Here is a 57671-nt window from a genome sequence, read left to right as displayed (position 1 = left end):
TAAGCTTGTCCACATAACCATAGTTGGTGAAGCCAATGCTGCCATATACATTTACGATGGAGAAAGCCAGAATCTCATCCACTCCGTATAATCCCTCATCATTTTCGATCATATCCTGAAGCGGCGGAAACAACTTCCCCTCCTCCGCGAGCATGTCCAATTGAATGCCCGTAAGTACCGCATTTTGCACTTCTCGTTTGCTGAGTACCATCTCAACGTTATGGACACATTCTTCCATCGTTAAGTTTGGATAATATTTTTTTTGCAGAAACATTACGAGCTCTGCGATTTCCTGCAGGTTTACTCCACGCTTATTCAACCACATTTTGGTCGCATCTGCGACTGCCTTGCTGTTCAGACTGTAAGGTATTTTTGCGATTGGTTCATCAGCCATGATTAGTCACCTCGTAAGTTAAGTCTTTGCATTACAACGTTCGTTAGCATGATGTTAAGCGCTGGTGTTATCTCAGATTGTACGTTTAGAAAAAGTATTTGTCCAGAAAACGGAGTCTATATGAATTAAAATCTAGATCCAACCTAACCTGAAAATAAAGCGCACAGGCTTTTCCAACAATTTAGGATAAGCAGTTGTTATTTTTTGGACAAAGGTCTCGTATACATAGCAGTACAAATGCTATCTAACCTTGAAAGGGGTAATAAATGATGAAAACAATGCAACAAATCCGCGGGATTTCCGCAGTCTGCCTACTCGCAGTTCCACTGGCACTGTCCGGTTGCGGCTTGTTCGGTTCGGAATCAGCATCGATTGATGCTCCGCCACCTGAGGTTGAAGCGCAGATGTTACAGACAGAGGGAAATAATACTTTGGATTCAGGTGTATTTGGTCCAGTGGCTCAGGATGATGCACAAGCAGTTGTGAAGGACAGCACCAAAACCGCTAAAGCAACGGATAAAGCAACGGCTTCCGGTGACCGGACGACCGTATATTTGGAAGATGGAAATGGCTTACTCGCTCCAGTGTCGCTAAATCTGCCAAAAAGCAAAGATTCCAGCACGCTCAAGAACTCTTTAATGGCATTAGTGAATAAGGGAGAATATGCGTCCTCATTGCCAGAAGGCTTCCAAGGTATTCTACCAGCTGGAACTGAGGTGCAAAGCATTACGGTAGACAAGTCGAATTTGGCAGTTGTTGAGTTCAATTCGGAATTTAACAACTACGATGCTGCGGATGAACGCAAAATCCTTGAAGCGATCACTTGGACGCTGACCGGTCAAGATGACATTAAAGGTGTACAGTTCTGGGTAGATGGTAAAAAGCTTATGGAAATGCCGCTTCAAGGTACTCCGCTGGATCGCCCGCTGTCCCGTACAATGGGCATTAACCTGCCTAAACAAGGTCCATCTTTGATGAACTCTAGTGCGGTTACTGTTTATTTTTCCACAACATCTCCTGACGGTATCCAATATTATGTTCCGGTTACGCGCTTTGTACCCGCAGGGCAAGAGCAGCTGACTGCTGCTATCAATGAACTGATTGCGGGACCTGAATCCGGAGACGGTCTGGAAATGGTTATGACACAGGGCACATCACTTGATTCGGTTGAAGCCGGACAAAACGGTGTTGTTACTGTATCCTTGACTGACGATATGTTCGCAGATGGGAAGGAAGTTCCTGCCGAATTACTGGAATCGGTTGTTCTGACTGTTGCGCAAAATACGGAAGATGCTCTGGTTCAAATTCGTTTGAACGGCAAACAATCGATTACTGACACTGACAATGTGGACTATAGCAAACCTGTTTCTGCACCTGAATTTTTGAACGAGCTCCCGTTATAGAATGACCTTCTAAGGTTTAAAAGATGCTTTTGTGCCTCCTCTTTGGTAGAATAAAAGTTGCTCAAAAAGACGTAACGTCCCGAACGGTGAACTGCTGCAATGAACAACAGGGAAACGGGACTCACACTAAACTATTAGCTATACGATGTAGGAGGCAGAAAAGATGAGATCAAACGGGCGAACTGACGACCAATTACGGCCGCTGACAATAACGACCCAAACGAATAAATATGCTGAGGGCTCCGTGATCATTGAGATGGGAGACACCAAAGTTATTTGTACGGCTACTGTAGAGGAAAAAGTGCCTCCGTTTCTTAAAGGACAAGGAAAAGGCTGGGTAACTGCCGAATATTCGATGCTTCCTCGGGCCACCCAGTCCCGTAATCAACGTGAAGCTGCACGCGGTAAACTTACCGGACGTACAATGGAAATCCAGCGGCTGATCGGCCGTGCGCTTCGCTCCGTGGTGAATTTACAAGCGTTAGGTGAACGCAGTATTACGCTGGATTGTGATGTGATTCAGGCGGATGGGGGAACTCGGACGGCTTCGATAACAGGCGCTTTTGTTGCCATGGCATTTGCTATTAATAAAATTGCACTACAGCACAAGCTGGCTGTTTTTCCTATAACAGACTTTTTGGGAGCAATTAGTGTAGGTGTTGTAGGGGATAAAACATTGCTCGATCTGAATTATGAAGAGGATTCCAAAGCCAAAGTGGATATGAATGTAGTCATGACCGGCGGCGGTGCTTTTGTTGAGGTACAAGGGACTGGCGAAGAAAGACCATTCTCGCGTCAAGAGCTGGACCTATTATTAGGTCTAGGTGAGAAGGGAATTTATGAACTGATTGCGGCGCAAAAAGAAGCGCTCGGAGCGATTGCTCTGAAAATCCCTTCCGGCCAACCGGGCCAAGAGGTGTAACATGAATTCCACGGGCAATATTCTCATTGTCGCAACGAAGAATAAGGGGAAGGTGCGCGAGTTCGAGCACGCTTTTGCCCCGCTGGGCCTGACAGTTAAGAGTATGTATGACTATCCGCATCTGCCCGATGTGGTGGAAGACGGGGCTACTTTTGCAGAGAATGCGTTTAAAAAATCCAAAGCCGTAGGTGATGCACTTGGAATTCCGGTACTCGCTGATGATTCGGGTCTTTGTGTAGATGCTTTGGATGGCAGACCGGGTGTGTACTCTGCACGTTTTGCCGGTGAAGACGCTACGGATGGGGAAAATAACCTGAAGCTGCTTAGCGAGCTAGAGAGATTGAAACAGGGGGAAGACACAGATCAGCCTTTGCTGAGCACAGCTAGGTTCGTCTGTACTTTATCGCTGTACGATCCAGTTTCCAAGCAGGAGCTAACCGCAGAAGGTGCGGTCGAAGGTTGGATTACTTCAGAACCATCAGGTGCTGGCGGTTTCGGTTACGACCCGCTATTTTATCTGTCGGAACATGAAAAAACTATGGCCGAGCTTACGCTGGAAGAGAAGCAGCAGATTAGCCATCGAGGAACTGCACTGCGACTGCTGACGGCGAAGCTGGAGAAAAAACTGGCAGCCGAAGGCGGCCTATCGCAGGAATAGATTTTTATATAAAAGTGGGGGTGTCCAAAAGCCGCGAAATGGCTGCTGGGCACCCCCGTTTTTTATTCCTTCCCCTTAAACAAAGCATCAAACTTCGTTCGATTCTAGCACATTCACCCGTATGAAGCGGCTACCCGGACACAGCTGACCTTAAACGCAGCTATATCCGATAATTGAGATTCTACTGGACCCCAAAGTCGCTATGGGCACGAAAAACACCCCAATAGAAGCATTTCATAAGGAATAGCAGCACTGGAGTCCGAAACACAGCTCCAAAGGCTTGAAATTTGTAAATAACGTCAACTGGGTCCTTAACGTAAGCCCCAGAGAATGAGTATGACTCTGCACTAATAATGGGATGTTCTCCTTGTTGGAATCAAGGAGAGCACCGGATTATATCAGCTTCCAAAGAGCAGGTGTGGAAGCTGGCTCCCACCCCTGAAGTGAAGTGTGAGGCTGCAAGCAGGTATACGTTTTTCCACTGTAGGCAACAACATCACCTACTTTATAAGCAACTCCTGTTACCCAGCTAGACCCTCCCGAAGTAGGTGTAGCAGTCGGTAATGGAGTTTGCGTGGGTGTTACGGTTGCGGTGGGCGTTGGTGCCACCGTAGGCGCTGGAGTAACGGTTGCAGTAGGCGTCGGTGCCACCGTAGGTGTCAAAGTCGGTGTTACTGTTGGAGCTACAGTTGCCGTTGGTGTAGAAGTTGCTGTTCCACACACGCTGATGTATTTCCAGACACCGTCCGGTCCGCTAAGATCGGGACGATCGCCTTGTGTCCACCACTTGGCTTCATAGAGTGAGCCGTTGTAGGAAACGCGTTGTCCGCCAGTATATGCGGTTGCCGCATTCCAGGTCGCTGCCGAACATTGTCCCGGCGTAGGAGTAGGTGTTGGCGCTACAGTTGGCGTTGGCGTCACGGTTGCCGTCGGAGTCGGTGTTGTTGTAGGTGTTGGTGTTGGTGTAGTCGTCGGAGTCGGTGTCGGTGTCGGTGATGCAGACGGTGTTGGCGTAGGTGTAATGCCTCCGTACAGTTTATCGTATTCCTGTTGGGACGAGTTTCCGTTCAGGGTGATTCGCTGTGGACCGCCTGAAAAGTTCAGCTTCATCATACCCGGAATTTCAAGTGAAGCTCCATTCGCAATAGTTTGAGTAGCTGTACCTGTAATACGGTAGCGGTTGAAATCCCAGGCCGTGGAGATTTGCTCAACGCTACCGGCTCCCCATGCCGAGGTTAGGGTTGTAGTTGTTGGCAGGTCGAACTCCAGCTTCCAGCCACCGGAAATATCTGTGCCGGTATTGTTCGTTATTTTTAATGAATAGGTATAGTTCGGATGATCATAGGCGCCGCTGAAGCTGAGGTTGAAGTTTTTAGGTTCAGGCAACTGCGGCTTAGGAGCTCCGCCCGGCGGCGAGGCTGTCTTCAGCTGATCATAGGCAAAATCGGTCAGAGAATTGCCATACGTATAAGTGCCATCGCTCTGCTCAGAGTAATCGCCCGTTAGTTCCCAGAACATCATACCTCCCAAGCCTTTTTGCTTGATGTAATCCAGCTTGTAGCCAAGAGATTCCTTATCTTCATACGTAAGAAAAATCTTCTTGTCTGCATTGAATAAGTACGGTGTTTTGGTAACAGGATCGAAGTAACGCTTATTCGCTGGATCTTTGAGCAGATTTAGCACATGCCAGATCGGATTTGCACCAGCAGGCTGCTCTGGTGCGGGATCATTCCAGATCCCGTATTGGCCATCTGCTCCCCCACCGGTTGTCGGAGCTGTGCCGTAAAGGCCGGTATTGTTGATGCCTCCATTCACATTTTTCCAGCCTCGTGAATAATAAGGAACTCCGATCACGATTTTTTCCGGAGGAAGCGTTCCAAGATAGTATCGGACCGCCCAGTCGGTATTCAGAACCGGAGTGCCCAGCGCAGCAGTTTCAGTATCGCGGGAATCCGGGTACAATGCAGAATGCGGCCCTACATATCCATTCCAAGCCCCATGGAAATCATAGGTCATAAGGTTCGCCCAGTCTAAATACTGATTGGCTTCCCCAAGCTTCATGCCCCCAAGAATCCAGGAAGAGGCGGTGGCCGCAATGGTCAGGTCATATTTCTGATTGTCTTGAGCACCTGCCAGATCGAGCTTTTCGCGGAGTTTTTTCATAAGAAGAACGTAGTTGTTGTAATTAACTGTACGCAGCGGTTCTGCCACGGCAAAATCGTTAGGATTACCGGACTGCCCAGTGCCAGAAGGGTACTCCCAATCGATGTCTACTCCGTTGAACTGATAGGTACGCAGAAAATCCACAACACTATTGGCAAAAGCTTCTCGCCCGGCTTCTGAATTCGCCATGTTGAAGAACCCTCCGGAACCCGACCAGCCGCCAACAGAAATCAGGGTGCGGACATCAGGATAGAGCTGTTTGTACTTAACCAGTTGGTTAAAATGCCCCTTAAAAGGCAGGGTGGTCAGCTGACCGGGATAGTCTTTTTCGATTGCAGCTGTACGGTCCATGAGATCAATCTTGTTCGTTTGAGGATTTACCTTGGCGAAGGCGTAGTTAATATGGGTAATTTTATCCCACGGAATCTTGTCTACGGTGTAAAATCCTTTGTTCTCCTGATCGCCCCACTCTGGGAAGTAAGCAACGATTTTACGAGGGTGATCAGCTGCTGGAGCGGGAGCGGAAGGTGTTGTTTCCGCGGCATGGGCCACTGGTAAGGATGCACCTGTCCCGGTGTAAAGTGGAACCAGAACGATTAGGCTCATTAGCGCAGCAAGGTAACTTATGGATATTTTGCGCTTAGCACGTGCTTTTGCAATCATATTTAATATACCTCCAAAGGGGGATAATGTTATTTCAGGAACGATACTTCCAGCAAGTCTTTAATTGAGCTTCCATAGCGCAGGTGTGGTGGCTGGCTCCCAGCCCTGAAGTGAAGTGTGGGGCTGCAAGCAGGTATATGTTTTTCCGTTATAAGCGACGACATCATCTGTTTTGTACGCAACGCCTGTTCCCCAGCTAGACCCTTCCGAAGTAGGCGTAGCGGTAGGTAAAGGAGTTTGTGTAGGTGCAACGGTTGCAGTTGGCGTTGGCGCTAAAGTAGGCGTAGGTGCAACGGTTGCGGTAGGCGTTGGTGCTACCGTAGGTGTTAAAGTTGGGGCCACAGTTGCAGTTGGTGTCGCTGTTCCGCATACGCTGATGAATTTCCAGACCCCATCAGTTCCGCTAAGATCAGGACGATCCCCTTGCGTCCACCATTTGGCTTCATAGACTGAGCCATTGTAGGAGACACGCTGTCCGCCAGTGTATACGGTTGTTGCACCCCAGGTCGCTGCAGAACATTGTCCCGGTGTAGGCGTTGGGGTTGGCGTCACGGTTGCAGTTGGCGTTGGTGTTGCAGTTGGAGTTGCAGTAGGTGTAGCGGTTGCAGTTGGTGTTGGTGATGTGGATGGTGTCGGTGTCGGCTGCACCACTCCGCCACCAAGATCGGCGTTTAGTTTATTGGTTAGTGTTTTGTTCCGGTCACCACTTGTTTCCCAGAACATAGCACCTGCAAGACCCTTGGACTTCAGGTAGCTGATCTTGTGGCCAAAGGATTCTACGTCGTCATAGCTGATAAAGGTTTGATTTGTTGGATTATAGAGATAAGGCACTTTGGATGTATCATTCCAATAGCGGATATAACCGTTTTTGTTGATATAATTGGCTTCGAGATCATAGAAATCATAGCTGCCTTTTTCCCATGTACCCGTTGGTGAGATGCCAGCGGACACCTGATATTGGCCGTTTCCTGAAGCAGGAGCTCCGCCCCAACCACGACCGTAAAAAGCCATGCCAAGTACAAGCTTGTTCGCAGGTACACCATTCGCAAGATAGGAGGTTACCGCTTTATCGATGTTAAAATTTTGCGGTTCGGTTAAGCCCGAAGCGGAAGCTGCGGGATCATAGTACAACGGAGCATTGTGTCCGGTGGTGGTGTTCCAGCTCCCATTAAAGTCATAGGTCATAATATTGATCCAGTCGACAACGGAAGCAATGCCGGCCAGATTATTATTGTTGATATACGTTGGGCCTGCCCCGGAAGCAATGGTCAGCAGATAGGTTTTTCCATCCGCCGCGCCGGCTGTATTCAGCTTTTCGCGAACTTTTTGCAGCAGCAGTACATAGTTTTCTTTATCTTCAGAACGGTAGCTATTGCCTGCGAGTCCACCACTTACTGGATATTCCCAGTCGAGATCCACGCCGTCCATCTTGTATTTTCGAATAAAATCAACCGCGGAATTGGCAAAAACCTCACGGGTCGCAGCTGTCGCAGCTACATCCGAGAAACGGTTCGACCAGGTCCAGCCCCCAACGGAGATTAGGGTCTTCAGGTTAGGGTTCTTTTCCTTCAGCTTCCATAGCTGCTTCAGGTTACCTTTGATGGGATCATCCCATTTGTCATCCCCGAAGCTTTTTCCAGTGTCAATCCACGGGTCACCAAGAACAATCGTACCGTTCGGAACGCTGATGGCTTGGCCTTGCTCATTCTGGCAAGACCAGGTCACCGGATTAGGTCCGGTGGGGTCGGGATTGCCATGGATGCCATTCCAACAAATATCCGCAAAAGCGTAGTTAATGACATTCATTTTGGTAGGATCGATATCAGTTACATTGTAAGCACGCCCGTAAGCGGCCCATGAAGCGTAATAACCAACCAGTTTGTAATCCTGTGCGGCGTTGGCTGTTTTGGGACTGCCGCCCAGGGTGGAAAAGAGTGTCAGAACAAGCGCGGCGATCATCGCAATTGCAAAGGTTTTGCGTGAAGCTTTTTTCGTGAAGATCATTGAATTTCTACCTCCTAGATTCAAAGTGTAGTTCGAAATTCTTTTCGGCAAGATGTCCTGACCTTCACCTCCCGTCGGTTGTAGTGCACCATCACCCTTGGCGTTTCTATCATTCTATTGAAGATCAATTCGTAGATTCAGCAGCAAAAAAGCAGCGGTCCAAATCAAGCCTTACCCAATCAGTAAGCGCTTTCTTTTATGCTTTTTGTGTGCTGCTGTTTCATGGATTTTTAAAGATGTAACATGCTGTGTATGGTTTGAATGAATAGAGGAGGATGTTTGGAAGTTGGATAATTAGGATGAATTAGATATAAATGGGTGATGGTAACTCTTATTCTCAAGCATAGCTTGCAATTGCGCTAGGGATAAAATCAGGTGATATAGGGGGACAATTTTCTAATTTATAGTGACTCTTCAAAAAGTGAACCCTTTTGGATTTGTATACTCGCCTTTTATCAAGAAACTCATGAAGAAACACATAACCACCGATGTAATGAATATAAATCATATACATGCCTGAAATATTTTTTTATGGAACTATGCAACGCATCGTTGTTTCTTTTCGTTATAGTAGTATCATACGGAAGGTGGTGGGCTCACCGATGGTTGTGTGGGTGTTTTGGCTGATCGCAGCCGGTGTCCTGTTTGTTGTTGAGATGATGACGCTTACTTTTTATTTATTGTGGCTTAGTATTGGTGCTTTGGCCGCAGGTTTGGTGTCGCTGATTGTTCCCGAAGCCATTTTGTTTCAGGTGGTCCTTGGATCACTGGTCGCACTTGGTCTGACTATATTCTCGAAACCACTGGTTTCTAGATTTCGCCATTCACGTGGGTTCAAGGATACAGGTACAGAAATCATCGGTAGGCAAGGAGTAGTTGTTGAGCCGATAGAGCAGGGACGTTACGGGCAAGTGAAGGTAGGCGGAGATACGTGGAGCGCGAGCTCTGATCAGAATCTGGGCAAGGATGAGGTTGTAAGAGTAGTGAAAAGAGGCACGACGATTATCGAAGTAGAACGATGGGGGGAAATGAACTAATGCAATGGGCAATTATCGCAATTATTATTGTAGTGGTCGTAGTTTTTGTGGCATTAACAGTCAAAATCGTACCACAGCAACGGGTAGGCGTAGTGGAAAGGCTCGGTAAATTTAATCGTCTGCTGACACCGGGGTTGAACATTCTGATTCCTGTAATTGATCAGGTGCGCACGTACCATGATTTACGGATTCAACAAGCGAATGTACCTCCGCAAACGGTAATTACAAAGGATAACGTGCAGGTGCAGATTGATACGATTATTTTCTACCAGGTGGTTGGACCAGAGGAAGCTACTTATGGTATTTCTGATTATGTGTATGGGGTAAGAAACATTTCGACGGCAACAATGCGGCAAATCATCGGTAAGCTGGAATTGGATGAGACCTTGTCTGGACGGGAAAAGATTTCGACGGATATCCGTCTTGCTCTCGATGAAGCTACTGAGAAGTGGGGCGTACGGATCGAGCGTGTGGAAGTTATCGATATCAAACCGCCGTTGGATATTCAGGAAGCGATGGATAAGCAGATGAAAGCAGAGCGGAGCAAACGTGCCATTGTTTTGGAGGCGGAAGCTGCCAAGCAGGATATGATCCTACGCGCTGAAGGGGATAAACAGAGCAAGATTCTAAAAGCAGAAGGCGATAAAGAAGCGCGTATCCGTCAAGCAGAGGGTTCACGCCAGGCGCAGGAGCTGGAAGCACACGGTGAGGCTAAAGCGATTCAAGCCGTGGCAGAAGCAGAAAAATCACGCATTGAGCTGATTCGTTCGGCAGGTCTGGATGAGCACGTTCTGGCTTATCGTTCCTTCGAGGCTCTGGCTGAGATTGCCAAAGGTCCTGCTAATAAAGTGTTCTTGCCAACTAGCGCTGTTGAAACACTGGGAAGTCTTGGAGCGATTGCGGAAGTCTTCAAAGCGAGCAAGGACAGTAAATAGATTTTACAATTCGAGCTTATTCCGTTAAAGTAAAAAGCAAAAACAACCTTATGCATATGAAGCTATTGTTGTTCATGCTAACTTTGAAGGAGAGAAGCTACTGTGACGCAAAAAGAAATTTCACCGCTAGTTGAACTGCTTGGATTACAGCCTCACGTTGAGGGTGGTTGGTACAAAAGACTTTGGAATTCGGAATTTGAAATTTCGCAGGAAGTGTTAGGCGATAGCTATTCTGGATCACGTCATTCGGCATCTTCAATTTATTTTTTACTTCACGAAGGCGAACAATCTGATTGGCATACTGTATTGTCCGATGAAGTTTGGTTGTGGCATTCCGGTAGTCCAATCGTGCTAAGTCTCGGAGGTAATGGAGATAAGCCTGAGGATGTGCAGGAAGTTATTCTGGGTCTCGATATTGCTGCAGGCCAGCAGCCACAAGTGGTTGTTCCAGCGGGAGTATGGCAGGCCGCGCGCTCGTTAGGCAAAGAACCGACGCTGGTATCCTGTATTGTTTCTCCTGAATTCCATTTTGATGATTTCAAACTAATTGAGAAATAAAGAAGAGCGGGGGCGCTTACGCCTCCGTTTTTTTATAAGGATTTGGGGAATGATGAAGCCATCTGCTATACTTTTTATGGTAGCGTTTGCTTCTTAAGTGGATAAATAGGTTAAGTATGTTTAACGAAATAACAATAAGCTTGGAGGGTTAAGCGATGAGTGAATTGAATGCACCGTTCTCGGGTGGTCCTACTTTAAATGACGGGGTGACCATGCCGTGGCTGGGTCTTGGCGTGTATAAGACTAAAGATGGCGAAGAGGTTATTCATGCGGTCAAAACCGCAGTGGAATTAGGATATCGCAGTATTGATACGGCAGCCGGATACAATAACGAAGAAGGCGTAGGACAAGCTATTCGTGATTGTGGAGTGGCCCGGGATGAGTTGTTTATTACAACTAAAGTACGGAATCCTGATCAAGGTTATGAATCTACGCTAAAAGCGTTCGAGGATAGCCGGCGCAAGCTGGGTCTGGACTATCTAGATCTGTATCTCATACACTGGCCGGTGGCAGGGAAATATCGTGAGACATGGAAGGCCTTAATTCATCTGCAAAAAGAAGGCCTCATCAAATCTATCGGCGTGAGCAATTTTCAGGTTCATCATCTGAAAGATATCATCGAGGATACCGGAGTGGTGCCTGTGGTGAATCAGGTGGAATTCCATCCGCTCTTGACTCAGCGCGAGCTGCTGAAATATGCCAATGAACAGGGCATTCAGCTTGAAGCATGGAGTCCATTAATGCAGGGGAATCTTGATCTACCGCTCTTAAACGAGTTGGCTGAGAAGTATGGCAAGACCCCTGCTCAAATTGTACTTCGCTGGGATTTGCAGCAAGGTGTCATTACGATACCTAAATCCGTACATGCGGATCGAATCAAGGAGAATGCGGGATTCTTTGACTTTACGCTTAGTGACGAGGATGTCAAAGCTATCGAGGGCTTGAACAAAGACCATCGATTTGGCCCGGACCCGGACAACTTTAACTTTTAAAGATCGCTCAGATAAGATCGTAGAGTAATCCTTGCAAATACAAGCCAAACAGCAAGCCACCGGATACGGGGACTTGCTGTTTGGCTTGTCGATTACCTCAGTTATCTACGTGTTTATTGGATGGAGACGTTATATTTACGCAGCCAGAGATCCACTTGGGCGAGGTAAGCAAACAGCTGAGGACCGGACATGAGCTGGCCGAACCAAGGCAGATTGGTTGAGGATTCCGGGGAAGCGGCGATCTCACGGATTTTGGCAGCATCAATTAGCGGAAGTAGGGGGGAAGTGGAGTCATCCAGAATGTTTAATACCTGAGTTCGTACCGCATTTAAATAGGCAGGATTATGAGTTTTGGGGTAAGGGCTTTTTTTGCGGTAGAGCACATCGTCTGGAAGAATGCCTTCAAGAGATTTACGTAAAATCCCTTTTTCACGGCCCCCCAGATTCTTGATTTCCCACGGAATATTAAATACATATTGAACGAGTCGGTGATCACAATATGGAACACGTACCTCTAGCCCTGCGCCCATGCTCATTCGGTCTTTACGGTCTAGCAGAGTAGGCATGAAGCGGGTGATATTCAGATAGGACATCACGCGCATTTGTGCTTGTTTTCCTGTTTCTCCATCCAACTTTGGAACTTCAGCCACCGCATCGCTATATCTGTCACCCAAATATTCCAGTGGACGAATCCACTCGTTAATTTCTGGGGAAAGTAGACTTGCACGCATTTTCGGCGCAACTGACCAAGGAAAAGTGCCTGAGGAGAGCATTTCCTCACGGTGGAACCAAGGGTATCCGCCAAAAATCTCATCCGCCGCTTCACCGGAAATAGCTACTGTCGCGTTCTTTTTAATCTCCCGGCAAAATAAGTACAACGAAGAGTCCACATCGGTCATCCCTGGTAAATCCCTAGTGTACAAAGCATTATCCAGCGCTTCTACAAGCTCCGGAGTATCGAACGAGATGTAGTGGTGATTTGTATTCAATTCATCGACCATTCGTTTAATCCAGGGCCCATCTGCTCCCGGCTGGAAAGTATGACTTTTGAAATGTTTGTCGTTATCTACATAGTCTACGGAATAAGTATCCACTTGTCCCTGACCATTCCGGTTGTAGTAATCCACTGCAAGTGCCGTCAGCGCACTGGAATCCAGCCCTCCCGACAAAAGAGAGCAAACAGGGACGTCTGAGACCAGTTGGCGTTCGAGTGTATCTTGGAGCAGTTCACGCACCTTAGCGGCTGTCTCTGCTTCATTGTCAGTATGCTTTGCGCTCTCCAGCTTCCAATAGGCATAACTGCGCAGACCTTCACGGCTATAGATCATAGCATGACCTGGACGAAGCTCTTGCATATCCTTATAAACACCATGACCCGGTGTACGCGCTGGACCGATGATGAAGATTTCTGCGAGACCTTCAGGACCCACGATTGGTTGTACCTTGGGATGCTGCAGCAACGCCTTAGGCTCTGAGCCAAAAACTAGGACGTCATCAACCTTGCTATAGAACAGGGGTTTCACACCTAAACGGTCACGTGCAAAAAAGACTTGATCCCGCAGACCGTCCCATACTGCAAAAGCAAAGATTCCATTGAGCTTCTCTGCGCAATCCGGCCCCCATTCGATATAGGAATGCAGCAGCACTTCTGTATCGCACTGGGTGCGGAATTGATGCCCTCGCTGCTTAAGTTCCTGTTTGAGTTCGAGGGCGTTATATAATTCGCCGTTGTAAACAATCGCGTATACCTGTTCCTCATGGCGGGTGATCATGGGCTGGGCACCGTTCTCCGGATCGATAACGCTAAGTCTGCGGTGACCGAAAGCACAGGGGCCTGAGATCCAGGTTCCGGCTGCATCGGGGCCGCGGTTTGCTAAAGTTTCAGTCATTTTGACCAGCAGCTGCGAGTGCTGAGTGAGATCTCCGCGCCACTGGATAAATCCGGTTATTCCGCACATGATGGTTCATCCTCTCTTTTGTGCGATTGTTGTCCTTACTTTTTTGCCAAGTAATACAGATATATGCCGAAGGAAGGCATAAAATGTATGTCCTTATCCGAACACTAGGGGAGAGGGGAATTTGCCAGGAGGGAAGGATGACAGGTGTATTATATTAAAGACGCCAAAATTCGCAGAATGATGGAGTACGATGGTGCGCCTTGTGCAGAAGTGGGTGTTTTGCCGGGTGCTGTTAGTGATCCTGCGCTTTTGGTGTATATCGTTGAGGATCGGCGTGAAGAAGGATATGAGATTGTCCGTATTCTGACTAATGATGCTGATACCTCCACCGATTGGTTTGATAACAATATGCATGACGCTTTTCAAGATGTGACCTCGAGTGCATTTACAGGCAGTAACTTCATGTCGCCAGAAGATGAGCATTCCAAGTTTCAACGAGAATTACTCACTTTTGGGGATTTAAAAAAGCAGCTGGAGAAGCGTTTTCGAAAGCTGGAGTAAATATCGAAGGTTTGTAAAACGCACACTGGAATGGCTGAAAAGGGCGGCAGAAATGCCGTTTTTTTCATTTCCTGTGGTTACGCTGATGTGTGAAAAAGCTGCACCGGAAACACTTTTATTATTTTTCTAAGTTGTTTTGACTTGAAAAATCCGCTGAATAAGGTATAATAAATATCGTTGCGTCAATACATAGTATTTATTTCTTATATGTCCCGGTAGCTCAGCTGGATAGAGCATGCGCCTTCTAAGCGCACGGTCAGGGGTTCGAATCCCTTCCGGGACGTCAATTAACAGCCTTCCTTCGGGAAGGCTGTTTTTGCGTGCGCGAGTTTTAGTTCGAGGTCACACACGGGGTGCTTTGTCTTCCTTCTTGATCTAAACGTCGAAATTCGATTCACCGTTGAACATCAAACTTCGAGCCTCTAGACCACATTTACACCTACGCAGCAGCTATCGGACCCAGAGGACCTTAAATGCTGAAAAGTGCGGGATTTGCGATGTTATCGGACTCCATCGTCGCTATTGGTGCCAAACGTGCCCCAAATGAGCCACTTTCTCAGGAATAGCTGCGCTGGAGTCCAAAACGTTGCTCAAAAGGCGATAAAAGAGTAAATAACGTCATCTGAGTCCGCAAGCCTCCTCAGTCTAAGTATTGCTGGTTACTTGGTGGGTTGAGCTATTTGTAGGCGGTGGGGACTTACGGTTTGAGCATTTATTGGTGTAAACGCTTGGGCGTGTTTAGTTACTTATCATCGTTGAACATCAAACTTCCATCATCTAGCCCACATTTGCACATACGCAGCAGCTATCGGACCCAGAGGACCTTAAATGCTGAAAAGTGCGGGATTTGCGATGTTATCGGACTCCATCGTCGCTATTGGTGCCAAACGTGCCCCAAATGAGCCACTTTCTCAGGAATAGCTGCGCTGGAGTCCAAAACGTTGCTCAAAAGGCGATAAAAGAGTAAATAACGTCATCTGAGTCCGCAAGCCTCCTCAGTCTAAGTATTGCTGGTTACTTGGTGGGTTGAGCTATTTGTAGGCGGTGGGGACTTACGGTTTGAGCATTTATTGGTGTGAACGCTTGGGCGTGTTTAGTTACTTATCATCGTTGAACATCAAACTTCCATCATCTAGCCCACATTTGCACATACGCAGCAGCTATCGGACCCAGATGACCTTAAATGCTGAAAAGCGCCACATTTGCGATGTCATCGGACTCCATCGGCACTATTGATGCCAAACGTACCTCAAATGAGCTACTTTTTCAGCAATAGCTGCACTGGAGTCCGAAACGTTGCTCAAAAGGTGATAAATGAGTAAATAACGTCACCTGAGTCCGCGTGCCTCCTCAGTCTCAGAAAGTGCTGGTTACTTGGTGTGATGAGTTACTTATTTTGTACATACGCAGCAGCTATCGGACCCAGAGGACCTTAAATGCTGAAAAGTGCGGGATTTGCGATGTCATCGGACTCCATCGTCGCTATTGGTGCCAAACGTGCCCCAAATGAGCCACTTTCTCAGGAATAGCTGCGCTGGAGTCCGAAACGTTTCTCAAAAGGAGATAAATGAGTAAATAACGTCATCTGAGTCCGTGAGCTTCCTCAGTCTAAGTAATGCTGGTTACTTGGTGTTGTGCATCTATTGGTGTTGACTGCATGGCGTGTTTGGCGTTGGGGACTTACGGTTTGAGCATTTATTGGTGTGAACGCTTGGGCGTGTTTAGTTACTTATCATCTGTTGAGTTACTTATATTGTACATACGCAGCAGCTATCGGACCCAGAGGACCTTAAATGCTGAAAAGTGCGGGATTTGCGATGTCATCGGACTCCATCGTCGCTATTGGTGCCAAACGTGCCCCAAATGAGCTACTTTCTCAGGAATAGCTGCGCTGGAGTCCGAAACGTTGCTCAAAAGGCGATAAAAGAGTAAATAACGTCATCTGAGTCCGCAAGCCTCCTCAGCCTCAAACAGCGCTGGTTACTTGGCGGTGTTAAGTACTAATCGCCGAAGAATGTAAATTACCCATTATGCGCACGCTAACCTCAAGCCATAAAAAAAGACCGCTCCTAAAGAAGCGGCCAGATTTCCTCCCAGACGGTATCCAGGATTCCCTGCATGCTATCTTCCATGCTGTTAATTGCAATGACTGCTTGAGCGTCCGGCACCACAAGACAGAATTGTCCATGAGCGCCATCGGCACGGTAAGCGTCGTGGGAGCAGCGCCAGAATTGACAGCCGTATCCTTCTCCCCAGTCGTCGTTTCCATCATTGTCGATCTGTTTTTGTGTAACAAAATCGATCCATGCTGCGGGGATCAGTTGCTGGCCCTGCCACTTTCCTTGCTGTAAAAGCAGCTGTCCAAACCGGCTTAACTCTTCCGTGTTAATCTGAAGTCCGGCACAGCCAAGGGTTACCCCTTGAGGTGTTGTTTCCCAATCGACATTGTTTATGCCCAGAGGTGCAAACAAATGAGGTACCAGATAATCCTTTACGGTTTGCCCGACGCGGGCTTGCACCATTGCAGAGATCATAATGGTATCTCCGCTGCTGTATGTAAATTTCTCTCCGGGAGCTCTGTCTAAAGACAGAGACAAATAATGCTGCACCCAATTTTTATCCTTCAAGGCTAATCTCTCTTCAGCCCAAAATGGAGGGGAGTCGTGCCCTGTACTCATTCGCAGCAAATCGAACAAAGTTATATCTCCGGGCTGCATGGAAGGAGGTGTTTGTTTAAGAGGAGAGGCATACTCCGGAAAAACATCTCTAAGCGTTGTTTCCAGTGTCAGCTTCCCTTCATCAATGGCAAAACCTACTGCCATACAAGTAAAAGACTTGCTGACGGAATGCTGCAAGCGCCGAATATCCTCCGTGAGATCCAGTTTTCCCACAAGGTTTCCGTTTTGAAGCACACGAACATTGAAAATATTCAGGTTTCGTTCACGAGCCTTAGCTGCGAATGGAGCCATGTTCAACATAAAAAGAGTCCTTCTTTCTCTTGATATTCCTAGCTAGGATAGCGAAGTGACAAAAAGAAAAACTAGAAAAAAGAGTGGAAACGTTTTCTGTTATTGCGATAAAAATCGCTAAATTGATGGTATTCCATTCTTATTTTAAAGTCAATAAAGCAAGTGGAACTATTATTTGATATATAAATTACAACTATTTCTAATTTATTGATTTAGTAACTATATACTTATTGTAATTTTAACCAAATAAAAAGTGATGAATCACAATTTTTTTTGTGTTTTTAGTTGACTTATAAAAATTACCTGTTCATAATGGACGAAGTAAGCGGAAAAAACGCGCTAAGGACTCAAAATGATGTCGTGGGAAACGTTTCCCATCATTTCATGCGTTTCCACAACCTGATTTTCATCGGGTGAAGGGGGGACTCATCATAGGAGTGGAGCAAGGTAAATATGAATATCAAAGATATTGCAAGGCTATCAGGCGTGGGTATCGCCACAGTCTCCAGAGTAATCAATAATAGCGGTGTTGTAAGCGATACAACTAGAGCTAAAGTGATGGCGGTTGTTAGAGAACATAACTATATTCCAAACGGTAATGCAAGCAACTTGAAAAAAACGCGATCCAATACCATAGCACTAATGGTAAAAGGGATCTCAAACCCGTTTTTTGCCGACATGATCAAAGAAGTTGAACGCCAGGTGAACCTGCGGGGATGTCCGCTAATGATCCAGCATGTAGAAGATGGAGTAGACGAGATCGATATCGCTCTACAGCTTGTAAAAGAAAAAAATCTATATGGCGTAATTTTTATGGGCGGAACGTATGATCACTCCGAAGATAAATTCAAACAATTAAAAATTCCATTTGTTCTGACTACCATCACGACTACAAAAGAAGTCGATCCTGCTGTTTTTTCAAGCGTGATCATTGATGATCTTCAGGAATCTTATAAGGCTGTCAGCTATTTAATCTCATTAGGACATCGCAATATCTGTTTTTTGGCCAGATTTCCTCTGGTGCAAAATACAACAGGTAATCGGCGGCTTATGGGATATATCAAGGCGCTTGAGGAGCATGGAATTGAGTACGACCCTTCAATGGTAGAGGACTGTGAATATAGTCCAAGCTCTGGCTTTACAGCTACCAAACGTCTGCTCAATAAGAAAAAAGATATCACTGCTGTTTTTGCTGCATCAGATACGATTGCCATTGGGGCGGCTAAGGCGTTATTGTCCTTGGGCTTATCAATTCCAAATGATGTTTCGATTATCGGATTCGACGGGATTGAAATGGCAGAATATTATCATCCATCTCTGGATACGATCAGCCAACCCGGAGTGGATATGGCGAAGGCCAGTGTTGAAATTTTGTTTGACCTGATCACAGGTGATTCGCAAAACAAACATATGGTATTCGAATCCGTACTGGTTAAGCGGGGATCTTGCAAGAAAATAAACAAATGAATAAGAACGAAAAGGAGATAACTCATGGCATTATTAACAGTTGAGACAGGCTCTCCTACCTTGAGAATGACAACGACCATCAGTATTATCTCCCCCGTCGATTCAGGCAACATGTCTGGAGGAACGCTCTACCTGCTGCATGGTGCTGGTGATAACGCCAGTACTTGGCACAGGATGACTACTATTGAGCAGTATGCAAGTCAATATGGTTGTACAGTCATAATGCCCCAAGTAAACAGGAGCTATTATACAGACATGGAGTACGGACTGGATTACTTCCACTATGTGACCCATGAGCTTCCCGAGCTTTGTGGCCGAATGATGAGGTTGGATGATAATCCGCAGAAGACGTATATCGCTGGGTTATCGATGGGCGGGTATGGCGCTCTGAAATGTGGACTTACCTATCCCGAGCGTTACAGCAAAGTGGTTTCGTTATCAGGAGTTACCGATCTCCAGAAACGATTAAACGATCCGCAAATGTCCAAGGACATGGCGAGGGAGATGGCGGGTACTTTTGGAAAACGCTTACAAATTAAGCCGGATCAGGATCTGTACGCTTTAGCCGCTAAATTGGTCGACGATAAACGTAACCTGCCTTCGATTCTGACTTGCTGTGGTTCGGAAGATCCGTTTGTGGAGATGAATCGGGAATTCGCAGCTTACCTGGAGACGACCCCTTATGAATTTCAGTATGTTGAGACCCCTGGAACTCATGAATGGCGATTCTGGGAGGAGCATCTGAAGACAACCTTTGATTTCTTGTACAACTAAAAGACATAAGCAGAGTGAGGAGATGCAAATTGAAATCCGAAGTTGCAATACCGGCTAAAAAAATGAACGACAGCAGATTCCAACTGTTCCTAAGAGAAGTCTGGAAGAACAGAATGGTCTATACTCTGGTGCTTCCTGGACTAGTGTGGCTTTTCCTATTCGCTTATCTGCCGATGGGTGGTCTATCTCTGGCTTTTAAAGATTTTAAAGCGAATTTAGGAATTTGGGGCAGCCCATGGAGCGGATTCGAGAATTTCACCTATGTATTCCGTGACCCAGCTTTTATTGACGCCGTATGGAGAACGTTAACCATTAACATCGGTAAGCTGATTATTCAGTTCCCTTTTCCAATCATATTGGCATTGCTGCTGAATGAACTGCGCATGAATCGTTACAAAAAAGCTTTACAGACGGTGTTTACATTTCCGAACTTCCTGTCATGGATCGTAGTATCCGGGGTTGTTATCAATGTGCTTTCCTATGATGGTCTGGTTAACAGCCTCATTCAAATGTTTGGCGGGACAGGCATTAACTTCCTGGGTTCTGAAAAAATGTTCGTTCCGATGTTGTATCTTACGGATATCTGGAAATCAGCAGGTTGGGGAGCCATTATCTTTATGGCCGCTATCTCTGGTATTGATACAGACCAATATGAATCCGCACAGATTGATGGTGCTACACGCTTGCAGCAAATGTTCCGCATTACTCTGCCTAACATTCTTCCGACGATTACGATTATGTTTATCCTTTCTGTCGGTGGCCTGATGTCATCTGGATTTGACCAAATCTTTAACTTGAGCAACGCTGCAACGAAAAACGTCTCGGAAGTACTAGATGTGTATATCTACCGAATCACGTTCCAGTCCTCAACAGACTTTTCATTCTCCACTGCAGTCAGTTTGTTCCGTTCACTTGTTAATATGATTCTGCTGATTCTGGCAGACAGAGCTGCCAAACTTATGGGCGGAGACGGTTTATTCCGGTAAGAAAGGAGTGCAAATATATGAGTAAAAAAAAGCTGACCATTATGCAAGACCATAAAAAAATGACCGCTATGGATTATGTGATTTTCGTAATTCTGAGTGTAGGCGCTTTGGCCATTCTTATTCCATTCTGGAATGTCATTATGATTTCTTTTTCTACGCAAAAAGAATACGCTGATAACCCTATGATGTTATTTCCGAAGAACCCAACACTGGAATCCTATCGGGCACTCTTTGCTGATGGGCGGATCGGGACAGGGTATTGGAATACCTTTAAGATCTTAATCTTAGGACTCCCGCTTAGCTTGTTCTTAACGACAAGTATGGCTTACGGCCTTAGCCGCAATAAATTCCCGGGTAAAAAGCTCATTTTTATGCTTGTCCTGTTCACAATGATTTTTAATGGCGGGATTGTACCTTTGTACCTGGTGATGAAGGATCTGCATCTGACAGGCAACCTTTGGTCAGTTATTCTGGCTGGAAGCTTCAGTGCGTTTAACCTGATTCTGATGTCGAACTATTTTAGCAGTCTGCCTGAGTCCCTGATGGAATCTGCGCGACTTGATGGTGCTGGGGAATGGAGAATCCTATTCTCTGTAGTCCTGCCATTATCTGCTCCAATCGTAGCTACCATCACATTGTTCTACGGAGTAGCCTTCTGGAATGGATGGTATGACGCCATGATCTTCCTGCGGAAAGCGGATCAGATGCCACTGCAGAACGTGTTGCGATCTATCATTATGGAAGCCCAAGTGAATGCATCGAATGCCACAAGTGTTGACGCAGTGGGTAAGCAATCATTCTCTATGGGTATGAAAATGGCGGCAGTATTCGTTACCATGGTTCCTATTATGTGTTTCTTCCCAATGCTCCAAAAGCACTTTGCCAAAGGGGTACTTACAGGGGCTATCAAGACCTAGTGGTTTATGATTTATCCATATAAAAGAGGGTCAGTCACACAATTTAAGGAGGACAAAATGAATATTTTAAAAAGAAAATCTGTAAAGTCAATCCTTGCCGGTGTTTTATGTCTTACTCCAATCATGTTGGCAGCATGCTCAAGCTCAGACAACAATGCTAATAGCGGAAATTCAGGCAATCCAACAGATGGATATAAAGATGAGTTGAAGATTTCGTTAGCCAGTACCATTAAGACAACAGAATCTGATTTTGATAACGTGTATCATAAATATTTTACGGATAAGTTCAATATTAAATGGGATTACAACTATATTGAATGGGATTCATGGGCTGAGAAGCTTCGCCTATGGATTAACTCTGGTGATCTTCCTGACGTAGCAAGCTGGAACTATGTTCACGGTGATGCGCTTAATTACATTGATCAAGGGCTGCTGTACAAGCTGCCAGATGACTGGAAAGAACGCTGGCCGAATGTGGCAGCCGCTTATAAGCTGACAGGACTTGGCGATGAATTGGAGAAAGCGGTAGGTGGCACTTATGTTCTGCCAAGACCGGTATACTTTGAGAACAAGCCGGCAGATCCGCTCATTAACCAAATCGGAGTAATTGCTCTGCGTTCTGACTGGGCTAAAGCCGTTGGTTTTGAATTGAAGGATGCCTACACTACTACAGAACTGATGGAATTTGCTAGATTGCTTAAAGAGAAAGACCCTGGCAAGGTAGGAGATAAACTCATTCCTATTTCTTATGACATCAACGATGCTTTGACTAATATTGTAATGGCTAATAGCGTGCATTCCAGAGTAGAGTCAGCATTCTATAAAGATGCAGATGGCAAATACCAATGGGGTCCAGCCAACGATGAAACGTTAGCGGCACTGAAAGAACTTCAAACTACTTATAAAGAAGGATTACTGCACCCTGAGTTTTATACTTGGAAAAATGGTGAATCTGGCCAAAAGTTCACAGTTAACGGTGTTTCCGGTATTACGAGTCTAGGTGGTTTGGCTTCTTACAGAAAAGACATGGACGTTAAAATGAAAGATAACCTAGGTGTAAATAGTGATGACCTAGTACACACAGCTATTGTACTTGGCGATGACGGTAAATATCGTAACCTCGATCAAGTTAACTTCTGGTCTGCTGTAATCTTCTCGCCAGATATTAGCAAAGAGAAATTTGAACGGATTATGGACTTCATGGAATATACAACAAGTAAAGAAGGTCAATTGACCGTTAACTTGGGCTTTGAAGGAACAGACTGGAAAAAAGGCGAAAATGGCGAATTAATCAGCCTACTCCCTGAAGGAACAACATTGGATAAGAAATATCCGAACCGTTTTGAAGGACTGTATGTCTTGGCGGATGACTTTAGTGTCGTGAACCCTGCGATCAAAAAAGAATATCGCGATCGTTCTGTAGAACTGTTCAAGGAAAAAGCTGAGCTTGCGTTAAAAGACAAAGCAACGGCTGAATATGACTGGGACTACCAGTTGTATGATTCCAAGGCTAAAAATCAGGCTTCCTTTGACTATGCTACAGAATACACTAACCTGATTTTGAAACCAGGCGATCTAGAGGCGAACTGGAAAGAATGGGTTAAGAGCAAACAATCCCTCGTTCAGCCGGTTCTAGATGAACTAAACAATCTAAAAAAATAGCTTTCGCCCTATGCATGTAGGAATGAACCTACAGGACCCGCGTGCAATTCTTGCACACGGGTTTTTCCATTCATAGGCATCGGCAGAATTGAACAATGGAGGATTTGAAATGAATGAGCAGCAACTGACTACCTTGTTGAACCAGATGACGCTTGAAGAAAAGATTGCACAATTGCAGCAGCTAGCCGCTAATTTCTATGAAGGGGCAGAGGATGGAGGACAAATCACTGGCCCTATGGCATCCATGGGAATTACGGACCACATGATCGAGAGCAGCGGCTCTGTACTTGGTCTATCAGGTGCAGCGCAAGTCATTGCGGTTCAGGAAGCCCATTTACGCAAAAATAGATTGGGCATTCCCTTGCTGATGATGGCGGATATTGTGCATGGCTTCAAGACGATTTTTCCGGTCCCGCTGGCAATTGGCTGCTCTTGGGATATGGATCGCGCAGAGCTGAGCGCCGAGATTGCGGCTAAAGAAGCGGCAGTCTCCGGTGTGCACGTTACTTATGCGCCAATGGCGGATCTTGTACGGGACCCACGTTGGGGAAGAGTAATGGAATCTACAGGAGAAGATCCATATTTGAATGGTAGGTTTGCCCGTGCGTTTGTGCGCGGATTTCAAGGAAGCGACTTGACTGGTGATGTAGATCGTCTGGCGGCTTGTATTAAGCACTTTGCTGCCTATGGTCTATCCGAAGGCGGTCGTGATTATAATACGGTGGATTTATCGGAACGGCAGCTGCGTGAATATTATCTGCCGGCCTATCGTGCAGCACTGGATGAAGGTGCAGAAATGGTCATGACTTCATTTAATACGATTGATGGGATTCCGATAAGCGGCAACGTCAAGCTGCTTCGCCAGCTGCTTCGTGAAGAATGGGGATTTGATGGCGTATTGATTTCGGATTGGGGTGCAGTGAAGGAACTGATCCCACATGGTGTCGCCGAGGATGAGGCTGAGGCAGCACTTAAAGCCATCAAAGCTGGTGTAGACATCGAGATGATGACGGCTTGTTACGTTCATCAGCTTCCGGCGCTTGTTGCAGATGGACAAGTAGATGAGAAGATTATTGATGAAGCTGTGCTTCGTATTTTGAAATTGAAGCAAAGATTGGGCTTGTTCGAGCATCCGTTCCGCGGAGCTGACGTCGAGAAAGAGCGTGAGGTAATCTTCTGTGAAGATCATCGAAATGCGGCGCGTGAGTTGGCGGCTAAATCCTGCGTACTGCTCAAGAATGATCAGGTTCTGCCGCTTGCTGCAGAGCAACGGATTGCGCTAATTGGACCGTTTGCTACTAGCGGAGATATTCTTGGACCGTGGTCGTGGTTGGGTTCAACGGAAGAGGCAAGCCGTCTTGCACCAGCACTTCAAGCTCGCGCAGGTGCGGGTAAGATTACTGTTGCAGAAGGTTCTGGAGTCGATAGCTTTACAGAGGAACAGTGGCTGGAGGCGGAAGCGGCTGCTAAGCAAGCTGATGTGATTGTACTGGCGCTTGGTGAACATTCAGAGATGAGTGGAGAAGCGGGCAGCCGTTCAGATATCCGTTTGCCGGAAGCGCAGCTTGAGCTTTTACAACGTCTGAAACAGCTGAATAAGCCTATCGTGGTGGTGTTGTTTAATGGACGTCCACTAGACTTGGCCGGTGTGTACGAGCATGCAGATGCCATTCTGGAAGCTTGGTTCCCGGGCAGTGAAGGCGGAGCGGCAATTGCCAGTCTACTTTATGGAGATGAGAATCCTTCAGGAAGATTAACGATGTCTTTCCCGGTATCCGTTGGGCAGATTCCAGTCTATTACAATCATTTCAACACTGGACGCCCACTTCATGCTCCGGGTGCCGACAAACGTTATGTCTCGCAATACCTGGATATTCCTAATGAGCCGCTTTTGCCATTTGGTTTTGGACTGAGCTATACGTCATTTAGCTATAGTGAACCAATTCTGTCCGGTGAAATTATGACTGAAAATCAGCCTATTGAAATAAAAGTTACGGTGACCAATACTGGAGAAGTAGATGGGGAAGAGGTAGTGCAGCTGTATATCCGAGACATTTCCGGAGAGGTCGTCAGACCAATGAAGGAACTGAAGGATTTTGCCAAAATCAACCTCTCACCAGGGGAAAGTCGTGAAGTGACCTTTACACTTACCGAACAGCAGCTTCGTTACTATCATAGCGATCTAAGCTTTAGCAGCGATCCGGGACGATTTAAATTATTCGTCGGTTCGAACAGCAATGAGGTTAAAGAACGGGATTTTTGCTTAACATTAGCATAAGTAGAATATATACGGCAGTAACGCCGTAATGGAGGAAGTGTATAATATGACTACTAATTTGAATACTAACATCCGTTTAAACGCCGGGGATCTATCCTTCACTTTTACAAACAGCGGGGACTTGTTCCAAGTCCTCTATGAACGGACAATGATCAATCAATTGCTGCCAAGCATTGTGGATGGTTCATTATCCAATCTATATTTGCGAGTGCACAATGATGGAAACATTCAAGCCATTCCTTTGCTGGGCATTCATTCTTCAAGCACTGTACGTAAGGCTGGAAACCGTTTGGTTTGGGAAGGTACTGCGGAAAATATTGAATATCAAGTTATTTTCACCCCTACTGCAGGAGGAGCTTGGTTCTGGGATGTGAAGCTTACTGGACAAAATGCAGAGGTAGATCTCGTGTACGGACAGGATGTAGGGATTGCTGATATCGCTGCTGTCCGCAGTAATGAAGCTTACCTGTCACAGTATATCGATCATGCGGTATTTGAGGATCAATCCAACGGGTACGTTGTTTGCTCTAGACAGAATCAGCCGCAGGGCGGGAAATTCCCATATCTGCAACAGGGTTCACTTACCAAGGCAACAAGCTTCTCAACAGACGGTTTTCAATTCTTTGGACTGTCCTATAAAGAAACCAACCAACCAGAGAGCTTGGGTCGTGAGCAATTAAGTAATGAAATCTATCAATATGAATTCGCATATACTGCGCTGCAATCGGAACGGGTGAAGCTGAGCGGGGAAACACGGTTTGTGTTCTACGGATTGTTTAAGCAAGATCATCCAGAAGCGATCACTGCGCTAGAATTTGCTAATGATATTGCTGCGGCTTGGGATGCTGTTAAAGATTTACCTTTAGAAGCTGAAGCAGCACTTGAACGTTCTTTCTTCTCGAAGGAGCTGGGAGCACCGCTGGCTGCAGATTCGCTGACAGAGAAAGAGATCGAGGTCTTGTTTCCGGTTCGTTATCAGGAGGAGAGAGAAGGAGACACACTACTTTCCTTTTTCACTGAGAATTATGAGCACGTAGTATTAAAAGAGAAAGAAATGCGCGTAGAACGGCCACACGGCCATATCCTGATGAGTGGGGATAACGCTCGACTTAATGATAAGGTCATCACAACAACTTCTTATATGTACGGGATCTTTAACTCCCAAGTGGTAATTGGAAATACCAATTTCAACAAGCTAATGTCCAATCCAAGAAATGCGCTTAACATTCCAAAAGCTTCAGGACAACGCATTTATGTAGAGTGGAACGGTGAATATCGTTTGCTGACCATGCCTTCTCTATTTGAGGTTGGTTTCAACTATGCTCGTTGGTATTACAGAACAGAGGGTGAATGCTTCATTATTACGAACTACACCACCGAAGATTCGCCAGAGATATTCCTGAATGTGCGTTCGGAAAGCGGACGAGCTTATCGTTATTTAGTCACTAATCAAATCACTATGAACGTTAATGAATACGAGCTTCCATATCAATCTAAGCAAGAAAGTGGAGCAGTAATCTTCTCCGCTGACAGAAGCGCACTAAGTGCTGGTGAATATCCTGACTTACAGTATAAATTACAGGTACAGGGTGCGGTGTTAACTCTGCAGGATGAAGGTAGACTTGTCTCTCCTGTTCAACCAACTGAAGCGCCGTTAGCAGTTCTGGAGCTGTCTGCCAGCAGTGAATGGACCTTGAATATTCAAGGGCTTCTGGATGGTAAGTCACTTGCTCCAAGAAATCGTTCAGCTGAGGAAGAAATTTCTGCTTATCGCGCGTTTTATGCTGGTGTGATGAATGGCTTCCGCCTGACGCTTGGGGACGGAACAGAAGGTGAACTGTTTAAGGTTAACGCTCTGACTTGGTGGTACACACATAACATGCTGGTTCACTATTCGGTTCCACATGGTTTAGAGCAATATGGTGGCGCTGCTTGGGGAACCCGGGATGTATGTCAGGGACCTGTGGAATATTTCATGGCTACGCAAAAATACGAACAGGTTCGGGAAATTTTGCTGACGCTGTATAGTCATCAATATGAAGATGATGGCAACTGGCCACAGTGGTTCATGTTTGATAAATACACGAAGATACAACAAGAAGAAAGTCATGGAGATATTATTGTATGGCCGCTTAAGGTGCTTGGAGACTACTTGGCAGTAACTCAGGATTACAGCATCTTGGGAGCAACAGTACCGTATACCCGTAAGCACAGCTTTGACTTTACAGAAGAAAAGGCGACGTTGCTGGATCACGCACGGAAGGAAATTGCTTATATTAAGGATCATTTCCTGCATGACACACATCTGTCTTCTTACGGTGATGGAGACTGGGATGATACGCTCCAGCCTGCAAATCCACAGCTGAAGCAGTATATGGTCAGCAGTTGGACAGTGGCACTTACCTATCAGACACTTAATCAGTTCTCAGAGGTGCTTCGTTCAGTTGATCAAGCTGAGGCAGAGGAACTGAAGGCGATGGTGGAAGGGATCCGTAAGGATTTCCATACTCATATGCTTCAATCCGAAGTGATTCCTGGCTTCCTGTATATGGAAGACCCTGAGCAAATTAAACTTATGGTGCACCCAAGTGACACAGAAACAGGTATTCAGTACCGTCTGCTGCCTATGACGCGCAGTATGATCAGTGAGCTGCTTACTCCGGAACAGGCCGAAGCACACTATGATGTCATTCAGGATAAACTATTCTGCCCTGACGGTGTGCGTCTGATGAATCGTCCAGCTCAATATGTTGGCGGGGTCAGCACTCATTTCAAACGTGCGGAGCAAGCGGCTAACTTTGGCCGGGAAATTGGACTTCAGTATGTGCATGCACATATCCGTTATGTAGAGGCTATGGCTAAGCTCGGTAAAACCGATCAGGTCTGGAAGGGTCTGGCAGCGATTAATCCGATCGGAATCCGCGATGTGGTGCCAAACGCTGAACTACGTCAAGCTAACTCCTATTTCAGTAGCTCGGATGGTAAATTTAACACCCGTTATGAGGCACAGGAGAATTTCGATAAACTGCGCAATGGTGACGTAGCTGTTAAAGGTGGCTGGAGAATCTATTCCAGCGGTCCTGGGATCTATATGAACCAGTTAATCTCGAATGCACTGGGGATCCGTACGGAAGGTGGAGACTTAATTGTTGACCCTATTCTGCCGGAATCGCTGGATGGAATGCACTTTAGTTTTGAATATGCAGGCACTAAGGTAGACTTTATCTATCACCTTACAGGTCGTGAGATCAGTCAAATTACTATCAACGGTACGGAAGTGCAAACAGAAGGTACACCTAACCGCTATCGTAGTGGTGGTGTTCGCATCAAACGTGCGGACTTTGATCGTCTCAGCACGGAAGCTGGAAATGTGATAGAGATTTATAAGTAACATTATATATAGAAGGGCAATCTCCGCGTTAAGCGCGGAAATTGCCCTTTTTTTGTATCTTCTACATTCGGTTCGGTGTCGGTAACCCAAGCACTTCGAGCACATCTCCCAAGATGTCCTTGAATCTTGAAGTAAGCCAGAGGCGGAATTCGATCGTAGCTGGATCGCCTTTTAGAATCGGACATACAGAATAGAAGTTGTTGAACAGGGTAGCTAAGGTATGTGCGTAAGTGCAGAGCGTATTTGGCGTCAACTCTATACTTGCTGAATGTAATGTCTCCGGCCAGAGGTTTAGCTGTCTTAGCAGCGCAAGCTCTGCTTTTTCCAATTCGGAAGGGAACTGAAGCTGTGCGGCAGCTGTAAGGATTGGGATCGTAGCTTTACTCAAAACGCTTGTCGCACGCGCAAAAGTATACATCAGATAAACTCCGGTATTGCCGGATATTTCGGTAGCCTGTTTGAAATCAAACACGATTTCCGTTCCTAAATTAAACCGTAGCAGATAGTAGCGAATCGCAGCAGTGGCAATCAATCGGCTGGAGAGGCCGTCTTTATCGGAACGTGAGTGCTCAATGTTCTGTTCCATAAGCTCCACCAGATCGCTTACCTTAATCCCGATTCCCTGGCGTCCGGACATAGCATAAGAAGTTTTGCCTTCTGAAATATCTATACCCAGCTCGGCCGCCGAGGCGGGACTAAGAGATACAACACCATAACTCACATGATGGAGTTTGTCTGCTTGCTCGTTATAACCTAGTGCCCCTAAGGCTTGCTTAACCATCTGTTGTGGATATTCCTGTCTGTAATCGATCACATTGATGACTCTGTCCGCCTGCCCATAAGATTCTTGGGTTCCAGTTAATCCAGTTGTCCATAAACCGGACGAGAATTCGCTATAGGAGAAATCTTTGGTCAAAAGACCAAATTTCCAGAGATGATAGGCAATATCTTTGGCTGTATACGTTAAAATCCCATTCGAACGCACCAGCACCTTATCGAGCTGATGCTCCTCTGAATCCGCTCCAATGTTAGCCTCTGTTCCTTGCTTCAGCACCCAGCAGCCTGCGAGTTTACCTTCAGTCTCTTGTACAAAAACGGCTGTCTGCTTCAGTAGCTCAGCTGCGGCTGCCCAAAATCCCTCTTTTAAAATACTGCTCTCCCATACCAGCAAATCATAATAAATCCCAAAATGTTTCATTTCCTCTACATGCTCTCTAACGATGCGTTCAGCTACAAGGTTGCCCAGCCAGGCTTCGTTACCGCCCCCTTGTTCAAGGGAGTGCAGTATATCTGTGCGCTTATGTGTCATCTCAGGGTTCAGCGCATATTCTTTGTTCACTTTGGCATAAAGATCCCAGCAAAAATCACCGAAACGTTGGTGTTCCCCTTCTAAAGATATATTTAATAATCCAACAACTGTATCCGCCAGCTGATTGCCGAGATCATCAATGTAGTTATGGACCTCTACGTTATACCCAGTTCTTTTCATAATTCTGACTAGAGTATCGCCGATACAGGCGTTTCTTAGATGACCTACGTGGGCGGCTTTGTTGGGGTTGATAGAAGTGTGCTCGATGATGACTTTTTCCCCAGTGCTGGCAGGCAGTTCAAAGGAATGTTCAGCCCAGCTTTGCCAATTCATATACAAATTGATAAATCCGGGAGCAGCGACTTCAACTTTTTGTAAAAGACCGGCGAAGCGCCCTTGGAATTGAAGCTCTGCTTTCACTAATTCTGCTATGACCATTGGGGATTTACGTAGAGTTTTGGCTAGCTGCATAGCAATATTGCATGAATAATCACCATGTTCTAGATTTGCTGGCTGTTCGATCAGAATGGCAATGTCCTCTGGATAGTCAGCTCCTAAGGTATTGAATACACGTTGTACACTGTGCTCGATTCCGTCTTTGATGATTTGATTTAACATGGTATACCCTCCTTTGAAAATACAAAAAAGCCCTCGTCTCAAAAGAGACGAGGGCTTTAGCGCTCGCGGTACCACTCTCGTTGCTGAACAAGTTGTTCAGCCACCTTACGGGATAACGGCCTTCAGCCGGGACTTCCTACTAAGGTTCAGAAGTCCATCTCACGGGTGCGCTTCATTAAAGGGATCTGTACCGGCTTACACTCTCCCGGCTCGCTGAGGACTAGATCTCGTTAATTACTCTCCCGCTCATCGATGCTTAATTAATTTTTACCAGTATACCTAATATTTCATAAAAAGCAATAGTGGTTAGCTTCTTAACAATCTTGGTTGCTCTTTGTTGTTAGATTATCAGTTTAGTAGATTATAAATTTGGAAAAAGAAGGCTGTCTTGTTATAGGACTAGCTGTTCCTTTGCACAACAGTCCACACGCTAACTCAAGCCAAGGAATATTACTATACGGAGCCACTAATCTTTCAATTTGTAGTGGAAGGGAGGAGTGAATAAAACATGGCTATTTTTTCTACTGGACCTATAGATAACAGCCCGATCCTAGGGGTCAGACCGTCGCAACTGGTAACCGTAAAAGTAGTTAATCGGGATTCTCTTAATCCTTATAATCTAGTTATTCAAGGTTTCCTTCTTAACGGATCAAGAACGATGTATGTGAATGAAACAGTAAATCTAGCACCTAATCAAGTTTTAACTAAGAACTATTTTGCCGACTTGGACGCATTTGAATTTGTGTTTACAACAGTAGAAGCAGTTGAAGCAGAGGTTGGGATTTCAGTCTGGGGAAAACAGAACTCGGGGGCATTGGTAGATCCTCATCGCATAGTTGCGTGGGAGAAGCAGGCAGTATTAATTTAATAATTATTTTTGTGACACAGTTAACGTTAAAGGAGTGATGAGAAATTGAGTTATTTATCTACCGGACCGATAGACAATAGTATGGTAGGGGGTGTAAGACCTACTCAGCATGTTACTGTCAAAATTGATAACCGAAGTGACATTGATTCATCAATGGCTCTTGTTCAAGGATACTATATGGATGGGACAAGAACTTTATATGTAAGCGAGCTGATAAATGTAGCACCTAATGAAGTTATAACACGTGATTATTATGGCGATTTTGATGCGTTCGAATTTATTTTTACAACTACAAGTCTGGTAGATGATCCGATTCAAATCTCAGTATGGGGAAAAAATAGCGTTGGCCAGATTGTGACTGCCCATCGACTTGTACATGCAGAATTGCTTGGTGTAACGCAAGGAATAACTGGCGCGACCGGGGCGACTGGTGCAACGGGAGCGGATGGAGCAACAGGAGCAACGGGAGCGACCGGCGCAGGAGAGACTGGAGCTACTGGTGCAGATGGAGTGACTGGGGCGACTGGTGCAACGGGAGCGGATGGAGCAACTGGAGCGACTGGAGCGACTGGAGCAGGAGAGACTGGGGCAACAGGTGCCGATGGAGCTACAGGTGCAACTGGTGCAACCGGAGCGGATGGAGTAACTGGAGCGACCGGAGCAGGAGAGACTGGGGCGACAGGAGCCGATGGAGCTACAGGTGCAACAGGAGCCGATGGAGCAACGGGTGCAACAGGAGCGACCGGAGCAGGAGAGACAGGTGCAACAGGTGCAGATGGAGTGACTGGTGCAACGGGAGCGGATGGAGCAACGGGTGCAACGGGAGCAGACGGAGCAACCGGGGCGACCGGAGCAGGAGAGACTGGGGCAACAGGAGCAGATGGAGCTACAGGTGCAACAGGAGCAACGGGAGCAGACGGAGCAACGGGAGCGACTGGAGCAGGAGAGACTGGGGCAACAGGAGCAGATGGAGCTACAGGTGCAACAGGAGCAACGGGAGCAGACGGAGCAACGGGAGCGACTGGAGTCGATGGAGCAACTGGGGCGACTGGTGCAACGGGAGCTGACGGAGCAACGGGAGCGACCGGAGCAGGAGAGACTGGAGCTACAGGAGCAAACGGAGTAACTGGTGCAACGGGGGCGACTGGTGCAACCGGAGCAGGAGAGACTGGTGCTACGGGTGCAACGGGAGCAACGGGAGCAGACGGAGCAACTGGAGCGACCGGAGCAACGGGTGAAACAGGAGTAACCGGAGCGACTGGAGTAGCAGGAGCAACGGGAGCAACAGGAGTAGCTGGTGTAACCGGAGCAACGGGTGAAACAGGAGTGACCGGAGCAACAGGAGTAGCTGGAGCAACGGGAGCAACGGGAGTGACCGGAGTGACTGGAGTAGCTGGTGTAACCGGAGCAACGGGTGAAGCTGGAGTGACCGGAGCGACTGGAGTAGCAGGAGCAACGGGGGCAACAGGAGTAGCTGGAGTAACGGGAACAACGGGAGTAACAGGAGCGACTGGAATAGCTGGTGTAACCGGAGCAACAGGAGTAGCTGGTGTAACTGGAGCAACAGGAGTTGGAGTGGCCGGAGCTACCGGAGCAACTGGGCTCACTGGTGCAACAGGTGCAACCGGAGTAACTGGAGCTACAGGTCCGAACATTCAACAAGAAGGGTTTTCTGCTTTCAAGCCCTCATTGGCAATTTCCACATCTACACAATTAACTGGCTGGACTGTGACAACACCTTTTTATGATAGCCCGTCTTTCGACGAAGTTGGCGGAAATTATACCATTCCGACAACTGGTAGATATTCGATTGAAGCGACTATCAATTATTCTACAACTGCCTCACTTTCTATCAGTCTTGGTGCTGGAGTTAATCCGGCTTTCGTAGTTCAGAGAACTTCTCCTACTGCAACAAATCTGGTAAGTGGGTTGTTCCCAGTACTTGATGTGAATGTTGCACTTATATTAGATTTGAGAGCAATTTTGGGAAGTGGTACTGTGACGCTGGCTGGAGAATTTGCATTAACCGCAGGTGATGTGATTGGCTTGTTCTATGTGGCAAATGGTTTGACGGTTCCTTTGAATTTGGGTGGAGCGAACTCAGCAGGTATCGTCTGGTCTGTTCATGAATTAACTTAAGCTTATTTATCTTCAAGTTCAGTGTTTATAACAGGGGTAATTCGGTAGCCGTTAGTGTGGCTCTCGGGTTACCCCCTGTTTTGTTGGCATATGTTATAAGTCGACTGGAATGTTGCTTATTAGATTCTTATTCTATTAAACCAGTACGGATTTTCAGCTTATTTTAATAAATCAAATATGTGTAATAGTAGTTTTTAAATGGATGTCCACACCTTAATTCAAAACAAGAATAGTACTATAAAGAGCCAAAAAATATGAACTAATTTTCTAGGCTCATAGATTATCAACTTAGAGTAGGTGGGAGGAATGATTATAGATAAAAACACATTTTATACAAAGCTATTGAGGAGAATCTTGTTCGATTGATTTGATTTTTGAAATTCAAATAATACGAGTATTTTAAAATCTATACAAAATGAGGTGTTGAAAATTGAGTCAACTATCTACTGGTCCCATAGAAAATAATCTGGTAGGGGGTGTAAGACCTACTCAGCTTGTTACTCTTAAAATTGTCAATCAGAGCGATGACACTCCGTCAACAGTTCAAGTCGAAGGTTATTATATGAATGGGACAAGAACTTTATATGTAAGTGAGCTGGTTAATGTAGCTCCTAATCAAGTAATTACTAATGATTATTATGCAAACTTTGATTCATTTGAATTTTTATTCACAACACCAATTATGATTGATGATCCCATTCAAATTTCAGTTTGGGGGAAAAGCAGCACAGGTCAATTAGTGACTGCTCACCGCCTTGTCTACTCTGAATTATATGGAGAAAATATAGGAATTACAGGTGCTACTGGAGCTACTGGAGCTACAGGAAGCGTTGGTGCAACGGGAGCGACAGGTGCTGGCGTAACCGGAGCCACAGGTGCTGGAGTAACGGGAGCGACAGGAAGTGCAGGGGCAACGGGAGCGACAGGAACTGCTGGAGCAACGGGAGCCACAGGTGCTGGAGCTACTGGAGCTACAGGAAGCGTCGGAGCAACGGGAGCAACAGGAAGCACTGGAGCAACGGGAGCGACAGGTGCTGGCGTAACCGGAGCAACAGGAACTGCTGGAGCAACGGGAGCAACAGGAAGCACTGGAGCAACGGGAGCGACAGGTGCTGGCGTAACCGGAGCAACAGGAACTGCTGGAGCAACGGGAGCGACAGGAACTGCTGGTGTAACGGGAGCGACAGGAAGTGCTGGTGTAACGGGAGCAACGGGAACTGCTGGAGCAACGGGAGCGACAGGTGCTGGCGTAACCGGAGCAACAGGAACTGCTGGAGCCACGGGAGCGACAGGAACTGCTGGTGTAACGGGAGCGACAGGAACTGCTGGAGCCACGGGAGCGACAGGAACTGCTGGAGCAACGGGAGCGACAGGAACTGCTGGAGCCACGGGAGCGACAGGAACTGCTGGAGCCACGGGAGCGACAGGAACTGCTGGCGTAACGGGAGCGACAGGAACTGCTGGCGTAACGGGAGCGACAGGAAGTGCTGGAGCCACGGGAGCGACAGGAACTGCTGGCGTAACGGGAGCGACAGGAACTGCTGGTGTAACTGGAGCGACAGGAACTGCAGGAGCAACGGGAGCAACAGGAACTGCAGGAGCAACGGGAGCGACAGGAACTGCTGGTGTAACTGGAGCAACAGGTGCTACTGGTTCAGGTGCAATTATTCCATATTCTTCTGGTCTTCCAGTAGCAATGACCACTGTATTAGGGGGGCTTTTGAATACTTCAAGTGCAGTTGGTTTTGGTAGCAGTGCAACCAATATCAGTATTACAGGCGGTACTATAGATCTCACCGGAGCGGCTGGAACCTTGCTGAACTTTGCGTTCTCGGTTCCTAGAACTGGAACGCTTACGTCTATGGCAGCCTATTTTAGTGCGACAGCTTCCGTTAGTTTAGTGGGGTCTACGGTAACAATCACGGCTCAATTATACAGATCTACTACACCTAACAATACCTTCACAGCAGTACCTGGGGCTTTAGTTACGTTAAGTCCTCCGCTTACAGGATTAATTGCTCTTGGAACTATTAGCAGTGGTAATACCACAGGTTTGAGCATCCCTGTAACTGTGGGAGAACGCTTGTTGTTGGTCTTCACTTCGACGGTCACGGCTGGCATTGACGTTGCAACAACTGTTGCTGGCTATGCTAGTGCAGGAGTTACAATCGCATAATCTGAAGAAAAAGGGATATCCCGATAGCCCTATGGGCTGCAGGATATCCTGATTTTTTCTCCAATATTGTTATTTAGATCATCAGAATCTCCCGGATATCTTGCTCTGTAAGGGTAGACAGGCTTTCTTGACCTGGCTGGATGACCTCATCAATCAAGTTCTTTTTCTTCTGCTGCAGCTCATACATCTTGTCCTCTACGGTGCCTTGGGTGACGAGACGAATTACTTGCACTACATTTTTCTGCCCAATCCGGTGAGCCCGATCCGCAGCTTGCTGCTCGACGGCAGGGTTCCACCAAAGATCGTAAAGGATTACAGTGTCTGCCCCAGTTAGGTTGAGCCCAGTCCCGCCGGCCTTTAAGGAGATTAAGAAAATATCACGCTCTCCTTCATTAAATTTATTACATAAATCTACTCGTTGAGAAACAGGCGTTTGACCATCTAAATAAAAGTATGGAATGCCCTGATATCCTAGTTCACGTCCAATCAGGCCGAGCATCTCTGTGAATTGTGAGAATACTAACATACGTTTACCCGAACTGCGACATTCTTCTATAATTTCGAGCAGCTGCTCGAATTTAGCAGAGCTTCCTTCATATCCATCGACAAAAAGAGCAGGGTGGCAGCACAACTGGCGCAGACGAGTTAGTCCCGCCAGAACTTTGATCCGATTATTATTGCCGAAGCTATCTTGGGTCAAATGCTTAAGCGCCTCTTTTTTCAAACGGGCGAGATAAGCTACATATAACTTTTTTTGCTCCGGCAGCAGTTCACATGCTTGTACGGATTCGATTTTGTCCGGAAGTTCCTTTAACACATCACTCTTTAAGCGCCGCAGCAAAAAGGGACGCGCCCGCTTCGCAACCGTTTCTCTTGGTAAATCATGAAAAGCTTTTTTGCCTGGAAACAACCCAGGGAACACGGTGCCGAAAATGGACCATAAATCTTCCAACGCATTCTCCACGGGAGTACCCGTAAGTGCAAAACGGTGCCGGGCTTGAAGCGCCATTACAGCTTGGGCTGTCTGTGTAGTATGGTTTTTTATAGTTTGTGCTTCATCGAGAATCAGAGTATGAAAAGACTTTTTAGCATACAGCTGAACATCTCTGCGAAGCAACGGATAAGAAGTGATGATTACATCAGCTTTTACTGTATTTTTTAAAATCCGCCCGCGTTCAATTAGACTACCGTCTGCAATGACAGCTTTGATCTCTGGTGTGAATTTTTTAAGCTCATTAAGCCAGTTATAAGTGAGAGACGCAGGAGCGACAATTAGGGCAGGCAGTCCATTCTGGCGTATCTCTGGAAGTTCTGACAGGAGAAAAGCGATACTTTGCAGCGTTTTGCCTAACCCCATATCATCCGCCAAAATACCACCAAAACGGTAATGGGCCAACGTCTTCAGCCACTGAAACCCATACTGTTGATAATCCCTTAGCACAGGAACCAGACTGTCAGGTATAGGAAAATCAAGATTCTCAGGATTCCGCATGTTCGCAAGTAACCTTTTAAAGGATCTGCCCAGCTTAATGGAGTCACTCTTAGCATCCGTGGAGGTCAAATGTAACCCGCGAACAACGGGCAGAGAAAATTCCACCCCTTTGATCTCACCTTCCCGGATGCCTATATCATTCATAAAGGTAATGATTTCTTGAAGCTCCTCGCTCTCCAGTGGTAGCAGGGCCCCATCAGGCAAGCGGTAGTATTTGCGTTTTTCCTGCAGGGATTTCAGAACCATAACAATCTCAGCTTCTGGAATCCCGCCCATATCGAATTTAAAATCAAGCCAGTCCGTCTTTTCATTCCAACTAATGCTCACCTTTGGGGGTGTAGTGCTCGTGAACAGTCTTGCTTTGACTGCGGAGGTCGCATAGACCGAAAGCAGCGGTTCCAGCAGCGGAATGGTATGGTACAAAAAATCGTACTCGCCCTCTTCGTCTGTCATAATGTATCCGCCCTCGGTTTTAGCGAAGGATTCGTGCTCCATCAGCTCCAGAATGCGGGCTTCTCCCTCCCCGTCTCGCAAAAGAATCAAATTCGTCCCGCGAACATGGGCTTTTTCATCTAAGGGATTGATCACAATGTCACCATATTGGAACTCTAGTCCGGCGAGCAGCCGATCTCTCACACGATCCAGATAAAGTCTCGCGATAAGCCTATGCTGAACAATCCGATCCGCAATGGAGTCGGCGATATGGACGTTGCCCAGCTTTTTCAGACCAGGAATAACCTTATCCATAAAAGACTCCATTTGCTCATGGGCAATATCGATGCCATTTCGGCGGGAGGAATCCAGCATTTTTTTCATTTCAGCAAGGCGTATGCATTCTTGAGGGGATAGCTTCAGCAACTTACCTTCCGATAGTACTATCCCGTAATCTTCTAAGACCGAAATCTGCTCAAGTCCTTGAATATCCAGATGATATCCATCCTCTTCTGCCTGTTCAAATTCAAAGCTGAGTGGAGGCGCCTCATTAGACACAAGGATGCCTTCGTACAGCACCTCTTCTTGTTGCAAAAATACCGAAGAGACCTCTGAAAGCGCAGGCTGAAGCGACTCCCAGAAAAAAGGAGGGACGGCCAGCAAACGATCTCCCCCAACACTTCCCCCATAAGGTGAGTAAGGAGTTACGTTATCGCGGTACATTTTTTCATTTAATACAATATCAATCAGCTTCTGTAGAACAACATTGTCTTCCTTCCGAAAGCTGTAAATGGCAGGATCATAGATAAAATGTTTCGAGAACTCAAAGGATTCTCCGCGGTGTACGCTTTCTAGAAATCCCCTTATTTTCTGAACAATATATAGACGTTTTGGACCGACTTTCATTTCTATACCCAGCATGGTGTGGCTGTAACTATAAGTGAACGGCTTGCATGTAAACTCTATATTTAGAGGAAGTCTGTTATCTACAAAAGCCCCCGTACCGCTAGGACGCGGTGTATGGTTGCTGAACATCCCCAGTAGGCTGCTCACGAGCTGTTGATCTCTGGACTTTCCCCCGTTGTCTTGCGCAGTATCTGTAAAAATACGTGGGGTTAGAATCTCAGTATCTTCTATAGAGGACAGGTGCGAAGCTCCGGTAGGCTCTGAACGATCTCGGCCAGTTTTAAGGGCGTCAACGTTGATCAGCACAGCCGCGATATGTTTACAGAATGGCCCCCCATGGGAGTAGGCTGGACAATTACACTCTGCCTGGACATCCCCATCAATATCAATGACCACCATAACTTCATAGTCGATCGCCCCCTGAACAATGGCTTCATATCGAGAGCGGGGCAAATCTGGAATGGAGTCATTGTATTCTTCAACTTCAATTATATCGACACTTTCAGTTTGGTAATAAGCTAATCCTTTTTCAAAAATAGACTTGCCGCACAGCAGTTTGATTACCCGTTCTGATACACTAAAGCCCATAACATAATTCCTTCCTCATAACTTGATCTTGAAAAGCCCGAATTTAATATAGTACTTATGATAACAGAACGGGCGTGCGCATCAAATAGGGGGTGTTGTTTTACTTATTCCATGCATGATAAAAGCGATCGTCAGGTTGATTTCTTCCTCGTCGTTCCAGTCCTTATCTGGCTGCAGCAGCAAGCGATTCATCAAATAACCTACGACAGATGAGAGTGTGAAGCGTATAAGTGTGGGTGTAGGCACCTCGATGATTTCACCCTTTTCCTTAAAATGTTCAACAATATCAATCACGCGCTCCAGTATTTTGCTAAGAATATTCTCTACAAACTGCGCTCTAACTGTTGGCTGAAAAGGAATCTCCTGAATAAGAATCTTAAGAATTTTAAAATTCTTGCGGGCGAAATCCAGCCGATTGATCATAAATGCCCGCAGGAACTCCTCAAAGCTGTCGTAGGGCATATCAAGCACGCCGTTGAAATTCCGCAGCACAAAAGGCGCAAGCATGCGACTCATGGTAGGACCTACTATGGCAAGCAGCAGATCATTTTTAGTATTGTAATAGCGAAAAATCGTTCCCTCCGCCACGCCCGCCTTCTGAGAAATTTCACTCGTTGAAGTCGCAGAGTATCCTTTTTCGGAGAATACCTCAATCGCCGCTTGTAGAATAGAAATCTGCTTCGGTGTCAGTTTCTCGTCTTTGCCAAGGGTCAGCAGCTCTTCTATCCACTGCTCTTCTATATTTTGTTCCCTAGAAACTTCCTCTTTCATTACAATAGCCCTCCATGCTTGATTCATTTTGTTTCAATGATAATAGTTTTTGTGAAGTTACATTTTGCGATGCTTGCGCAGTGCCAATACATTCAGCAGCATAAATAGCAGCGAAAATCCTATTAGTACATAGACATCCAGTGCAATTGCGCTCCATCCTTTGCCACGGACCATAATGTCCATCAGAGCTTCTGATCCGTAATAGATCGGTGTAGCGAGGCCAACGCGCTGGAGCCACAGTGGAAGGGTATCAAGCGGGAATAATCCACTGAGGAAGATTTGTGGCACTATAATGAGCGGAATGAACTGAATCATCTGCAACTCATTGGCTGCAAAAGCCGACAGCAGTGTGCCCAACGTCAGCGCTGTCATCGATAGGAGTAATGTTATCAGCAATACGTAACCAAAGCTGCCTGTCATCATAATGCCAAGAATCTGTATGGAATACCATGAGATCAATAGCGCCTGAAAAACGGTAAATATGCCGAAACCACATACATACCCCATCACAATCTCCCATCTTTTCAATGGAGTCGAAAGTAGGCGTTCAAGCGTGCCTGTGGTTCGTTCCCTTAAGAAGGATACACCTGCAATCAAGAATACGAAAAAGAAAACAAATACGCCAATCATAATGGGACCGAAACGGTCGATTGTCTTCATATTCTCAGAACCGTAAAGATAGCTGATCTGCGGCTGTAATTGTTCCTTTGTGCTTGGAAGAAGCTTCTGGGAGATTTGTTGAAGCGTCATGATTACTGCCTTGTTGGCTGTAGGGTTGCTACCTTCTAGCAGCACTTGAGGCGTAACTTGCGAATCTCCGGCGGTTCCGTTCAAAGTGATCAAAGCGTCAATTTTCCCTTCTACTAAAGCGCCTTTTCCCAGCTCTGAGCTGGCATATTCTTTGATGATGGCATTTTGTTCTTTTAACGCAGCTGACATATTTAGAGGTACACCGGACACACCGATTTTGGGTTCATAGGCGTCACCGTTGAAGACCAAGCTCATTAAGCTTAGAACGAGGAGTGGTGCAATGAACATTAATGCCATTGTTCTTTTATCTTGAATGAATTGTCGCAAAATCCTTAAGGTGATCGCTCGGATTCTCATGAACGCACACCTCCATAATATAAAAAGGCTTCTTCAATAGAAGCTGAACAGGTGGCTTGCAGCAGTCCGGCAGGCGTGTCGGCGGCAAGTAGCTTGCCATCACGGATCATTCCGAGCCGGTCACATTTTTCAGCTTCATCCATGACATGCGTGGTCAGCACAATAGTGGTGCCTTTCTGGTTCAGCGCTTTTAGTTCCTTCCAGATGGATAGCCGCAGCACCGGGTCTATGCCAACTGTAGGTTCATCAAGAATAAGCAACGGCGGTTCATGCAGCAGCGCGATCGCCAATGATAAGCGGCGTTTCATCCCGCCGGAGTATTGGTCTACTCTTTTTCTTAAATGATCTTGTAAATTAACGATCTCCATTACGGCTGTGATGCGTTTGGAGCGTTGCTCCCCCTTTAGTCCATATAGCGCTGCAAAAAACTCCAGATTCTCCTTCGCGCTAAGCTCCGTGTACAAGGCATCAGACTGGGCCATATACCCAATCTGTTGCAGCATAGTCAGCTTCGGCATCGTCACGCCAAGTATTTTCACCTCGCCGGAGGTTACCTCATCGATACCTGTAAGCAGCTTCACTAATGTTGTTTTTCCTGAGCCCGATGGCCCTAGTATGCCAAAGGTTTCCGCACGTTCCACTTGAAGCGAAATATCCTCGAGCACCTGTTTCTCTCCAAACGCTTTCCCGACATGGCTCACTGAAATAACTGGAATCTCTGAACCCATGTTTATCTCCTCGATTCTGAATGTTCTGGGATACTTACTTGAGTTGAAGGTGTAGAAGGTGTAGAAGGTGTAGAAGGTGTAGAAGGTGTAGATGGTGATGGTGTGGTGATGGTGATGGTGATGGTGATGGTGATGGTGATGGTGATGGTGATGGTGATGGTGATGGTGATGGTGATGGTGATGGTGATGGTGATGGTGATGGTGATGGTGATGGTGATGGTGATGGTGATGGTGATGGTGATGGTGATGGTGATGGTGATGGTGATGGTGATGGTGATGGTGATGGTGATGGTGATGGTGATGGTGATGGTGATGGTGATGGTGATGGTGATGGTGATGGTGATGGTGATGGTGATGGTGATGGTGATGGTGATGGTGATGGTGATGGTGATGGTGATGGTGATGGTGATGGTGATGGTGATGGTGATGGTGATGGTGATGGTGATGGTGATGGTGATGGTGATGGTGATGGTGATGGTGGTGGTGATGGTGATGGTGATGGTGATGGTGATGGTGATGGTGTTGAACTGCATTGCGTTAAACACTCTAAGTACATAATGAGTGAGTACTCACTCATTACTGTGCATCAAAAGTTAGGAATTGTAAACCATATATTTTATACAAAGGTATCCCACAGTATTAGCTTAATCCCGATTGACGTTTGTTAATTCAACATGTCCTTTTACTATGTATATAGATAGAGATGATCTGAATAAAAGGCAAAAGTGCCACTAAATAGCGCCAGTCCGCCTAAACTAGGTAATAGAAAGGCATAAATGCCCTTAAATGGCGTCGATCTACTTAAATCAGCTAAAAGAAAGGCATAAATGCCTCACAATAGCACGGGTTTACCTAAACCAGACAAAAGAAGGGCATAAATGCCACTAAATAGGCATGATTTAGATAAATCAAGCTAAAGAACGGTATAAATCCCGCACAATGAGCTCAATCCGACTGAAGTCAGTAAAAGAACGGTATAAATCCCGCACAATGAGCCCGATCCTACTAAAGTCAGTAAAAGAACGGTATAAATCCCGCACAATGAGCCCGATCCTACTAAAGTCAGTAAAAGAACGGTATAAATCCCGTACAATGTACCCAATCCCGCTAAAGTTAGCAAAAGAACGGTATAAATCCCGTACAGTGAGCCCAATCCCGCTAAAGTTAGCAAAAGAACGGTATAAATCCCGTACAATCAGCCGAATCTCATACGATGCCCCTTACGCAGAAAGCGCCCCAACAGACCAGTTAGTTTTTAAATCGTAAGCAGCAGCCACATAATTGATAGCAGACTCTCGCCAGTAACAAGCTTCCCCCACCCGCCAAGCGATCTCCGTAATACGCTCCCCACCCGCCCAAGCGACCACCGCAATATACTCCAAGTGCCCATCGACCTCCTCAACAAGCTTTCCCACGCGCCCAAGCGAACTCCACATATACTCCACCCGCCCACCTCATCAACAAGTTTCCTTCACGCCTACAATCTCAAATTAGTTCCTACGTCTCACCAAATCCCAAACAATTCTCCAACTAAATAAGGTAGCCACACCAAGCACCTTTTTACGAAAAGAGGCTGTTTTTGCTCTTTAGTTCATTTGGTTTAGAGCAAGAAAATTGTTAAATGAGCTAATATACCTGATTTTTTTAAAAAAAGAATACTAGTTAATATTTCCATTACATTCCTCTGCAACAGAATTGACAATTGTAGACGAAAATGACATTAGCAGTTACCTATACGAAAAGGGTGAATCTAATTGAAAAACAGTAAATGGATTAGCGCAACGTTGGCTTCAGCACTTCTTGCAACAGTAGGCGTTGGAAGTGCATCTGCAGCTAGCACCGGCAGTAATGTAAAATATGTAGCTACCAATCAAGTCGCTGCTGTTACAGCAGTTAAAGAAGGTACAACTACTTGGAATGTAAACGGAACGCCGATTGTGTTTAACACCATTAACAGCAGTGGTTACAAGCTTTACTCGCTGACTCAGGTAGCTGGTGAAATTGGGGCTAAGGTAGTACTGGGAACAAGCGGGTTTGAACTTAACGACAGCAAAGGACTACATAATGTGCAACTCAAAACAGGCTCAAAGAGCTATCAAGTAGATGGTAATTCCGAATCGTTCACAGTGGCTCCAGTGTTTTATAACGGTAAAACCTATGTAGAGCTGACTAAGTTAGTTATTGCATTAGGTGGAGAGCTGGACGCTGATGCTAGCACGATTTTGAGCTTTGCACGTCCGGAAGGATTGTTTGATACTTTGCACTGGACGGCAGCTGGTAACCTGATTGCGAACAAAAGTGATGCTGAAACTACTCAGCTTATCAAATTCAGTACAGAACCAGGTAACTATGAAGTGTTTTCGTCAAATGACAGTGCGGTGGACTTTGCAGTATCGCCGGATCAACAGTGGGGAGCTTTTAATGATGAGAAAGGTTTGCTGAATCTGATTAACTTGTCTAGCGGAGCTGTTAAAACACTAGGCACCGACAATAGCGTGAAGACAGATCTGGTTTGGTCCAAAGATGGGAAAAGCATTTATTTCATCCAAGGAGACAAGCAAGAAAAAATCGCTAAAATCTCAGTAGAGACTGGTGATGTTAAATCCGTTTTGGCTGACAAGGTTGAGAATAAATCCGAACTGCGCATTTCTGCTGACGAAAAAAGCGCCGTTTATATCGTTAATTTGACGGGTGTTGCAAAAAATGATGCAGACAGCACAGAAGATTCTCTTACGGTAGACTTTAGCTCGGCAGGAGAGCAGCTTTACAAGCTTGATCTGGCTACAAAAGATGCTAAACCAGCTGCATTAACAACCACAGCGGATAACAAGCTTTACCCAGAGATTTTGGCTGATGGAAATGTGGCATACCTGAGCGCAGATGCAGACGGCAATGCGAAGAATACCCTGAAGCTTGTAAAAGCGGACGCAACCAGCACTAATATTGCACTTGATATCGAAGTGAATTGGTCCACTGGCGTTAGCAATGGTTTGGTAGTGGCAGGTACTACGGCAGACGGAAGCACAGTGATCTATTCTATCGATGGTAGTGGTGCAAAGACCGAACTGTTCCGTACGACTGAAGATGTATCTGAAGTATCTGTATCTAAAGACGGAAGCAAGCTTGCGATTGTGAGCGGCGACAGCGTATGGGTTATCCAAGACGGTAAAGGGCTGCAACTGACTAAATAATTATTATTCCAAACATATTTTAACGGCCTAGAGCCGAGAGGAGAAAATAGTACAATGAAAATCTTCAAGAAATTAACAGTAACGGCTTTAACAGCCGTAATCGCGGTAACCGCATCTTTTGCAGGGATTGCAGCAGCAGCAGATTCACTTAGTGGCAAAATCACCGTTAACGGTTCAACCGCACTTCTTCCATTGACCTTGCAAGCGGCAAAAGAATTCCAAAAGCTGCACCCTAAAGTGAAAATCGCAGCATCTGGTAAAGGTTCTGTAACTGGACCACAAGCTGTGAAAAAAGGCATCGCTGATATCGGCGCTTGCGACTGGGATGCTAGCATCGACGTACCAGGCTTCAAAGCTTTTGACGGACAGGTAGCGAACAAAGTGGCTGTCATTCCTTTTGCAACGATCGTAAACAAAAATGTGGGTGTAGATAACCTTACAACAGAACAACTTAAAGGCATTTTCGCTGGCAAAATCACCAACTGGAAAGAAGTAGGCGGCGCAGATGCAGATATCGTTGTCATCACTCGCTCATTCGGTTCTGGTACCCGCGTTAACTATCAAGCTAAAGCCTTGGATGGCGGAGATATCGTTAAAAAAGCTAAGAACTACAAAGAAACAGGTTCATCCGGCGACATGAAAACAGCAGTAGGAACAACTCCTAACTCCATCGGTTATATCGACCTTGTTTATGTAAGTGGCGACGTAAAAGCAGTGAAACACAACGGTATCGCAGCTACTACAGACAACGTAATTAACGGTTCTTATAAGATTTGGGCTTATGGTTACTACATGACTAAAGGTCAACCTACTGGCGCAACTAAAGAATTTATCGAATACGTACAAAGCAAAAAGTTCCAACAAGGTTCTCTGAAAAAGCTTAAATTCATTCCGATCGCAGCAATGAAGGGTTAATAACATCTGAAGATCATATTGAACGGTAACAGCGGCCAGCCCCGATTTTGATACGGGGTTGGCCGCTTACAGGAGGGAAAGTATGGGGGCACCAGTCCACAACCTGGCAACTAAGGTTAAGGAGGGCGTTACAGAAGTTAGCGCCAACTCCAAACGTCACAGTAGACATATGTTTAGCAACCGATTATTCCGCTTTTATTTCTTATTCAGCATTCTTGCACTTTGCTTCGTGCTTGGACTTGTAATTCTATTTATCGGCAAAACGGCGCTGCTTCTGTTTGGTCATCTCTCGCCTGCGGACTTTTTCTTTTCTTTTAACTGGACGCCTGAAGAGGACTCCTTTGGGGCTGCTGCCTTCATTGTAAATACACTTTCACTGACGGCTTTGACCCTGCTGATCGCAGTACCTATTTCTGTGGGTATGGCCGTGCTCTGTGCGGAGATTGCTCCAAAGTGGATGAAGACCTTCATTCGCCCGGTGCTCGATTTGCTCGTTGGTATTCCTTCTATAGTATATGGTTATTTAGGCTTAACGGTATTACTTCCTTTTCTGCGTAGAGTTAGTGGGGAGAGCTTGGGCGATGGATTACTGGCTGCGGCCCTCGTGCTCGCATTAATGGTCCTGCCAACAATTTGCCGAATCAGTGATGATGCTATTGTCGCTGTTCCAAGCAAATATCGGGATGCTGCGTACGCTCTTGGATCTACCCGTTTGCAAGTTATTATGCGTGTTGTTTTGCCTGCTGCTAGCAGAGGAATTATCTCCGCGGTCATTCTCGGGATGACTCGTGCTGTGGGGGAGACAATGGCTGTAGTTATGGTTATCGGAAACACACCACAGTTGGCAAAAACCTTATTTACACCTGCCTCGGTCTTGACTAGTAACATCGTTATGCAAATCTCGAATGTAGAGTTTGAATCAACCTGGAATTATGCCCTACATATGATGGCCTTTCTTCTACTGGTGATTTCCTTTGTACTGATTCTGATCATCCGCGTGCTGGGTAGAAAAAGGAGGGATGCAGCGTGAACGGATTCGCAAGTACAAAGCATACAGCGCGTGCTCAGAGACGCAATAAGATGGCGACTATAGGGTTTTATACGCTTGGGGCTTTAGTTATGCTGCTAATCTTCTGGCTGCTCTTCACGATTCTTAGTAAAGGTCTGCCAGCGCTGCGGCCTGACTTCCTGATTAAACAGCCTGAAGAGATTGACGTAGGTGGCGGGATCGGTCCTGTACTTTTCAACTCTTTTTATATTTTGTTCATCTCGCTGCTTATTTCCGTCCCTATCGGTTTAGGTGCGGGGATTTATATGGCGGAGTATGCTCCGGATAATGCTTTTACAGGCGGCCTGCGTATATGTGTAGAAGCTCTCTCTTCGGTTCCTTCAATTGTATTTGGTATGCTTGGACTTGCGATATTTGCTGAATATTTTGGAATCGGCCTGACGATTCTTGGCGGTGGGGTAAGCTTGGCGCTTTTGAATCTGCCTATGCTTGCACGTGTGACGGAGGAAGCGGTTCGTGCTGTTCCTGGGGAGATGCGTGAAGCTGGATATGCACTGGGCATGACTAAATTCCATGTGATCCGCACAGTAGTTCTACCCGTTGCAATGTCAGCCATTGTTACTGGAATTTGTCTCGTTGCTGGGCGCGCCTTCGGGGAGTCTGCGGTTATTATCCTTACCGCTGGCCTCAGTACCTCGGGCGAAATGTGGGACTTTAATCTGTTCTCGCCGGGAGAAACCCTGGCAGTGCATCTATGGTATGTACAATCTGAAGCAATTGTAGAAGATGCGCGGCAAATCGCTGACAAATCAGCAGCCGTACTCGTATTTGTAGTTCTGTTTATTAACTTTGCCTTCCGTTTTCCGCTCTGGCTCGGAAATCGTCGCAAAGGGCGCTGATTCCGCTAATATAGGAAGACATGCATAAAAAACTGTCTCTCGGCGAGAAATCGCCGTGAACAGTTTTTTTATTCCCGATTAAATAAGCAAAGGTACTCTCATCCTTCGATAAAATTGCTAATGCGCGTGTCTTTTGAGTAATTGGATTGGCCACGCTTAGCTTATAAAAAACTGAAAAAATTCCCATATTTAAAAATCAGAAATGGGAATTTGAAGATTAATAGTCGATGAGTGGTGAGTGGTGAGTGGTGAGTACTGGTGATTAGAGTGGTTTTTAATTGCACTTTATACACTTATTTTTGATGGGGATAGGTTTGTTTGGGTTTAATTGTACTTTGTGCAGTTAAAAATGGTGAAAAGGACATTCTAGGAGTAAATCTGAGAATATAAGTGTATGAAATGCAATTAAAGCGAGTTTTGGAGGTAAAAGGGTACTTTTAGTTGCAGAAAATGCAATTAGATAGCATGTAGCGGCGTTTCTCCGGAAAAGCAGCCGTGATGTTCTAATGCGGCGGGGTATGATGTGGTATTGACTCATAGAAACTGATCATCGATTGCTAAGCTTCACAGAACCCTGAGCCCCAATGAGTTCTAAGTGTGACCAAGTCCGAGCGAGCATCAAAGGTTAAGCTCCATCGACTCATAGCCCGACGAGGCATGGGTTTTCACTGAATTCTAAGTTTCGAATGCTAAGCTCTATCGGATCCTGAGCTCCGACAAGGCTAAAGTTTTCATCAAGTTCTGAGCTTCGAATCCAAGCTCCATTAATCTCTGAAACTCAACTAATCCAGAGCGGCGAATTTTAAGCTCAGTCGTTCAGTCGTCTATTCGTCCCAGTGACTCCCTGAGCTCCGCCTATTCCTTCTCCTGAGCTCCGCCCAACCTCTCCCCTGAACACAGAAACAGCCTTCCCGAAGGAAGGCTGTTTCTATATGACGTCCCGGAAGGGATTCGAACCCCCGACCGTGCGCTTAGAAGGCGCATGCTCTATCCAGCTGAGCTACCGGGACATGGTTGCTGGCAGAAAAGCAAGCAGGAATTATCATATCATATGGGGTGTTTTTTTTCAAGCTGTTTTTTAAAAAGAGTACGGGGTATGCTATAATCTACAATTATTAAGTTTCGGAAGAAGCTTAAGGTATTAATAACTTTTATAATGGTTAGGATTCCATTCACATAAGTAGACATAAGGAGGTGCCCTCATTAAACATTCGGATTCCCCCGCCACCAAAGAGAATATCGTCCTGTTCCCCAAGACACTGGACTATTATCAAATCCAGCTGACGGTGATGCTGGAAAGTGAACGCTACGGGGAAGCGATGGAGCTGCTTCGTTTTTTGCTGCAGTGTCAAGGACAGGAAGAGCGAAATTACGAGGAATGGCGGTCCCTGCTGGAATGGCTCGAAACGGCATTTCCTTACGCGTCCCAGAATGGAGATGCGGAGGGAGCTGTTCACCCCGAAGACGAAGATTTAAGGGAAGAGGATATGGCCCGCTTTTTGGCCAAATCTAAAATGAACGAGGATACGGGGTATCCCAAAAAGCTGCTGCAGCGGGTGATGAACGAGCCTCTGTCTGAGGCGACAATACTTGCACTAGAGCAGCTATCCTATCTGGAAGGTGGCGGCGTTGACGAGGAGCTGACCACTTGGCTACAGGGGGATAATGTTCATCCACTGCTGCAATTTCGGACCTTGCAGACGCTTAAGCGGCGTGGGATGCAGGGAACAGTGAAGCTGATTCGCGGATATGAAAAGGTACTTGTAGAGATCGAGAGCGTGCCACTGCAGACGGAGGATTTTCCTCCGCAGGTGAGTCATGTGCTGGAGCGGGTAGCCGGGCAGGCTGAGGTGCATGAGCCTACGCTTTATTATTTTGCACAAGAGCTCTGGGGCCAGTTCATCATGTCGATTTATGGGTCGGATGAATATCGGAAATTGCTGGAAGGCGAAGACGTTTTGCTGGATATTTGGGCAGGAGCGTTGCACCAATTTGTTTCTGAGAGTTTAAACGGCTCCCGACAAGAGGAAGAGACACGTGGAATGTATGGCATCACAGACGGCATGCGCTTTCAATTTGAGGGAGCTTATCGTGCTCTCAAGGGTTTTGTAAAGACTTCTCTACTTGATAAATAAAGTAATGTTGTATATAATATAATGGTTATTCTGTGCGTGGATTGTATCATTATTTGAAGTAAACTTGTGAACCTATATTTTGGAGGGAAAAGTATAATATGAAAGCAACATGGGAAAAAATAGAGAAGAACCTTGGAGTTCTTGAAGTAGAAGTAGACGCAGAACGCGTAACAGCAGCACTTGATAAAGCTTTTAACAAAGTCGTTAAAAAAGCTAACGTACCAGGCTTCCGTAAAGGTAAAGTACCTCGGCCGATCTTTGAATCCCGTTTTGGTGTAGAAAGCTTGTACCAAGATGCAATCGACATTCTTCTTCCTGAAGCTTACGGTGAAGCAGTTGAACAAACTGACATCTTCCCTGTAGACCGTCCTGAAGTTGATATTGAGCAATTTGCTAAAGGTCAATCCTTTATCTTCAAAGCGAAGATCACGGTTAAACCTGAAGTGAAGCTCGGCGATTACAAAGGTCTGGAAGTTCCAGTACAAAAAGCTGAAGTGACTGAAGAAGAGTTGAGTGCTGAACTTGCTCGTCTGCAAGAACGTCATGCTGAGCTTGTAGTAGTTGAAGAAGAAGCAGCAGCTAACGGCGACATCGCTGTAATCGATTTTGACGGATATGTTGATGATGTACCGTTTGAAGGCGGAAAAGCTGAACGTCACTCTCTTGAGCTTGGCAGCAACTCCTTCATTCCAGGATTCGAAGAGCAAGTGGTAGGAATGGCTACTGGAGATTTCAAAGATGTTGAAGTTACTTTCCCTGATGAATACCATGCAGAGAACCTTGCGGGTAAAAAAGCAGTATTCAAAGTGAAGCTGCACGAAATCAAACGCAAACAACTTCCTGCATTGGATGATGAGTTCGCTAAAGATGTAAGTGAATTCGAAACTTTGGATGAGTACAAAGCAGATTTGAAGGCTCAGCTCGAATCCCGTAAAGAGGAAGAACTGAAAGGCCTTCGTGAGAATGCAGTTGTTGATAAAGCAGCAGCTAACGCTGAAGTTGAAATCCCTGAAGCTATGATCAACAGTGAAGTTGAGAATATGGTTCGTGACTTCGACACTCGTCTTCGTCAACAAGGTATGAACATGGATATGTTCCTTAGCTTCTCCGGCCAAACTCGTGAAGACTTGCAGAACCAAATGAAAGGCGATGCTGAAAAACGCGTTCGCAACAACCTGGTATTGGAAGTTATCGCAAAACAAGAGAACATTGAAGTTTCCGAAGAAGAAGTTAACGAAGAGTTGGCTACTATGGCTGAAGCTTACAAACGTACTCCAGAAGAAATCCGCAGCATCTTGGCAGCTAACGGTTCACTGGGCAGCTTGAGCGAAGAGCTTTCGTTGCGTAAAACCATTGATTTCCTTGTTAGCAATAGTGTAGAAGTTGAAGCAGTAGAAGAAGCACCAGCTGCTGAAGACACTAAAGCTGAGTAGGATATTTTAAAATTATAAGAAGGTATAAGTTTCACTTTATACTTTATTCTTATAATTCTCGCATAAACGCTTACCGTCCTTAAAAGGACGCCGAAGGCGTTTTAGCTTGACACTACCTAGAACGGCCAAGTTACACGGCCTCCATACAGATATGATAAGGCACGTAAGTTTCGTTACGTGCCTTATTTTTATCCTCGGCCGCAAATATATGTGACTACATAGGTATCCGTATGAACGTATGGCAATAAGGTAATAGGGGCGGTAACGTCACAATTCACAAGCAGCGGACTGTCCACTGTAGTGAAAAAATGACATCGCGCCGTGAACGTGTTAAAATATTTCTGAAACGATAAGACTAATCTGTACAGAGAAAAGAGGTTGGTGGCATGAGTCTGGTACCAATGGTTGTGGAATCAACAAGTCGTGGAGAACGTTCGTACGATATCTATTCCAGATTGCTCAAGGATCGCATCATTTTCTTAAGCAGTGCGATTGACGATGATGTCGCCAATCTGGTTATTGCTCAATTGCTGTTTTTGGCAGCAGATGATCCCGAGAAGGACATTCACTTGTACCTCAACTCACCCGGTGGTTCAGTAACAGCCGGCATGGGTATATACGATACGATGCAATATATCAAACCGGATGTTTCAACCATTTGTGTAGGGATGGCAGCAAGCATGGGATCGCTCCTTCTAACAGCTGGGGCTCCGGGCAAAAGATATGCGCTGACCAACAGCGAAGTTATGATTCATCAACCGCTCGGCGGTGTTCAAGGTCAAGCGTCTGATATTTGGATTCACACTGACTGGATCCTCAAGACGAGACAGAAGCTGAATCAAATTTATGTAGATCGCACAGGTCAGCCCCTTGAAAAAATCGAACGGGACACAGACCGCGATAACTTCATGAGCGCGGAAGAAGCCAAGGAATATGGGCTTATTGACCAGGTTCTTTCTTCACCGATGAAATCTTAAAGGGGTGGTTAGATGTTTAAATTTAATGATGAAAAAGGGCAATTGAAATGTTCTTTTTGCGGTAAATCACAAGAGCAGGTTCGTAAGCTTGTAGCAGGACCGGGCGTTTATATATGTGACGAATGTATCGAGCTTTGCACGGAAATTGTGGAAGAAGAGCTCGGTCATGAGGAAGAGCTTGATCTGAAGGATATTCCAAAACCAAAGGAAATTCGTGATATTTTGGATCAATATGTAATCGGTCAAGAGCAAGCGAAGAAATCTCTTTCTGTAGCGGTTTATAACCACTACAAGCGCGTGAACAGCCAAAGCAAGATCGAAGATGTTGAGCTGACGAAGAGTAATATCCTTTTGCTCGGTCCAACAGGTTCTGGTAAAACCTTGTTAGCACAAACGATGGCGAAGATTATCAACGTTCCTTTTGCTATTGCAGACGCTACTTCCTTAACGGAAGCTGGTTATGTTGGCGAGGATGTTGAGAACATTCTGCTCAAACTCATTCAAGCTGCAGATTACGATGTGGAGAAAGCCGAACGCGGCATTATCTATATTGATGAAATTGATAAAGTAGCACGTAAATCCGAGAATCCGTCCATTACTCGTGACGTTTCCGGCGAAGGTGTACAGCAAGCGCTTCTGAAGATTCTGGAAGGAACTGTTGCTTCTGTGCCTCCGCAGGGCGGACGTAAGCATCCTCACCAGGAGTTTATTCAGATCGACACGACGAACATCCTGTTCATCGTTGGCGGTGCCTTTGACGGTCTGGAGCAAATGATTAAACGCCGTATCGGTAAAAAAATCATTGGCTTCAACGCAGCAGTTGAAGGACAAAAGGATCTTAAGCCTGGCGAATATTTGTCGATGGTATTGCCTGAAGATTTACTCAAATTCGGTCTTATTCCTGAATTTGTAGGCCGTCTGCCAGTCATCTCGACTTTGGAGCCGCTTGATGAGAATACGCTTGTACGTATCCTTTCCGAGCCTAAAAATGCACTCACTAAACAATATATCAAGCTGCTGGAAATGGACAACGTAGCGTTGAAGTTCGAACCATTGGCACTCGAAGCAATTGCCAAGGAAGCGATCAAACGTAATACGGGAGCCCGTGGACTGCGCGCGATTATTGAGAGCATCATGCTCGATGTGATGTATGAAGTTCCTTCACGCGATGATATTAAGGATTGTGTGATCACGGAACAGGTCGTTCAGGAGAAAGCTTTGCCTGAGCTCAACCTTAAGAAAGACAAGAAGAAAGAGGAAAGCGCGTAAGCCGCTTTTCCTTAACAATACATGTCAGAGTCTCCACCTTTCTTCCGCTTATCCCGCTTCACATTAGCGGGAGCGAAGGGGTGGAGCTTTGGCGTTATGGGGGAGAAAAATCATGTTCTTGAGACACCAAACCCGTCCTGTCAATGTTGGCGGGCTCATTATTGGGGGAAACAACGAGGTTGCGATTCAAAGCATGTGTACAACCAAAACCGCTGATGTGGAGGCTACTGTAGCTGAAATATTGCGGCTTGAGGAAGCAGGCTGCCAGCTAGTACGCGTAACTGTCAACAATGAAGAGGCGGCTGCCGCAATCAAGGAGATCAAGAAACAGATTCATATCCCACTCGTAGCGGATATTCATTTCAACTATAAGCTAGCGTTGATGGCTATCGAGAACGGCATCGATAAGGTACGGATTAATCCGGGGAACATTGGTCGTCGCGAAAAGGTAGAAGCGGTAGTTAAAGCATGTAAAGAAAAAGGAATTCCGATTCGGATTGGTGTAAACGCCGGTTCTTTGGAGAATCACCTTTTGGAGAAATACGGATACCCAACCCCAGAAGCTATGGTAGAAAGTGCGTTATACCATATTGGGATTCTAGAGGAACTGGATTTCCACGACATTATCGTCTCTCTAAAAGCATCCGATGTGCCAATGGCCATCGAAGCTTACCGTCAGGCTGCGGAAGTTATCCCTTATCCACTGCACTTGGGGATTACAGAATCTGGCACATTGTTTGCTGGTACAGTGAAGAGCTCCGCAGGTATTGGTGCACTGCTCTCTATGGGCATCGGCAGCACACTGCGTATCTCGCTTAGTGCCGATCCGGTTGAAGAGGTTAAGGTGGCGCGTGAGTTGCTGAAGACGTTTGGTCTGATCTCTAACGCGGCGACGCTGATCTCTTGTCCGACTTGCGGACGGCTGGATATCGATCTTTTCTCCATCGCTAATGAGGTGGAAGAATACATTTCGAAGCTTAAGGTGCCTATTAAAGTTTCCGTCCTTGGCTGTGCTGTTAACGGTCCTGGTGAAGCACGTGAAGCAGATATCGGTATTGCTGGCGCTCGTGGGGAAGGTTTGCTTTTCCGCTACGGACAAATGATCCGTAAAGTGCCTGAAGCAGAACTCGTGAACGAGCTGAAAAAGGAAATTGATGCGATCGTGGTGGCTTACGAGGCAACGGGCGAAATCCCAGGCCGCGCCCACGCTAACCTTGCACCTCCGGTGCAATCGAAGTAACTTGGTCTGAATGGTATTTATAAGAATTTTCAATCTCATAATATTATAAACACTTCTTAGCATCGTATAGTAATTTTGGGCGACGTTAGGTAAGTAGTGATCTAAGTGGCGAAGAACGTCCTGTGCAGTTCCGGTATATCCGGGGCTCATGGGGCTTTTTTTTTGCGTTTATTTCTATTTTGGAGGAAGGGATGAGTAAACATGAACTATGAACAAGCCCATGAAAAATTTATTGCGCATCATCTTGCAAGCAGAACGGGCGAACGGCGGGGGAGGCTGGAAAGAGGTCATGGCCACGCCGAAAAATTATTTTTGCAGAATGTCTGGTGGCCGCTTTGTGGTGATTTCAATGATCTTCATCCGGAGTATGAGGTGCTGGATTTACAAAGACGAGCTTATTTTGCTGATTTTGCTTTTTTGCCGGGGCCGATCAAGCTTTTGTTTGAGATCAAAGGGTATGCAGCTCATGTAAGAGACATGGATAGGCTGAAGTATTGTAATGAGCTAAATCGTGAAACTTTTCTGTACGGAATGGGTTATCAAGTACTTTCATTTGCCTATGATGATGTTGAACAGCGCCCTGAGTTATGTGTTACACTGCTGCGTTTGGCGCTAAGCCGCTACCAAATTGTAGATGCACCGCGTGGCAGACTGCTAATCGCTGAGAAGGAAATCATGCGTTTAGTGGTGCGTCAAGCTGGGGTGATACGCCCTAAAGAAGTCGCTGATTATTTCACGCTAGATCCCAAAACAGTACGCATGATGCTAAAGAATCTCTGTGAAAAAGGCTGGCTTACCCCTGTGAAGAGGGGAATCGGCGTCAAAAATGTTGAGTATAAGCTGGCTCGTGATGTTCTTTTTTACTGGGATTGATATTTGTAAAGGCTGGTGGCTGGTGGCTGATGGAGGCTATATTATTGAAGTAGTTTATGTAGAGTAATTATAGAGTAATTAATATAACAGTTTAGATGTAATTGATGTATCTGGTGAAACTTATGGAGTTGGTGGTGCTATTGTAGCTGATGTAACTGGTGTAGATGACGTAGCTAATGTTTTGAAGTGGATAAAGTTGTAAAAGTGGTTGATGGAGCAGGTGTAGCAGAAGTGGTTTGATGGGGCTGATCATATAGGCGTAACAATGTTGGCCATGACTTTTGCTGAAGGCGGAAATTTGAAAAGAAGGTATGTGAAGGAGCTCGATGTGAAGTCCGTTATGAAGTAAAACGCAACAATTAGGGAAATCCTCCCTGAAATAAGCGAGATATGGCTCAAAATCAAGCTTATTAGGGAAAAACTCCCTAATAAAAGGAGCATTTCTCCCATTTATGTGTGATTCGTCCAATAATCAGGGGGGATTTCCCTAATTGGCAGCTTTGAGGTCGTGAATCACTGATAAATAGGGAGGATTTCCCTAATTATTTGGCTGGGTACCAATGATACTTAGATTTTTGTACTGAATAGGATGTTTCTAAGAACATAGGAGATACAAACGGATATGTTCAGCAAATTAAGTTAAGTCTGCATCTTAGAGGTAAACTGACGTAACTTCTAGAAGTAACCCACCGTCCCTAGCTAACTCAACTTCTAAAAGAAGCTCACCGTGCCCAGCTGACTTAGCCTCTAGAAGTAGCTCACCGTCCCCAGCTAACTCAGCTTCTAAAAGTACCTCCTCGAACTCAACAAAATAAACGTCTACAGGAAACTCCAGACGCCCTTACCCTTTGCGCTACGCACAACTAGGTTCCTTACCCCCACGTAGCACCGATCACGATACTCAGTTACTAAGTATGACGATTCCCCTTAACACCACAGTTACTCAAATTCCCTTTCCACTAATCTCTCCCTCATTTCTCCGCATTCCTCCTTCATTCCTCTTCATCTCTTCATCCCTCCTTTACTTCCGCACTCCTCCTCACTCCTCCGCATTCCTTCCTCTCCAACTTCCTCTCCAACCTCCTCAACAATCTCCTTTTTTTAAAATTATCTAAGCTACATTCGTACTCCCCATACTCATTAATGCCCTTATAGTTAATTATCAGAGTCTATCCTACTGCAACAATTCAACAAATCCTCAAATTCGCGTTTACTAATTACCGAAACGGCTATACTACCTAATAGTAGCCAAGGGTGGAAAGGTAGACTGAACGAAACAGGAGGATGACCTATGGAATTAAGTATAGTTGTGATGATCGTGCAGCTCTTTTTCGCGCTGGTTATCGGCGTATACTTTTGGAATCTGCTGCGGGGTCAGAAGACAAATAAGACAGCGGTGGAACGAGAGTCGCGCAAGGAACTAGACAAGTTACGGAAAATGCGGATGATTACATTAACTAAACCATTGTCGGAGAAAACACGTCCGGCTTCTATTGGAGATATTGTCGGGCAAAAAGATGGGCTGCGCGCCCTGAAAGCCGCACTTTGCAGCGCTAATCCGCAGCATGTGATTATTTATGGTCCGCCGGGAGTGGGCAAGACTGCGGCAGCGCGTGTTGTCATGGAAGAGGCGAAAAAGAATGTGCTTTCTCCTTTTAAAAGTGACGCTAAATTCACAGAGATTGACGCCACTACCGCTCGTTTTGATGAGCGTGGTATTGCTGACCCGTTGATCGGCTCTGTGCATGATCCTATTTATCAAGGTGCAGGGGCCATGGGTGTGGCGGGTGTGCCACAGCCGAAACCGGGCGCGGTCACTAAGGCGCATGGCGGGATTCTTTTTCTGGATGAGATAGGAGAGCTTCACCCTATTCAGATGAATAAGCTGCTTAAAGTGCTTGAAGACCGGAAGGTCCTGCTAGAGAGCGCTTATTATAATTCGGAGGATAATAATACTCCGGCTT

The 57671-nt window shown here is 46.0% G+C and carries 42 protein-coding genes, 2 tRNA genes and 1 other annotated feature (2 of these 45 cut by a window edge); of the genes, 30 read left to right on the top strand and 14 right to left on the bottom strand.

The features are described 5' to 3' along the window. A protein-coding gene (locus tag MHH46_RS25830) for a phosphatidylglycerophosphatase A (protein ID WP_076129198.1) crosses the window boundary here: on the bottom strand, positions 1-394 show its 5' portion. Its footprint begins 215 nt before the window's first position; 394 of the gene's 609 nt are visible here — the first part of the coding sequence; the start codon lies at positions 392-394; its stop codon lies beyond the left edge, outside the window. Positions 395-663: 269 nt separating this feature from the next. Between MHH46_RS25830 and MHH46_RS25825 the strand changes: the two genes are divergently transcribed. The 3 genes from MHH46_RS25825 (at position 664) to MHH46_RS25815 (ending at position 3377) form a co-directional block, all read left to right on the top strand. Further along, a complete protein-coding gene (locus MHH46_RS25825; protein ID WP_179086346.1) occupies positions 664-1797 on the top strand; it encodes a GerMN domain-containing protein in 1134 nt (377 codons plus the stop codon). 163 nt (positions 1798-1960) lie between these two features. After that, positions 1961-2719: a ribonuclease PH gene (gene rph, locus MHH46_RS25820; RefSeq protein ID WP_036686952.1), complete on the top strand. Its 759-nt coding sequence runs from the start codon at positions 1961-1963 to the stop codon at positions 2717-2719. Between the two features lies 1 nt (position 2720). Continuing rightward, positions 2721-3377, top strand: a complete 657-nt coding sequence (locus tag MHH46_RS25815; protein ID WP_076129200.1) for an XTP/dITP diphosphatase — start codon at positions 2721-2723, stop codon at positions 3375-3377. A gap of 393 nt (positions 3378-3770) precedes the next feature. On the opposite strand, the gene MHH46_RS25810 is transcribed toward MHH46_RS25815, so the two are convergent. Both MHH46_RS25810 and MHH46_RS25805 read right to left on the bottom strand, forming a co-directional pair. After that, positions 3771-6203 carry a glycosyl hydrolase family 18 protein gene (locus MHH46_RS25810; RefSeq protein ID WP_076129201.1) on the bottom strand — a complete coding sequence of 811 codons (2433 nt, stop codon included), beginning with the start codon at positions 6201-6203 and terminating at the stop codon, positions 3771-3773. Between the two features lie 60 nt (positions 6204-6263). Then, entirely contained in the window at positions 6264-8207 is a 1944-nt protein-coding gene (locus MHH46_RS25805; RefSeq protein WP_038573080.1) for a glycosyl hydrolase family 18 protein, read from the bottom strand. Positions 8208-8746: 539 nt separating this feature from the next. Between MHH46_RS25805 and MHH46_RS25800 the strand changes: the two genes are divergently transcribed. From MHH46_RS25800 to MHH46_RS25785, 4 genes are all read left to right on the top strand, one after another. Then, a complete protein-coding gene (locus MHH46_RS25800; RefSeq protein ID WP_405132534.1) occupies positions 8747-9244 on the top strand; it encodes an NfeD family protein in 498 nt (165 codons plus the stop codon). Beyond that, positions 9244-10179: an SPFH domain-containing protein gene (locus MHH46_RS25795; RefSeq protein WP_076129203.1), complete on the top strand. Its 936-nt coding sequence runs from the start codon at positions 9244-9246 to the stop codon at positions 10177-10179. Before MHH46_RS25800 ends, MHH46_RS25795 begins: the two co-directional genes overlap by 1 nt. A 102-nt stretch (positions 10180-10281) precedes the next feature. Then, positions 10282-10737, top strand: a complete 456-nt coding sequence (locus tag MHH46_RS25790; RefSeq protein WP_036686965.1) for a cupin domain-containing protein — start codon at positions 10282-10284, stop codon at positions 10735-10737. A 155-nt stretch (positions 10738-10892) separates the two neighbouring features. Continuing rightward, complete coding sequence (locus MHH46_RS25785) at positions 10893-11729, top strand: aldo/keto reductase (RefSeq protein WP_076146344.1); 837 nt, start codon at positions 10893-10895, stop codon at positions 11727-11729. Positions 11730-11842: 113 nt separating this feature from the next. Here MHH46_RS25785 and asnB read toward each other — a convergent pair whose 3' ends face one another. Beyond that, positions 11843-13687 carry an asparagine synthase (glutamine-hydrolyzing) gene (gene asnB, locus MHH46_RS25780; RefSeq protein ID WP_076129204.1) on the bottom strand — a complete coding sequence of 615 codons (1845 nt, stop codon included), beginning with the start codon at positions 13685-13687 and terminating at the stop codon, positions 11843-11845. Between the two features lie 144 nt (positions 13688-13831). On the opposite strand from asnB, the gene MHH46_RS25775 reads away from it, so the two are divergent. Continuing rightward, positions 13832-14188, top strand: a complete 357-nt coding sequence (locus MHH46_RS25775; RefSeq protein WP_036686975.1) for a hypothetical protein — start codon at positions 13832-13834, stop codon at positions 14186-14188. 209 nt (positions 14189-14397) lie between these two features. Continuing rightward, positions 14398-14471, top strand: a tRNA-Arg gene (locus tag MHH46_RS25770). A 1786-nt stretch (positions 14472-16257) separates the two neighbouring features. On the opposite strand, the gene MHH46_RS25765 is transcribed toward MHH46_RS25770, so the two are convergent. Further along, positions 16258-17166: a serine hydrolase gene (locus MHH46_RS25765; protein ID WP_076195219.1), complete on the bottom strand. Its 909-nt coding sequence runs from the start codon at positions 17164-17166 to the stop codon at positions 16258-16260. Positions 17167-17610: 444 nt separating this feature from the next. Between MHH46_RS25765 and MHH46_RS25760 the strand changes: the two genes are divergently transcribed. From MHH46_RS25760 to MHH46_RS25730, 7 genes are all read left to right on the top strand, one after another. After that, the gene (locus tag MHH46_RS25760; RefSeq protein WP_076142395.1) at positions 17611-18624 is read left to right on the top strand and encodes a LacI family DNA-binding transcriptional regulator; all 1014 of its coding nucleotides are present in this window, start codon (positions 17611-17613) and stop codon (positions 18622-18624) included. A 24-nt stretch (positions 18625-18648) separates the two neighbouring features. Beyond that, the gene (locus MHH46_RS25755) at positions 18649-19398 is read left to right on the top strand and encodes an alpha/beta hydrolase family protein (RefSeq protein ID WP_076195222.1); all 750 of its coding nucleotides are present in this window, start codon (positions 18649-18651) and stop codon (positions 19396-19398) included. Between the two features lie 62 nt (positions 19399-19460). Next, positions 19461-20384, top strand: a complete 924-nt coding sequence (locus tag MHH46_RS25750) for a sugar ABC transporter permease (RefSeq protein ID WP_036687012.1) — start codon at positions 19461-19463, stop codon at positions 20382-20384. 17 nt (positions 20385-20401) lie between these two features. Then, entirely contained in the window at positions 20402-21301 is a 900-nt protein-coding gene (locus MHH46_RS25745) for a carbohydrate ABC transporter permease (RefSeq protein WP_036686985.1), read from the top strand. A gap of 57 nt (positions 21302-21358) precedes the next feature. Continuing rightward, positions 21359-22963 (top strand): extracellular solute-binding protein, encoded by a 1605-nt coding sequence (locus tag MHH46_RS25740; RefSeq protein WP_076129208.1) that lies wholly within the window; start codon positions 21359-21361, stop codon positions 22961-22963. A 109-nt stretch (positions 22964-23072) separates the two neighbouring features. Continuing rightward, positions 23073-25241, top strand: a complete 2169-nt coding sequence (gene bglX / locus MHH46_RS25735; protein ID WP_076129209.1) for a beta-glucosidase BglX — start codon at positions 23073-23075, stop codon at positions 25239-25241. A gap of 46 nt (positions 25242-25287) precedes the next feature. Further along, positions 25288-28632 carry a GH36-type glycosyl hydrolase domain-containing protein gene (locus MHH46_RS25730; protein WP_076195225.1) on the top strand — a complete coding sequence of 1115 codons (3345 nt, stop codon included), beginning with the start codon at positions 25288-25290 and terminating at the stop codon, positions 28630-28632. Between the two features lie 61 nt (positions 28633-28693). On the opposite strand, the gene MHH46_RS25725 is transcribed toward MHH46_RS25730, so the two are convergent. Continuing rightward, the gene (locus tag MHH46_RS25725) at positions 28694-30559 is read right to left on the bottom strand and encodes an arginine--tRNA ligase (protein WP_076195227.1); all 1866 of its coding nucleotides are present in this window, start codon (positions 30557-30559) and stop codon (positions 28694-28696) included. Between the two features lie 40 nt (positions 30560-30599). Then, positions 30600-30818 (bottom strand) — a binding site (T-box leader). Between the two features lie 249 nt (positions 30819-31067). On the opposite strand from MHH46_RS25725, the gene MHH46_RS25720 reads away from it, so the two are divergent. The 3 genes from MHH46_RS25720 to MHH46_RS25710 all read left to right on the top strand — a co-directional run bounded on the left by MHH46_RS25720 (position 31068) and on the right by MHH46_RS25710 (position 35742). Continuing rightward, a complete protein-coding gene (locus tag MHH46_RS25720; RefSeq protein WP_036687001.1) occupies positions 31068-31427 on the top strand; it encodes a hypothetical protein in 360 nt (119 codons plus the stop codon). 45 nt (positions 31428-31472) lie between these two features. Beyond that, positions 31473-33566: a collagen-like protein gene (locus tag MHH46_RS25715; protein ID WP_405132533.1), complete on the top strand. Its 2094-nt coding sequence runs from the start codon at positions 31473-31475 to the stop codon at positions 33564-33566. 430 nt (positions 33567-33996) lie between these two features. Further along, on the top strand, positions 33997-35742 hold the full coding sequence (locus tag MHH46_RS25710) for an exosporium glycoprotein BclB-related protein (RefSeq protein WP_405132532.1): 1746 nt from the start codon (positions 33997-33999) through the stop codon (positions 35740-35742). 73 nt (positions 35743-35815) lie between these two features. On the opposite strand, the gene MHH46_RS25705 is transcribed toward MHH46_RS25710, so the two are convergent. From MHH46_RS25705 to MHH46_RS25675, 7 genes are all read right to left on the bottom strand, one after another. Next, a complete protein-coding gene (locus tag MHH46_RS25705) occupies positions 35816-39160 on the bottom strand; it encodes a DEAD/DEAH box helicase (RefSeq protein WP_076194549.1) in 3345 nt (1114 codons plus the stop codon). An 81-nt stretch (positions 39161-39241) separates the two neighbouring features. Next, positions 39242-39931, bottom strand: coding sequence for a TetR/AcrR family transcriptional regulator (locus MHH46_RS25700; RefSeq protein ID WP_076194546.1), 690 nt, complete (start codon positions 39929-39931; stop codon positions 39242-39244). Positions 39932-39988: 57 nt separating this feature from the next. After that, positions 39989-41038, bottom strand: a complete 1050-nt coding sequence (locus MHH46_RS25695) for an ABC transporter permease (protein WP_076194543.1) — start codon at positions 41036-41038, stop codon at positions 39989-39991. Then, positions 41035-41766 (bottom strand): ABC transporter ATP-binding protein, encoded by a 732-nt coding sequence (locus MHH46_RS25690; RefSeq protein WP_076194541.1) that lies wholly within the window; start codon positions 41764-41766, stop codon positions 41035-41037. The genes MHH46_RS25695 and MHH46_RS25690 overlap by 4 nt, the downstream gene beginning before the upstream one ends. A gap of 2 nt (positions 41767-41768) precedes the next feature. Then, positions 41769-42299, bottom strand: a complete 531-nt coding sequence (locus tag MHH46_RS25685) for a hypothetical protein (RefSeq protein ID WP_405132531.1) — start codon at positions 42297-42299, stop codon at positions 41769-41771. A 380-nt stretch (positions 42300-42679) separates the two neighbouring features. Beyond that, complete coding sequence (locus MHH46_RS25680; protein ID WP_405132530.1) at positions 42680-42937, bottom strand: hypothetical protein; 258 nt, start codon at positions 42935-42937, stop codon at positions 42680-42682. A gap of 49 nt (positions 42938-42986) precedes the next feature. Further along, the gene (locus tag MHH46_RS25675; RefSeq protein ID WP_143762785.1) at positions 42987-43211 is read right to left on the bottom strand and encodes a hypothetical protein; all 225 of its coding nucleotides are present in this window, start codon (positions 43209-43211) and stop codon (positions 42987-42989) included. A gap of 309 nt (positions 43212-43520) precedes the next feature. On the opposite strand from MHH46_RS25675, the gene MHH46_RS25670 reads away from it, so the two are divergent. From MHH46_RS25670 to pstA, 4 genes are all read left to right on the top strand, one after another. After that, on the top strand, positions 43521-44957 hold the full coding sequence (locus MHH46_RS25670; protein ID WP_076194533.1) for a stalk domain-containing protein: 1437 nt from the start codon (positions 43521-43523) through the stop codon (positions 44955-44957). A 54-nt stretch (positions 44958-45011) separates the two neighbouring features. Then, positions 45012-45872, top strand: a complete 861-nt coding sequence (locus tag MHH46_RS25665; protein WP_038573065.1) for a phosphate ABC transporter substrate-binding protein — start codon at positions 45012-45014, stop codon at positions 45870-45872. A gap of 82 nt (positions 45873-45954) precedes the next feature. Beyond that, complete coding sequence (gene pstC, locus MHH46_RS25660) at positions 45955-46902, top strand: phosphate ABC transporter permease subunit PstC (protein ID WP_076194530.1); 948 nt, start codon at positions 45955-45957, stop codon at positions 46900-46902. Between the two features lie 50 nt (positions 46903-46952). Continuing rightward, a complete protein-coding gene (pstA, locus tag MHH46_RS25655; RefSeq protein ID WP_076194563.1) occupies positions 46953-47780 on the top strand; it encodes a phosphate ABC transporter permease PstA in 828 nt (275 codons plus the stop codon). A 936-nt stretch (positions 47781-48716) separates the two neighbouring features. Here the strand turns inward: pstA and MHH46_RS25650 are convergent. Continuing rightward, positions 48717-48790, bottom strand: a tRNA-Arg gene (locus tag MHH46_RS25650). Positions 48791-49069: 279 nt separating this feature from the next. On the opposite strand from MHH46_RS25650, the gene MHH46_RS25645 reads away from it, so the two are divergent. The 7 genes from MHH46_RS25645 to lonB all read left to right on the top strand — a co-directional run. Beyond that, positions 49070-49915 (top strand): hypothetical protein, encoded by an 846-nt coding sequence (locus tag MHH46_RS25645; protein ID WP_256717246.1) that lies wholly within the window; start codon positions 49070-49072, stop codon positions 49913-49915. Between the two features lie 98 nt (positions 49916-50013). Next, positions 50014-51348: a trigger factor gene (gene tig, locus MHH46_RS25640; RefSeq protein ID WP_036685045.1), complete on the top strand. Its 1335-nt coding sequence runs from the start codon at positions 50014-50016 to the stop codon at positions 51346-51348. A gap of 386 nt (positions 51349-51734) precedes the next feature. Beyond that, on the top strand, positions 51735-52325 hold the full coding sequence (clpP, locus tag MHH46_RS25635; RefSeq protein WP_076129430.1) for an ATP-dependent Clp endopeptidase proteolytic subunit ClpP: 591 nt from the start codon (positions 51735-51737) through the stop codon (positions 52323-52325). Positions 52326-52337: 12 nt separating this feature from the next. Continuing rightward, on the top strand, positions 52338-53594 hold the full coding sequence (gene clpX, locus MHH46_RS25630) for an ATP-dependent protease ATP-binding subunit ClpX (RefSeq protein WP_036685052.1): 1257 nt from the start codon (positions 52338-52340) through the stop codon (positions 53592-53594). 112 nt (positions 53595-53706) lie between these two features. Beyond that, positions 53707-54834 (top strand): flavodoxin-dependent (E)-4-hydroxy-3-methylbut-2-enyl-diphosphate synthase, encoded by a 1128-nt coding sequence (gene ispG / locus MHH46_RS25625; protein ID WP_036685055.1) that lies wholly within the window; start codon positions 53707-53709, stop codon positions 54832-54834. A gap of 201 nt (positions 54835-55035) precedes the next feature. Next, entirely contained in the window at positions 55036-55707 is a 672-nt protein-coding gene (locus MHH46_RS25620) for a BlaI/MecI/CopY family transcriptional regulator (RefSeq protein WP_076194526.1), read from the top strand. Positions 55708-56998: 1291 nt separating this feature from the next. Further along, positions 56999-57671, top strand: the 5' end (the start) of a protein-coding gene (gene lonB, locus MHH46_RS25615; protein WP_038573063.1) for an ATP-dependent protease LonB. 1037 nt of this gene lie beyond the right edge of the window; only the first 673 of its 1710 coding nucleotides appear in the window; it begins with the start codon at positions 56999-57001; its stop codon lies beyond the right edge, outside the window.

It is taken from the genome of Paenibacillus sp. FSL H8-0175, assembly GCF_045040615.1.
Lineage (GTDB): Bacteria > Bacillota > Bacilli > Paenibacillales > Paenibacillaceae > Paenibacillus_AQ > Paenibacillus_AQ odorifer.
Note: the sequence above shows the minus strand (reverse complement) of the source record. Positions and strands in the feature narration are given on the sequence as shown.

What these genes read in the sequence shown, in the direction of transcription:
- MHH46_RS25720 (WP_036687001.1), top strand. Translation starts at nt 31,068, where the DNA reads ATGGCTATTTTTTCTACTGGACCTATAGATAACAGCCCGATCCTAGGG.
- asnB (WP_076129204.1), bottom strand. Translation starts at nt 13,687, where the DNA reads ATGTGCGGAATAACCGGATTTATCCAGTGGCGCGGAGATCTCACTCAG.
- MHH46_RS25725 (WP_076195227.1), bottom strand. Translation starts at nt 30,559, where the DNA reads ATGTTAAATCAAATCATCAAAGACGGAATCGAGCACAGTGTACAACGT.
- clpX (WP_036685052.1), top strand. Translation starts at nt 52,338, where the DNA reads ATGTTTAAATTTAATGATGAAAAAGGGCAATTGAAATGTTCTTTTTGC.
- pstC (WP_076194530.1), top strand. Translation starts at nt 45,955, where the DNA reads ATGGGGGCACCAGTCCACAACCTGGCAACTAAGGTTAAGGAGGGCGTT.
- MHH46_RS25745 (WP_036686985.1), top strand. Translation starts at nt 20,402, where the DNA reads ATGAGTAAAAAAAAGCTGACCATTATGCAAGACCATAAAAAAATGACC.
- tig (WP_036685045.1), top strand. Translation starts at nt 50,014, where the DNA reads ATGAAAGCAACATGGGAAAAAATAGAGAAGAACCTTGGAGTTCTTGAA.
- MHH46_RS25825 (WP_179086346.1), top strand. Translation starts at nt 664, where the DNA reads ATGAAAACAATGCAACAAATCCGCGGGATTTCCGCAGTCTGCCTACTC.
- MHH46_RS25645 (WP_256717246.1), top strand. Translation starts at nt 49,070, where the DNA reads ATGCTGGAAAGTGAACGCTACGGGGAAGCGATGGAGCTGCTTCGTTTT.
- MHH46_RS25695 (WP_076194543.1), bottom strand. Translation starts at nt 41,038, where the DNA reads ATGAGAATCCGAGCGATCACCTTAAGGATTTTGCGACAATTCATTCAA.
- MHH46_RS25755 (WP_076195222.1), top strand. Translation starts at nt 18,649, where the DNA reads ATGGCATTATTAACAGTTGAGACAGGCTCTCCTACCTTGAGAATGACA.
- MHH46_RS25700 (WP_076194546.1), bottom strand. Translation starts at nt 39,931, where the DNA reads ATGAAAGAGGAAGTTTCTAGGGAACAAAATATAGAAGAGCAGTGGATA.
- ispG (WP_036685055.1), top strand. Translation starts at nt 53,707, where the DNA reads ATGTTCTTGAGACACCAAACCCGTCCTGTCAATGTTGGCGGGCTCATT.
- MHH46_RS25815 (WP_076129200.1), top strand. Translation starts at nt 2,721, where the DNA reads ATGAATTCCACGGGCAATATTCTCATTGTCGCAACGAAGAATAAGGGG.
- clpP (WP_076129430.1), top strand. Translation starts at nt 51,735, where the DNA reads ATGAGTCTGGTACCAATGGTTGTGGAATCAACAAGTCGTGGAGAACGT.
- MHH46_RS25705 (WP_076194549.1), bottom strand. Translation starts at nt 39,160, where the DNA reads ATGGGCTTTAGTGTATCAGAACGGGTAATCAAACTGCTGTGCGGCAAG.
- bglX (WP_076129209.1), top strand. Translation starts at nt 23,073, where the DNA reads ATGAATGAGCAGCAACTGACTACCTTGTTGAACCAGATGACGCTTGAA.
- pstA (WP_076194563.1), top strand. Translation starts at nt 46,953, where the DNA reads ATGGCGACTATAGGGTTTTATACGCTTGGGGCTTTAGTTATGCTGCTA.
- MHH46_RS25690 (WP_076194541.1), bottom strand. Translation starts at nt 41,766, where the DNA reads ATGGGTTCAGAGATTCCAGTTATTTCAGTGAGCCATGTCGGGAAAGCG.
- rph (WP_036686952.1), top strand. Translation starts at nt 1,961, where the DNA reads ATGAGATCAAACGGGCGAACTGACGACCAATTACGGCCGCTGACAATA.
- MHH46_RS25765 (WP_076195219.1), bottom strand. Translation starts at nt 17,166, where the DNA reads ATGTTGAACATGGCTCCATTCGCAGCTAAGGCTCGTGAACGAAACCTG.
- MHH46_RS25665 (WP_038573065.1), top strand. Translation starts at nt 45,012, where the DNA reads ATGAAAATCTTCAAGAAATTAACAGTAACGGCTTTAACAGCCGTAATC.
- MHH46_RS25785 (WP_076146344.1), top strand. Translation starts at nt 10,893, where the DNA reads ATGAGTGAATTGAATGCACCGTTCTCGGGTGGTCCTACTTTAAATGAC.
- MHH46_RS25740 (WP_076129208.1), top strand. Translation starts at nt 21,359, where the DNA reads ATGAATATTTTAAAAAGAAAATCTGTAAAGTCAATCCTTGCCGGTGTT.
- MHH46_RS25685 (WP_405132531.1), bottom strand. Translation starts at nt 42,299, where the DNA reads ATGCAGTTCAACACCATCACCATCACCATCACCATCACCATCACCATC.
- MHH46_RS25750 (WP_036687012.1), top strand. Translation starts at nt 19,461, where the DNA reads ATGAACGACAGCAGATTCCAACTGTTCCTAAGAGAAGTCTGGAAGAAC.
- MHH46_RS25805 (WP_038573080.1), bottom strand. Translation starts at nt 8,207, where the DNA reads ATGATCTTCACGAAAAAAGCTTCACGCAAAACCTTTGCAATTGCGATG.
- MHH46_RS25800 (WP_405132534.1), top strand. Translation starts at nt 8,747, where the DNA reads ATGCAACGCATCGTTGTTTCTTTTCGTTATAGTAGTATCATACGGAAG.
- MHH46_RS25810 (WP_076129201.1), bottom strand. Translation starts at nt 6,203, where the DNA reads ATGATTGCAAAAGCACGTGCTAAGCGCAAAATATCCATAAGTTACCTT.
- MHH46_RS25795 (WP_076129203.1), top strand. Translation starts at nt 9,244, where the DNA reads ATGCAATGGGCAATTATCGCAATTATTATTGTAGTGGTCGTAGTTTTT.
- MHH46_RS25620 (WP_076194526.1), top strand. Translation starts at nt 55,036, where the DNA reads ATGAACTATGAACAAGCCCATGAAAAATTTATTGCGCATCATCTTGCA.
- MHH46_RS25730 (WP_076195225.1), top strand. Translation starts at nt 25,288, where the DNA reads ATGACTACTAATTTGAATACTAACATCCGTTTAAACGCCGGGGATCTA.
- MHH46_RS25760 (WP_076142395.1), top strand. Translation starts at nt 17,611, where the DNA reads ATGAATATCAAAGATATTGCAAGGCTATCAGGCGTGGGTATCGCCACA.